At 62.7% G+C, this 56,886-nt stretch carries 53 protein-coding genes, 1 tRNA gene and 2 pseudogenes (1 of these 56 only partly in view); 32 read left to right on the top strand and 24 right to left on the bottom strand.

Features of this window, described 5'->3' with window-relative positions; translation table 11 throughout:
* The 3 genes and pseudogenes from C7441_RS17860 to C7441_RS17870 form a co-directional block, all read right to left on the bottom strand.
* Positions 1-106: pseudogene (locus C7441_RS17860) on the bottom strand (acyl-CoA dehydrogenase family protein); the annotation flags it as partial.
* Between the two features lie 3 nt (positions 107-109).
* Positions 110-1,405, bottom strand: coding sequence for a 4-aminobutyrate--2-oxoglutarate transaminase (gene gabT / locus C7441_RS17865; RefSeq protein ID WP_109614044.1), 1,296 nt, complete (start codon positions 1,403-1,405; stop codon positions 110-112).
* A 133-nt stretch (positions 1,406-1,538) separates the two neighbouring features.
* A complete protein-coding gene (locus tag C7441_RS17870) occupies positions 1,539-2,123 on the bottom strand; it encodes a cupin domain-containing protein (RefSeq protein WP_244916194.1) in 585 nt (194 codons plus the stop codon).
* Positions 2,124-2,368: 245 nt separating this feature from the next.
* On the opposite strand from C7441_RS17870, the gene C7441_RS17875 reads away from it, so the two are divergent.
* The 13 genes from C7441_RS17875 to C7441_RS17935 all read left to right on the top strand — a co-directional run bounded on the left by C7441_RS17875 (position 2,369) and on the right by C7441_RS17935 (position 14,310).
* Complete coding sequence (locus tag C7441_RS17875) at positions 2,369-3,133, top strand: IclR family transcriptional regulator (protein WP_244916195.1); 765 nt, start codon at positions 2,369-2,371, stop codon at positions 3,131-3,133.
* Positions 3,130-4,848, top strand: coding sequence for a hypothetical protein (locus tag C7441_RS17880; RefSeq protein ID WP_109614047.1), 1,719 nt, complete (start codon positions 3,130-3,132; stop codon positions 4,846-4,848). The genes C7441_RS17875 and C7441_RS17880 overlap by 4 nt, the downstream gene beginning before the upstream one ends.
* Positions 4,845-5,573: a hypothetical protein gene (locus C7441_RS17885; protein WP_109614048.1), complete on the top strand. Its 729-nt coding sequence runs from the start codon at positions 4,845-4,847 to the stop codon at positions 5,571-5,573. Before C7441_RS17880 ends, C7441_RS17885 begins: the two co-directional genes overlap by 4 nt.
* Positions 5,570-6,541 (top strand): dipeptidase, encoded by a 972-nt coding sequence (locus tag C7441_RS17890; RefSeq protein ID WP_109614049.1) that lies wholly within the window; start codon positions 5,570-5,572, stop codon positions 6,539-6,541. Before C7441_RS17885 ends, C7441_RS17890 begins: the two co-directional genes overlap by 4 nt.
* A 24-nt stretch (positions 6,542-6,565) precedes the next feature.
* A complete protein-coding gene (locus C7441_RS17895) occupies positions 6,566-7,612 on the top strand; it encodes an ABC transporter substrate-binding protein (protein ID WP_109614050.1) in 1,047 nt (348 codons plus the stop codon).
* An 84-nt stretch (positions 7,613-7,696) separates the two neighbouring features.
* Positions 7,697-8,545, top strand: a complete 849-nt coding sequence (locus tag C7441_RS17900; RefSeq protein ID WP_170125176.1) for an ABC transporter permease — start codon at positions 7,697-7,699, stop codon at positions 8,543-8,545.
* Between the two features lie 2 nt (positions 8,546-8,547).
* Entirely contained in the window at positions 8,548-9,339 is a 792-nt protein-coding gene (locus tag C7441_RS17905; RefSeq protein WP_026060577.1) for an ABC transporter permease, read from the top strand.
* A 40-nt stretch (positions 9,340-9,379) separates the two neighbouring features.
* A complete protein-coding gene (locus C7441_RS17910) occupies positions 9,380-10,441 on the top strand; it encodes an ABC transporter ATP-binding protein (RefSeq protein WP_109614052.1) in 1,062 nt (353 codons plus the stop codon).
* Positions 10,442-10,458: 17 nt separating this feature from the next.
* Positions 10,459-10,848 (top strand): RidA family protein, encoded by a 390-nt coding sequence (locus tag C7441_RS17915; RefSeq protein ID WP_109614053.1) that lies wholly within the window; start codon positions 10,459-10,461, stop codon positions 10,846-10,848.
* 157 nt (positions 10,849-11,005) lie between these two features.
* Positions 11,006-12,031: an ABC transporter substrate-binding protein gene (locus C7441_RS17920; protein ID WP_109614147.1), complete on the top strand. Its 1,026-nt coding sequence runs from the start codon at positions 11,006-11,008 to the stop codon at positions 12,029-12,031.
* Positions 12,032-12,158: 127 nt separating this feature from the next.
* On the top strand, positions 12,159-13,361 hold the full coding sequence (locus C7441_RS17925) for a pyridoxal-phosphate-dependent aminotransferase family protein (protein ID WP_109614054.1): 1,203 nt from the start codon (positions 12,159-12,161) through the stop codon (positions 13,359-13,361).
* A 165-nt stretch (positions 13,362-13,526) separates the two neighbouring features.
* On the top strand, positions 13,527-13,922 hold the full coding sequence (locus C7441_RS17930; RefSeq protein WP_109614055.1) for a (R)-mandelonitrile lyase: 396 nt from the start codon (positions 13,527-13,529) through the stop codon (positions 13,920-13,922).
* A 157-nt stretch (positions 13,923-14,079) separates the two neighbouring features.
* The gene (locus C7441_RS17935) at positions 14,080-14,310 is read left to right on the top strand and encodes a tautomerase family protein (RefSeq protein WP_109614056.1); all 231 of its coding nucleotides are present in this window, start codon (positions 14,080-14,082) and stop codon (positions 14,308-14,310) included.
* 94 nt (positions 14,311-14,404) lie between these two features.
* On the opposite strand, the gene guaA is transcribed toward C7441_RS17935, so the two are convergent.
* The 4 genes from guaA to C7441_RS17955 form a co-directional block, all read right to left on the bottom strand.
* Positions 14,405-15,967, bottom strand: a complete 1,563-nt coding sequence (gene guaA, locus C7441_RS17940; protein ID WP_109614148.1) for a glutamine-hydrolyzing GMP synthase — start codon at positions 15,965-15,967, stop codon at positions 14,405-14,407.
* A gap of 111 nt (positions 15,968-16,078) precedes the next feature.
* On the bottom strand, positions 16,079-16,711 hold the full coding sequence (locus C7441_RS17945) for a 5'-methylthioadenosine/S-adenosylhomocysteine nucleosidase (RefSeq protein WP_109614057.1): 633 nt from the start codon (positions 16,709-16,711) through the stop codon (positions 16,079-16,081).
* Positions 16,712-16,715: 4 nt separating this feature from the next.
* Complete coding sequence (locus tag C7441_RS17950) at positions 16,716-17,174, bottom strand: PaaI family thioesterase (RefSeq protein ID WP_109614058.1); 459 nt, start codon at positions 17,172-17,174, stop codon at positions 16,716-16,718.
* 112 nt (positions 17,175-17,286) lie between these two features.
* Positions 17,287-18,576, bottom strand: a complete 1,290-nt coding sequence (locus C7441_RS17955; protein WP_109614059.1) for an RsmB/NOP family class I SAM-dependent RNA methyltransferase — start codon at positions 18,574-18,576, stop codon at positions 17,287-17,289.
* Between the two features lie 187 nt (positions 18,577-18,763).
* On the opposite strand from C7441_RS17955, the gene C7441_RS17960 reads away from it, so the two are divergent.
* Positions 18,764-19,021: a hypothetical protein gene (locus C7441_RS17960; protein ID WP_109614060.1), complete on the top strand. Its 258-nt coding sequence runs from the start codon at positions 18,764-18,766 to the stop codon at positions 19,019-19,021.
* A gap of 96 nt (positions 19,022-19,117) precedes the next feature.
* Here the strand turns inward: C7441_RS17960 and katA are convergent, their stop codons facing one another.
* On the bottom strand, positions 19,118-20,620 hold the full coding sequence (gene katA, locus C7441_RS17965) for a catalase KatA (protein WP_109614061.1): 1,503 nt from the start codon (positions 20,618-20,620) through the stop codon (positions 19,118-19,120).
* A 154-nt stretch (positions 20,621-20,774) separates the two neighbouring features.
* On the opposite strand from katA, the gene C7441_RS17970 reads away from it, so the two are divergent.
* Positions 20,775-21,689: a hydrogen peroxide-inducible genes activator gene (locus C7441_RS17970; protein WP_109614062.1), complete on the top strand. Its 915-nt coding sequence runs from the start codon at positions 20,775-20,777 to the stop codon at positions 21,687-21,689.
* Here C7441_RS17970 and hisG read toward each other — a convergent pair whose 3' ends face one another.
* The 4 genes from hisG to C7441_RS17990 form a co-directional block, all read right to left on the bottom strand.
* Positions 21,690-22,391, bottom strand: coding sequence for an ATP phosphoribosyltransferase (hisG, locus tag C7441_RS17975; protein WP_019173067.1), 702 nt, complete (start codon positions 22,389-22,391; stop codon positions 21,690-21,692).
* Positions 22,388-23,509 carry an ATP phosphoribosyltransferase regulatory subunit gene (locus C7441_RS17980; RefSeq protein ID WP_109614063.1) on the bottom strand — a complete coding sequence of 374 codons (1,122 nt, stop codon included), beginning with the start codon at positions 23,507-23,509 and terminating at the stop codon, positions 22,388-22,390. Before C7441_RS17980 ends, hisG begins: the two co-directional genes overlap by 4 nt.
* Positions 23,510-23,596: 87 nt before the next feature.
* On the bottom strand, positions 23,597-25,105 hold the full coding sequence (gene hisS / locus C7441_RS17985) for a histidine--tRNA ligase (RefSeq protein WP_109614064.1): 1,509 nt from the start codon (positions 25,103-25,105) through the stop codon (positions 23,597-23,599).
* A 159-nt stretch (positions 25,106-25,264) separates the two neighbouring features.
* On the bottom strand, positions 25,265-25,903 hold the full coding sequence (locus tag C7441_RS17990) for a DNA-3-methyladenine glycosylase I (RefSeq protein ID WP_109614065.1): 639 nt from the start codon (positions 25,901-25,903) through the stop codon (positions 25,265-25,267).
* 190 nt (positions 25,904-26,093) lie between these two features.
* Here C7441_RS17990 and C7441_RS17995 point away from each other — a divergent pair, with 190 nt between their 5' ends.
* The gene (locus C7441_RS17995) at positions 26,094-26,888 is read left to right on the top strand and encodes a L,D-transpeptidase (RefSeq protein ID WP_109614066.1); all 795 of its coding nucleotides are present in this window, start codon (positions 26,094-26,096) and stop codon (positions 26,886-26,888) included.
* A 227-nt stretch (positions 26,889-27,115) separates the two neighbouring features.
* Positions 27,116-28,036, top strand: a complete 921-nt coding sequence (locus C7441_RS18000; protein ID WP_109614149.1) for a bifunctional 5,10-methylenetetrahydrofolate dehydrogenase/5,10-methenyltetrahydrofolate cyclohydrolase — start codon at positions 27,116-27,118, stop codon at positions 28,034-28,036.
* A gap of 15 nt (positions 28,037-28,051) precedes the next feature.
* On the opposite strand, the gene glcF is transcribed toward C7441_RS18000, so the two are convergent.
* The 4 genes from glcF to C7441_RS18020 are packed head-to-tail and all read right to left on the bottom strand — an operon-like array spanning position 28,052 to position 32,578.
* Positions 28,052-29,377, bottom strand: coding sequence for a glycolate oxidase subunit GlcF (gene glcF / locus C7441_RS18005; RefSeq protein ID WP_109614067.1), 1,326 nt, complete (start codon positions 29,375-29,377; stop codon positions 28,052-28,054).
* 27 nt (positions 29,378-29,404) lie between these two features.
* Positions 29,405-29,785, bottom strand: a complete 381-nt coding sequence (locus C7441_RS18010) for a DUF4870 family protein (protein ID WP_019173061.1) — start codon at positions 29,783-29,785, stop codon at positions 29,405-29,407.
* A gap of 26 nt (positions 29,786-29,811) precedes the next feature.
* Positions 29,812-31,044 carry a glycolate oxidase subunit GlcE gene (glcE, locus tag C7441_RS18015; RefSeq protein ID WP_109614150.1) on the bottom strand — a complete coding sequence of 411 codons (1,233 nt, stop codon included), beginning with the start codon at positions 31,042-31,044 and terminating at the stop codon, positions 29,812-29,814.
* Between the two features lie 37 nt (positions 31,045-31,081).
* Positions 31,082-32,578 (bottom strand): FAD-linked oxidase C-terminal domain-containing protein, encoded by a 1,497-nt coding sequence (locus tag C7441_RS18020; protein ID WP_109614068.1) that lies wholly within the window; start codon positions 32,576-32,578, stop codon positions 31,082-31,084.
* A 198-nt stretch (positions 32,579-32,776) separates the two neighbouring features.
* Between C7441_RS18020 and C7441_RS18025 the strand changes: the two genes are divergently transcribed.
* Together C7441_RS18025 and C7441_RS18030 are read left to right on the top strand one after the other, a co-directional pair.
* Positions 32,777-33,577 carry an FCD domain-containing protein gene (locus tag C7441_RS18025; protein ID WP_109614069.1) on the top strand — a complete coding sequence of 267 codons (801 nt, stop codon included), beginning with the start codon at positions 32,777-32,779 and terminating at the stop codon, positions 33,575-33,577.
* 20 nt (positions 33,578-33,597) lie between these two features.
* The gene (locus C7441_RS18030) at positions 33,598-34,740 is read left to right on the top strand and encodes an alpha-hydroxy acid oxidase (protein WP_109614070.1); all 1,143 of its coding nucleotides are present in this window, start codon (positions 33,598-33,600) and stop codon (positions 34,738-34,740) included.
* 274 nt (positions 34,741-35,014) lie between these two features.
* On the opposite strand, the gene C7441_RS24125 is transcribed toward C7441_RS18030, so the two are convergent.
* Positions 35,015-35,158: a hypothetical protein gene (locus C7441_RS24125; RefSeq protein WP_019173056.1), complete on the bottom strand. Its 144-nt coding sequence runs from the start codon at positions 35,156-35,158 to the stop codon at positions 35,015-35,017.
* Between the two features lie 374 nt (positions 35,159-35,532).
* Between C7441_RS24125 and C7441_RS18035 the strand changes: the two genes are divergently transcribed.
* From C7441_RS18035 to C7441_RS18050, 4 genes are all read left to right on the top strand, one after another.
* On the top strand, positions 35,533-36,177 hold the full coding sequence (locus tag C7441_RS18035; protein ID WP_109614151.1) for a hypothetical protein: 645 nt from the start codon (positions 35,533-35,535) through the stop codon (positions 36,175-36,177).
* Between the two features lie 32 nt (positions 36,178-36,209).
* A complete protein-coding gene (locus C7441_RS18040) occupies positions 36,210-36,944 on the top strand; it encodes a 16S rRNA (uracil(1498)-N(3))-methyltransferase (protein ID WP_109614071.1) in 735 nt (244 codons plus the stop codon).
* Between the two features lie 97 nt (positions 36,945-37,041).
* Positions 37,042-38,415 carry a glutamate--cysteine ligase gene (locus C7441_RS18045; protein WP_109614072.1) on the top strand — a complete coding sequence of 458 codons (1,374 nt, stop codon included), beginning with the start codon at positions 37,042-37,044 and terminating at the stop codon, positions 38,413-38,415.
* A 106-nt stretch (positions 38,416-38,521) separates the two neighbouring features.
* Positions 38,522-39,430, top strand: coding sequence for a DUF937 domain-containing protein (locus tag C7441_RS18050; RefSeq protein WP_109614073.1), 909 nt, complete (start codon positions 38,522-38,524; stop codon positions 39,428-39,430).
* Between the two features lie 81 nt (positions 39,431-39,511).
* Here C7441_RS18050 and C7441_RS18055 read toward each other — a convergent pair whose 3' ends face one another.
* A complete protein-coding gene (locus C7441_RS18055) occupies positions 39,512-39,802 on the bottom strand; it encodes a YjiS-like domain-containing protein (protein ID WP_109614152.1) in 291 nt (96 codons plus the stop codon).
* 193 nt (positions 39,803-39,995) lie between these two features.
* On the opposite strand from C7441_RS18055, the gene C7441_RS18060 reads away from it, so the two are divergent.
* A complete protein-coding gene (locus C7441_RS18060; RefSeq protein ID WP_109614153.1) occupies positions 39,996-40,952 on the top strand; it encodes a LysR substrate-binding domain-containing protein in 957 nt (318 codons plus the stop codon).
* Between the two features lie 10 nt (positions 40,953-40,962).
* Here C7441_RS18060 and C7441_RS18065 read toward each other — a convergent pair whose 3' ends face one another.
* Positions 40,963-41,907, bottom strand: coding sequence for a DMT family transporter (locus C7441_RS18065; RefSeq protein WP_109614074.1), 945 nt, complete (start codon positions 41,905-41,907; stop codon positions 40,963-40,965).
* Positions 41,908-42,031: 124 nt separating this feature from the next.
* Here C7441_RS18065 and xseA point away from each other — a divergent pair, with 124 nt between their 5' ends.
* Complete coding sequence (gene xseA, locus C7441_RS18070) at positions 42,032-43,612, top strand: exodeoxyribonuclease VII large subunit (protein WP_109614154.1); 1,581 nt, start codon at positions 42,032-42,034, stop codon at positions 43,610-43,612.
* A 258-nt stretch (positions 43,613-43,870) separates the two neighbouring features.
* Here xseA and C7441_RS18075 read toward each other — a convergent pair whose 3' ends face one another.
* Complete coding sequence (locus C7441_RS18075) at positions 43,871-47,347, bottom strand: PAS domain S-box protein (protein WP_109614075.1); 3,477 nt, start codon at positions 47,345-47,347, stop codon at positions 43,871-43,873.
* Positions 47,348-47,595: 248 nt separating this feature from the next.
* Here C7441_RS18075 and C7441_RS18080 point away from each other — a divergent pair, with 248 nt between their 5' ends.
* A complete protein-coding gene (locus C7441_RS18080; protein WP_109614076.1) occupies positions 47,596-48,063 on the top strand; it encodes a phasin in 468 nt (155 codons plus the stop codon).
* Between the two features lie 235 nt (positions 48,064-48,298).
* A tRNA-His gene (locus C7441_RS18085) sits at positions 48,299-48,375 on the top strand.
* A gap of 182 nt (positions 48,376-48,557) precedes the next feature.
* Here C7441_RS18085 and C7441_RS23840 read toward each other — a convergent pair.
* Positions 48,558-48,821, bottom strand: coding sequence for a hypothetical protein (locus C7441_RS23840; protein ID WP_146201516.1), 264 nt, complete (start codon positions 48,819-48,821; stop codon positions 48,558-48,560).
* A gap of 30 nt (positions 48,822-48,851) precedes the next feature.
* Between C7441_RS23840 and C7441_RS18090 the strand changes: the two genes are divergently transcribed.
* On the top strand, positions 48,852-49,565 hold the full coding sequence (locus C7441_RS18090) for a hypothetical protein (protein WP_109614077.1): 714 nt from the start codon (positions 48,852-48,854) through the stop codon (positions 49,563-49,565).
* Between the two features lie 35 nt (positions 49,566-49,600).
* On the opposite strand, the gene C7441_RS18095 is transcribed toward C7441_RS18090, so the two are convergent.
* On the bottom strand, positions 49,601-50,179 hold the full coding sequence (locus C7441_RS18095) for a hypothetical protein (protein ID WP_170125177.1): 579 nt from the start codon (positions 50,177-50,179) through the stop codon (positions 49,601-49,603).
* A gap of 401 nt (positions 50,180-50,580) precedes the next feature.
* Here C7441_RS18095 and C7441_RS18100 point away from each other — a divergent pair, with 401 nt between their 5' ends.
* Both C7441_RS18100 and C7441_RS18105 read left to right on the top strand, forming a co-directional pair.
* On the top strand, positions 50,581-51,051 hold the full coding sequence (locus tag C7441_RS18100; RefSeq protein ID WP_109614079.1) for a Panacea domain-containing protein: 471 nt from the start codon (positions 50,581-50,583) through the stop codon (positions 51,049-51,051).
* A complete protein-coding gene (locus C7441_RS18105; RefSeq protein WP_109614080.1) occupies positions 51,044-51,499 on the top strand; it encodes a hypothetical protein in 456 nt (151 codons plus the stop codon). The genes C7441_RS18100 and C7441_RS18105 overlap by 8 nt, the downstream gene beginning before the upstream one ends.
* Before the next feature lie 267 nt (positions 51,500-51,766).
* Here C7441_RS18105 and C7441_RS24645 read toward each other — a convergent pair whose 3' ends face one another.
* Entirely contained in the window at positions 51,767-51,922 is a 156-nt protein-coding gene (locus C7441_RS24645; RefSeq protein WP_425326599.1) for a YlcI/YnfO family protein, read from the bottom strand.
* 159 nt (positions 51,923-52,081) lie between these two features.
* On the opposite strand from C7441_RS24645, the pseudogene C7441_RS24425 reads away from it, so the two are divergent.
* Positions 52,082-55,329, top strand: a pseudogene (locus tag C7441_RS24425) (DUF4815 domain-containing protein).
* Positions 55,330-55,382: 53 nt separating this feature from the next.
* Here the strand turns inward: C7441_RS24425 and C7441_RS18120 are convergent.
* Positions 55,383-56,606 carry a S49 family peptidase gene (locus C7441_RS18120; RefSeq protein ID WP_109614083.1) on the bottom strand — a complete coding sequence of 408 codons (1,224 nt, stop codon included), beginning with the start codon at positions 56,604-56,606 and terminating at the stop codon, positions 55,383-55,385.
* Positions 56,607-56,852: 246 nt separating this feature from the next.
* Here C7441_RS18120 and C7441_RS18125 point away from each other — a divergent pair, with 246 nt between their 5' ends.
* Positions 56,853-56,886, top strand: partial view of a MazG nucleotide pyrophosphohydrolase domain-containing protein gene (locus C7441_RS18125; RefSeq protein WP_109614084.1) — the start only. 332 nt of this gene lie beyond the right edge of the window; 34 of the gene's 366 nt are visible here — the first part of the coding sequence; the start codon lies at positions 56,853-56,855; the stop codon falls past the right edge of the window.

The following is a 56,886-nucleotide window of genomic DNA, read 5'->3' on the forward strand; positions in this document are numbered from 1 at the left end:
CGGCGGCAAAGGCGGCCGCCGCATCGCGGATCATCCGCTCGTCCTCCGAAAGCTGCCCTTCAAGCAGAAACGGATCTTCCCAAACAAAACTGGCTTTAGCGCTCATAAATCATGCCTCCACGGCCGAGAATGCGGCCTCGATCGAAGCCTCGAGAATGTCGAGGCCTTCCTCTAGCGTGTCTTCGCCGATGGTCAATGGCGCAAGAAGCCGGATGACATTGGCACGCGTACCGCAGGAAAGCAGAATCAGCCCGCGCTTCTCCGCTTCCGCGACGACGCGGTTGGTAAGGTCCGGCGAAGCCTTCTTCGACTGGCGATCCTCGACCAGCTCGAAGGCCACCATCGCGCCGAGGCCACGCACGTCGCCGATGCGTTCCATGCCCTGGCGCTCGGAGATCAGGCGCAGGCGCGCGGTCATGCGATCGCCGACCATGGTGGCGCGCTCGCACAGTTTCTCTTCCTCGATCACGTCGAGCACGGCATTGGCGGCAGCGACCGCCAGCGGATTGCCGGCATAGGTGCCGCCGAGCCCCCCGGCATGGGCAGCGCTCATCACTTCCGCGCGGCCGGTGACGGCCGAGAGCGGGAAGCCGCCGGCAAGGCCCTTGGCCATGGTGACCAGATCGGGCTTCACGCCGGCATGTTCGAAGCCGAACATCTTGCCCGTGCGCGCCATGCCCGCCTGCACCTCGTCGGCGATCAGCAGGATGCCATGACGATCCGCGATCTCGCGCAGGCGCACCAGGAACTCCTTCGGCGCGACATTGAAGCCGCCCTCGCCCTGCACCGGCTCTACGATGAAGGCCGCGATCCGCTCGGGATCGACATCGGCCGCGAACAAGCGCTCCAGCGCCTCGATGGCGACATCCACCGACAGGCCGATATATTCGTTCGGGAACGGCGCGTGGTAGATTTCCGCCGGGAACGGCCCAAAGTTCTTCTTGTAGGGCGCGACCTTGCCGGTCAGCGCCATGCCCAGCATGGTGCGGCCGTGGAAGGCGCCGGAAAAGGCGATGATGCCCGAACGCTTCGTATAGGCGCGGGCGATCTTGACTGCGTTTTCGACGGCTTCCGCGCCCGTGGTGACCAGCATGGTGCGGTTTTCCGCACCGGTCGGCGCAACGGCGTTCAGCCGCTCGGCCAGGCGCACATAGCTCTCATAGGGCGCGACATGGAAGCAGGTGTGCGTGAAGCGCATCGCCTGATCCTGCACGGCCTGCATCACCTTGGGATGACGGTGGCCGGTGTTGTTGACGGCGATGCCGGCGGCGAAATCGATGTAGCGCTTGCCGTCTACATCCCACAGCTCGGCATTCTCGGCGCGGTCGGCGAAGATGGCGCGCGTGCCGACGCCGGGCGCGACGGCGGCTTTCTGACGGGCCTGCAAGTTTTCTGCGATGGTCATTCTGGTCACCTCCGGGAAAGATAGACCGCCCTTATCATCGCTCAATATTTTGAGCAATATGTGGACAAAATTCTTGCCGGAACAGGACCAATCAACACCCGGAAACAGGTGAGGGCACGAACGCGGAGCAGCCTTAGAGATAGGGCGGCGTGCAGGCCGAGATAACAATCGTGCGACTGTCGGAGACATTGCGGAAACGGTGCGGGATGCGGCTGTCGAAGAGATAGGATTCTCCCGTCTTCAGCACGCGCACCTCGTCGCCCACCGTGACCTCCAGTTCGCCCTCCACCACGAAACCGCCTTCCGAAGAGGCGTGCTGCAACAGCGTTTCGCCCGTATCGGCCTGGGGTTCATAGACCTCGTGAAGAATTTGCAGATTATGGCCGCGCGCATCGCCGATCTGGCGGAACATCATGCGCCCTGGCCCGTCGCCTATGGCATTGGCCGCAACCTTCGAGGTCAGATCGACAAGCTGGTCGGCGTCGAAAAACGGCCCGGTTGGCAGCGTGCGCTCGGGCTCGAAGAAGTCGGCCATGCTCACGCCCAGCCCGCTCAGAATCTTGCGCAACGTCGAGACCGAAGGACTGACCTTGTTCTTCTCGACATTCGAAATCTGCGCATGCGGCACGCCGGCACGGTCGGCCAACTGGCGCTGGGACAGGCCGGCGGCACCGCGCATCGCATTCAGCCGCGCACCGATATCGAACTGGTCGTCCACTTGCCAAACCTCTCTTCCACAATGCCGCATCGGCAGGCCTGCCTGCTCAATTTCGCAGACAGCATAACCTCGATACGATCATTATTTTAGCCAAAAGGCACGCGTTCCGCGACCGAAAACGACAAATCCCGAAAAAATTATCGCCAGCGATTCCAATCGGATGCCGCCAATTCGCGGCGCGCCGGCAGGCAAAGGCCCTCCCAGGCCAGTTGACAGCCTTGGGCATCGACGAAATTATATTCGACATGGATACAGAATATTCAAATAGAATACAAGAGCAAAGCGGGGTCCGACCGCTCTCCACCGTCATCAAGACGCTGGCCGTGCTCGACGTTCTTGCATCCAGCCCGCGCGGCATGCGCCTGCAGGAAGTGGCGGCCGCCATGAACCTGTCGCGCCCGACGGCCTACCAGCGGTTGCTCACCCTCATCGAGGCCGGCTGGGTCGAGCAGGACGAGGAAATGCGCTACCGGCTCTCCATGCATTCCTGCCGCTTCGCGGCGGCCGCACTCGAACAGGCCGATCTCGGCGCACGCGTGCAGCCAGTTCTGGAAACGCTGGTGGCCAAGGTGAAGGAGACGGCTTCCGTCGCCGTGCTCGACAAGGGCCTGCCCTTCGTCGTCGCGCGCGTGGATTCGGAAAGCCTGCTGCGTGCCGAACAGAAAATCGGCACGACATTCGAACTGGAGGGCTCTGCCTCAGGCCGCATTCTCACAGCTTTTGCCGATGCCAACACGTTGGCGCGGCTTCGCCAGAACGGCGACAAGCTTGCCGCGGAAGACATCCTCGCCGAAGCCCGCGCCAACGGCTACGCGATCTCCAGCGGCTACACGCACAGCGGCGTCATCGCCATCGCCGCGCCGATCTTCGACATACGCGGCAAGTGCTTCGCCACGCTGTCGCTCGTCATGCCCGAGACCCGTTTCGAGCTCGAAAACTTCAAGCAGCCGCTGCTCGACGCCGCGGCTGCCATCACCAGCATTCAGCAAGGGGGACCTTCGGTGAGATGACAATCGCGCCGCACGATCCACGACATACCGGCCAACCCGGCCTTCGCCCCGGCGCGCAGGTGATGCGGCCGGAAAGCCTCGCCGCTATCCAGCCGTCGCGCCTCAGCGGCGCGCGCGCCTTCATGAACAAGATGCTGCGCGAACGCTGGGACATTTCCATCGAGCGTTTCGACGTAAACGTCGAGTCCGAAGGTGTGTGCGTCTATTCGATCAAGGCGCCGACCATGGAGTTCAGCTTCATCGGCTTCTCGCGCCCGCCGAGCCGCACCGCGCGCACCGGCCGCATCATCGGCCAGGCCTGGGACATGATGGGCGCGCTGATCGAGGGTCGCGCCACGGAAGCCGACATCCAGTCGGCGCGCGAGGAATTGCCCAAACTCTACACCGGCCGCGCCACGCCGCACACGCTGATCTGGTGCCGGTCGAACCGCTCAATGCGCGTGTTCGACCAGACGCTGGATGCATTGGCCGAGGGGCGGCAGCCATCGGTCGATGACTTGTCCAAGGTCTGCTACCTGATGCGCAACACCGGGCTGGACGGCAACGGCACCTTCGGCACGCGCTCCTTCCCGTCGCTGGGCCGCGCGCATCCGCTGGGTGGCGTGCTGCAGGCGCAGCTTCTCACCGCTTATATGATGCGCGAATATTCCTGCGACCTGGTGGAGCATCTCGCCAGACTGAAGTCCGACAAGGCCGTGCCGCTCGATCCGGCGATCCGCCGCTATCTCGGCGTCGGCAACGGCTCGGCGTTGGGCCTGATCTTCTTCATCCATCGTCATCCGCGCCTCGTCGACCAATGGCTCGGCGCACGCGAGGCGATCATCGCCAAGGCCCGCGCCCTTGAGGTTGGAGCAGGCGATGCGCGCGTCCGGCATCTGCTGGAACTGGTGCGCATCGCGATCACGTTCCGCAAGCAGGACCGTATGGTCTACGAAGCCTTCACCTCGAGCGACGAGGTGGCGGTCGATCTCGAGCAGGCTGCTGCTGCCCTCTCCGAACTCTGCGAGAACGGCACGCTGGACGAGCAGACGCACGCCTATCCGCTCGACGTTCTGGTCAGGCGTTTCGAACAGACGGCAAAACCGGAATCGGTCGAGACCCTGCTTTCGCTGCTGATCGAGATGTTGCCCGATGAGGCGGACGAGATGTTCGCAGAGATCGATGCGCCGGACGAATTCACCGTTTCGCCCGCGGAGAGCATCGAAAGCCTCGCTGCCACCGTGCGTGAGGAATATGACTGGGCGCTCGCGGCCGACATGACCTCGCCGGACGCCTATAAATATGTCTGGTACAAGTCCGAGACGGCCGAGGAGCCGCGTCGGGGCGATCGAGAGGAAGTGCCGGAAGCGCTGGACCTCGGCCTCGACATTTGCGGCGGCGTGCAGGCGCTTATGGCCGACATCGCTGCCGAAACGCTCACCACAACCGTCGCGCGTTTCCTGCTGAAACACCCGCAGCATCGCTATCTGGTGGCACGCATTCAAAGCCTGCGCGGGCGCGCCTATCATACACCACGCGCCAACATCAACGCGGAAGCCTTCATCCCCATCGACCTCGTGCGGCTGATGAATTGCGGCATCCACGGCATCGACAAGACGCGCGACTTCCTCAACCGCAATCTGCGCGGCGTGCTCTATCACGGCGCGCCGACCCGGGACGACATCCGCTCGGGCTATTCCGGCACATGGTTTTATCCCGCGGAGCCCGTTCAATGACCGCATCCTCCCAAGACCAGTTCCTGCGCGTCATGCCCCGGGAAATGCGCCTGATGTCCGAGCGCATCTTTTCCATGTCCGGCCAGCCGAAGGGTTTTTTCCTGGCCGTGCAGGACATGGCGATGTACTCGCAAAAACTCGGCCTTGGCGGCTTCGCGCTGCTGGAAGAACGTTTTGAAAGCCTGCGCAGCGCGCGGCCGGAAAAGGCCGCCGTGCTTTCCGAACAGGGCAGCGCGATGCGCTTCGACGGCGGCGGCCAGCATGCCTGGTTCGTGCTGCCGGCGCTGATCGATCTGCTCGGCGAACTCGTCGCGCGCTTCGGCGAGGCCGAAATCACGGTCGTCAACGTTATCGATCCTGACGAACTGAAGATCGCGACCGGGCTTGGCGGCCGCACCGGTCTTGCCGTGACCTTGGAGAACCGCGCCACACTCCAGGCCAGATCCCGGCCCATCACCGGCGATGTCAGCCAGGACGACCCGCTGTTGTGGGATGTGCTGGAAAACGGCCTCCGGATAGAAGCCGGGCTGTGGTGGCGGACCTACCATCTGGCCAAGAAGGCGCTCGCGCCCGACAGCGTCGTTTCGCGCCGCCATGCCGGCCCGATGATCGTCAACCCGGACGGCTCGGTTATTGGTCGCAAGGACAATGACGACGACACCGACATCAGCTTCCTGATGAAGCCGCGCGCGCTCGAACCCCAAACGGAAAGCACGAATTCATGATCATCGACGGTTTGCAGTGCGGTCATTTCGACCGTGGGGCCTTTCAGTCTCTTCAGAAGGCCGCCGTCGGCGGCGTGGTCGTGACCTGCGGCTTCTGGGAAGGCGCGGTGGAATCGCTGGACTCGCTCGGCCGCTGGCGCGATCTGGTGCGCGAAAACGCGGACGTGGCGGAGATCGCCACCACCTCCGAAGCCGTCGACCGCATCGGTCGCTCCGGCAAGGTGGCCGTTATCCTCGGCTATCAGAACGCCAATCTGTTCGAGGGGCGCATCCGCTTCGTGGAGTTCTTTGCCGAGCTTGGCGTGCGCGTCGTCCAACTCACCTACAACAACCAGAACGAACTCGCCGGAAGCTGCTACGAGGCAGAGGATTCCGGCCTTGCCCGCTTCGGCAAGGAAGTGGTGCGCGAGATGAACGCGGCCGGCATCCTTGTCGATTGCAGCCATGTCGGCGACCGCTCCACGCTCGATGCCATCGAGGCGTCGTCGAAGCCCATCGCCGTCACCCACGCCAATGCCCGCTCGCTGTTCGACCACAAGCGTAACAAGTCCGACGACGTGCTGAAGGCGCTTGCCCAGACCGGCGGCGTGATCGGCTGCGCGGCGTATCGCAATATCACCGGCGACGACTACTGCAAGTCGATCGAGGCCTGGTGCACCATGGTCGCCCGCACGGTCGAGATCGCCGGTATCGATTCTGTAGCCATCGGCACCGACCGCAGCCACAACTTCACCGCACCGGACTATGCCTGGATGCGCCAGGGCCGCTGGACGCGCGGCGTGGACTACGGCGCCAGCGCCGTCGGCCGGCCGCTCAAGGCGCCGCCGCCGGACTGGTTCCAGAAGGTCGAGGACCTCGACGTCATCCCCGGAGGCCTGCGCGCTGTCGGCTTCTCCGACGAGGAGGTCGCCAAGATCACCCACGGCAACTGGCTGCGTCTCTACGAGGCAACCTTCCGCAAACAGTAAGAGGTTCATGAGGAGGAGATCGGCATGACCGACGGCACATTCACGAGCATTCTGAAGCCCAGCCGCCGCAGCTTCATCAAGGGCGTCGGCGGCGCGATGACCGCGGCGCTGGCAATGCCCTACATTGCGCGGGCGCAGGCCGCGCCGCTCTACATCAACACCTGGGGCGGTCCCTGGGAAGATGCCGCCCGCGCCAATCTCTTCGACCCTTTCACCAAGGAAACGGGTATCGAGATTCGCACGCTCTCGCCGGTCTCCTTCGCCAAGCTCGCGCAGCAGGTGAACACCGGGACCTACGAATTCGACATCACCACACTTGGCGGCGGCGAGTTGGTCCGCGCCAACCAGGCAGGCATCATCGAGACGTTGGAGGAGCCCTATCCGGGCGGCCTGTTCGAGAACGGCATTGCCTCGCACGCCTTCGCGACCGTGATGGCATGGCGCAGCGACAAATTCGAGAAGGGCCCGCAGACCTGGGCCGAATTCTGGGACGTGGAACGCTTCCCCGGCGCACGCTCGATGCAGCGCTATGCCGCCCGCGTGCTGCCGATCGCACTGCTGGCCGACGGCGTGGCGGTGAAGGATCTCTATCCGCTCGACATCGACCGCGCCTTCGCCTCGCTCGACCGCATCAAGGATCATATCCGTGTCTGGTGGACGGCCGGCGCCCAGTCGACGCAAATCCTGCGCGACGGCGAGGTTGACCTGATCGGTATCTGGCACGGCCGCTTCTACGAGGCGCAGAAGGCCGGTGCGCCGGTGGCCATGAGCTGGAATCAGGGCGAGATCGACCGCGCCTATTGGGTGGTGGCCAAGGGAACGCCGAATGCCGAGGCCGCCAAAGCCTTCGTCAAGTTCGCCACCAGCGGCAAGCCGCTCGCCGGCTTTGCCGCGCAGGCCGACTATGGCCCGCTCAATCCGGCCGCTATCGAATTCGTGCCGCCGGAAGACGCCAAGCGCATGCCGACCGCACCGGAAAACTATTCCCAGACCTTCGAACAGGACATGAAGAACTTCGGCGCCGACACGGCCGAAGTCGCCGAACGCTTCGAGGAATGGGTAGCAAGCTGACGTTCGACTGACGCGGCGCGCCTGCGTCAAGTGAGTATGGCCGATGTCGCGCAAGACATCGGGCCAATGTACAAGGGGTATGCGATGGGCATTGGCATCGCGAAACTATCGCAAAGAACGAACCTGTGGCCCTGGCTTCTGCTGACGCCACTGGCGCTCTATATGGCCGTATTCTTCCTCGTTCCGCTGATCGACGTGGCGATCATGAGCGTGACCGAACCACGGCCGACGCTCGCAAATTATCAGCGCGTACTGACGGGCTCGCTCTATCTGCGGGTGTTCCTCAACACCTTCATCACGGCGGCGGTCGTCACCTTTGCCTGCCTGCTGGTCGGCTATCCGCTTGCCTATCTGATGGCCAGCAGCAAGCCGCGCACCGCAACCCTGATCCTGCTTCTGGTGACGATGAGCTTCTGGACCAGCTTTCTGGTGCGCACCTATGCCTGGATGGTGCTGCTGGGCAACAACGGGCCGATCATCTGGTTCTTGCAGGCGCTGGGTATGCAACAGTCGCCGCAACTCCTGTTCACCCGCTTCTCCTCCACACTGGCGATGGTGCACATCCTCGCACCCTACATGGTGATGAACATCTATTCGGTGATGCGCAAGATCGATCCGGTGCTGATCCGCTCGGCCGAAAGCCTCGGCGCGAAGGGACTGGCACTGTTCCGCCACGTCTACCTGCCGCTGACGGCGCCGGGGATCGCCAATGGCTCGGTTCTGGTGTTCGTCATCTGCCTCGGCTTCTACGTCACGCCCGTCTTGCTCGGCTCACCGCGCGAGCAGATGGTGGCCGGCCTGATCGGCAACCAGATCGACGAGTTCCTCGCCTTCGGCATGGGATCGGCCATGGCTATGGTGCTGCTGGTCGTGACGCTGGCGATCCTGACCGTCTACCACCGCCGCTTCGGCCTCGACAAACTCTGGGGTTGACCATGAATCGCTTTCTGCGCTGGCTCGGCATCGCGGTGGTGATCTTCATCGCCGCACCGCTGGTAATCGTTGTTCCGATGTCGTTTTCGAACGCACGTTCGCTGCAGTTCCCACCCCCCGGCTACTGGCTGGGCTACTATCAGGCCTATTTCACCGACTGGAGCTGGCTGCGGCCGACCTGGAACAGCATTTTGATCGCCACCGCCACCACGGTTCTGACCATGGCTCTGGTGGTGCCGGCCACCTTCGCACTGGTGCGTCATCGCTTCCGTGGCAAGGGTATCGCCGACCTGATGATGCTGATGCCGCTGGCGGTGCCGCATATCGTCATGGCTGTGGGCTATTATTCCTATTTCGGCAGCTTCGGCATCGTGCACACGCATCTGGGCGTCATCCTCGCCCATACCTGCCTGTCAGTGCCGATAGCCTTCCTGGTGCTGTCGGCCAATCTCAAAGGCTTCGACCGCACGCTGGAGCGCGCGGCGCTGAGCCTTGGCGCCAGCCCGACGCGAACCTTCATCCACATAACGCTGCCGATCCTGCGGCCCGGCCTGATCATCAGCGCGCTGTTCGCCTTCATCCAGTCCTTCGACGAGACAGTGGTGGCCATCTTCATCTCAGGGCGCAACGCCGAGACGCTCCCGCGAAAGATGTTCGACAGCATCCGGCAGGAGGCCGACCCGGTCATCGCGGTGATCTCGACGCTGCTGTTCGCAGCCGTGATCCTCGGCGTGACCGCGCCGCTGGTGGTCGCGCGCATCCGTAACAAACGAGCGCGCCTCGCCGCTGCTTGACCAATCCGGCGCGCCTGGCGGCGCTGCCACAGGAGTTTCCATGAGCTATTTGAAACTATCCGGCATTTCGAAATCCTACGGTCAGTTCAATGCCCTCGAAGCGGTCGACCTCGACATCGCCAAGGGCGAGTTCGTCACGTTCCTGGGGCCAAGCGGCTCGGGCAAGACGACGACCCTGATGATTATCGCCGGGTTCGAAAGCGCCACCTCCGGCCAGGTGGAGATCGAGAACAGGTCGTTGTTCGGCCTCGCGCCCCACCAGCGCAACATAGGTATCGTGTTCCAGAACTACGGCCTGTTCCCGCACAAGACCGCGGCGCAGAACGTCTATTTCCCGCTGCAGATGCGCGGCGTGAAGAAGGCCCCCGGCCTACGCAAGGCCGAAGAGATGCTGGAGCTGGTGGGCCTGAAAGATTTTGGCCATCGCCACCCCAAGGAGCTTTCCGGCGGCCAGCAGCAGCGGGTTGCACTGGCGCGCGCGCTCGTCTTCGAGCCGTCGCTCCTGCTGCTCGACGAGCCGCTCGGCGCCCTCGACAAGAACCTGCGCGAGCAGATGCAGATCGAGATCAAGCGCATCCAGCGCGCGCTCGGTGTCACTACAATCTTCGTCACCCACGACCAGTCCGAGGCGATGTCGATGTCGGACCGCATCGTGGTGTTCGAGAAGGGTCATATCCAGCAGGTCGCGAGCCCGCTGGAGCTTTACCACAGGCCGCAAACACGTTTCGTGGCCGGGTTCATCGGCGAGAGCAACCTGATCGATGTCAAGATCACCGACGCCGCGAAGGGCGAGGCCCGCAATGGCGCCATCGGTCCAATCGATTATGCTGTAAGCGACCGTGCATCGACCGGATCGGAGGCAACGCTGATGATCCGCCCCGAACACATCAAGCTTTCGCGCAACCCGGTCGGCGGACGGCAAAATGTGCGCATGAAGGTCGAGACCATCGTAAACTACGGCGACAACGCGCTGGTGGTCGGAAAGGTCGGCGATCACACGATGCGCGTGCGCGTTCTGGGGGCGGATGTCGTCATTATCCAGGAAAACGAGGAATGCTGCATCAGCTGGCAGCGCGACTCCGTTTACCTGATTGCCAAGTGATATGCGCGGAGACCGTCATGAACCTGCCGAACGATAGCGCCGCACTCGCCGATCTTGTCACCCGCCTGGGCATCGGCCAGCGTGCGAGCCTTGCCACCGCGCACAACGGAACCGGATACTTCGCCGTCACGCCGCAGGCGCCCTACGACGCATCGTTGAGCGTGACCGAACAGACCGCGCAGCTTCTGGCGAAGGCCGAAGCACGCCTTGCCGAAATCGGCAGCGGCAAGGACAAGCTGCTGTTCGTAGCGATCATTCTCGCCGACATGGCCGGCTATGCGGAAATGAACAGCGTGTGGGACGGCTGGGTCAGCGGCATCAATCCGCCTGGGCGCGCCTGCTTCGGCGCAGCACTCGCAAACCCCGCGCTGAAGGTCGAGATGATCATGGTCTGCGCGGTGCCCTAGGCGCGCATAGCCGAACCGCTCGCTTCCCGAACCCGCGGAGGCCGCCACATATCAAGCTTCACAAGACTGACCGCAACCCACGGCGCATCCGCGCAGATGTGCCGCCAACGGCGGTGGAATTCGCAACCAGGGAGGTAAAACCGTGTTGGAACAATCCTTGAACCTCAAAGCCAATCGCCGTCAATTCCTGATCGGCTCCGCAACCGCGCTTGCCGGCGGGCTTGCAATGCCGGCCATGGCGCGGGCCGAGACCAAGAGCATCTCGGTCAACTCCTGGGGCGGCTCGTGGCTGGATTCGGCTCGCGCCAGTCTCTTCGACCCGTTCACCGCCGAAACCGGCATCAAGATCGAGACGGTTTCGCCCGTGTCCTTCGCCAAGCTCGCCGCACAGGTGAAGACAGGTGTCTATGAGTTCGACGTCACCACGCTGGGCGCCGCCGAGCTTCTGCGCGCAAACCGGAGCGGACTGTTGGAGGACCTGCAAGAGCCCTATCCGGGCGGACTGCTGCAGAACGGCGTCGGCTCGCATGCCTTCGGTACGCTGATGGGCTGGCGTTCGGACAAATATGGCACGGAACCCAAGAGTTGGGCCGACTTCTGGGATGTCGAGCGCTTCCCCGGCACGCGCTCTCTGCAGCGCTACCCCGCCCGCGTGCTGCCTATCGCCCTGCTGGCAGATGGCGTGGCCAAGAAGGACCTCTATCCGCTCGACGTGGATCGTGCCTTCGCCTCACTCGATCGCATCAAGAAACACATCGTCGTGTGGTGGACGGCGGGCGAGCAATCCGCGCAGATCCTGCGCGATGGCGAGGTCGATATGATCGGCATCTGGAACAGCCGGTACTTCGCCGCGCAAGATGCCGGCTCACCGGTCGCCATGACCTGGAACGAATGCATTCTCGACAAGGCCTATTGGGTAGTGGCCAAGGGAACACCGAACGTCGATGCGGCCAAGGCGTTCGTCAAGTTCGCCACCTTGCCCAAACCGCTCGCCGGCTTCACCACAGCGCAGCAGGACGGGCCGCTCAATCCGGCCGCACTTCACCTGATCGACCCGGCGCAGGCCGAGCGCATGCCGACCAACACACGTTATGCCGACCTCGTCGTATCGCAGGACATCGAGAATTTCGGTATCGACCCGGCCGAACTCTCCGAACGGTTCGAGGAATGGATTCTCAGCTGACGTGGCATGAGACGGATGCCCCACTGGCCTAGCGCCAGCGCATTCCGGCCGCGCTAGACAATACAACGCGGGCGGCGCTGGCTTGTCCTCGCCGCCCGGTTCTACAGTTCCAGCTTCGGAAGCTCCCATGAGTCTCGCATTCGGTCGTCACTACCTGGCCATACCGGGTCCCTCGGTCATTCCCGACAGGGTGCTGGGCGCGATGCATCGCGCCGCACCCAACATCTATCAGGGCGAACTGGTGGAGATGATGCCCGGCCTGCTGCGCGACCTGCGGCGCGTAGCAGGCACCGAAAAGGCAAATGTCGCGATCTATATCGCCAACGGCCACGGCGCCTGGGAGGCGGCCAACGCCAATCTGTTCTCGCGCGGCAACAAGGTTCTGTCGGCCGTCACCGGACATTTCGGAAACACCTGGGCGCTGAGCGCGAGGAACATGGGCATAGATGTCGAGACCATCGACTTCGACAAGAGCCCCGTCGATCCCGCCCGCATCGAAGAGGCCTTGAGGGCCGACCGGGCACACCGCATCAAGGCCGTCTTCGTCACCCACACCGACACTGCAACCACCATCCGCAACGACATAGAAGCCGTGCGCAAGGCGATCGATGACGCCGGGCACCCTGCCCTGCTCGCGGTGGATGCGATCGCCTCTCTCGGCTGCGACCCGCTCCATTTCGACACCTGGGGCATCGACGTGCTGATCAGCGCAAGCCAGAAAGGCCTGATGACGCCTCCTGGCCTCAGCTTCATCTGGTTTTCGGACAAGGCGCTGGCCGCCTCCGAAGGGTCCGAACTGGTGACGCCCTACTGGGACTGGAAGCTGCGCAGCCAGAGCACGGAATTCTACCGCTATTTCGGCGGAACCGCGCCCACGCATCACCTCTACGGACTGCGCGAGGCGCTGACCATGCTTCTCGACGAGGAAGGGCTGGAAGCCGCATGGAAGCGCCACGCGGCGCTGGCTTCCAGCGTATGGGCCGCCTTCAAGGCGTGGTCCAGAGACAGCGACATCGCGCTCAACGTCGCGGACAAGACCAGGCGCTCGCATTCGGTGACGGGCGCGCGCATCGGGAATGGCGGCGCGATGCGCCTGCGCGAATGGCTGGAGAAGAATGCGGGCGTCACGCTGGGCATCGGGCTCGGCATGGCCCCACCGACCGAACCCGCCTACGGCGACTATCTGCGCGTCGCCCATATGGGCTACGTCAACGCGCATATGACGCTCGGCGTGCTTTCGGCCATGGAAGCGGGCATGCGCTCTCTTGGCGTCCCGCACGGCACCGGTGCGCTGGATGCGGCCGCACAGGCGATAGCCGAAGCGATCTGACCCGCCCGCCATCTTCGCTCTTGGCCTGCGGCTGGAGAGCTCCCATGGAAGCCAACGCCTCATTGACGGCCACGTGAGGGACGTCCACATTCACGGTGCGCGCCTCTGACCACCGGACGGCGCGCGCCCTAAATTTTGCCTATCCGCAGATGAACGAGGCCCACCATGGAGATCAAGAGAAGCGGTTCGCAGCCATCCGGCAAGGGACCCGCGGACTGGTTCACCGGCGCGGTGCGCATCGATCCGCTGTTTTCTCCTTCCGAACCGGCGCGGGTTACGGGCTCGCTCGTGACGTTCGAGCCCGGCGCGCGCACGGCGTGGCACACCCACCCGCTTGGGCAGGCGCTGATCGTTACGTCCGGGTTGGGCTGGGTTCAGCGTGAGGGCGGCGCGGTCGAGGAAGTCCGGCCGGGAGACGTCGTGTGGTTCGATCCGGGCGAAAAGCACTGGCACGGCGCCACGCCGGACACAGCCATGAGCCACATCGCCATACAGGAAAAGCTCAACGGCTCGCCGGTGGACTGGCTGGAACAGGTCAGCGACAGCCAATATAGCCGATAAGGGTTTTGCCAACCAAACTCATGATCGCCGGCGGTCTTTCGATTGCCAGTCACCGTGGCCATCGCTTTCCCGATGGCCTCACAGTCAGCCGGCCGGAAGCGGGACAGCAAGGAAGTCCCGCCCGGCCAATCAGCCAGATATATCGAGGGAAGCGGGCATGCCCCACATCATCGTCAAACTCTACCCAGGCAGATCCGAAGAGCAGAAGGCGCGCATCGCCGAGGAAGTGACCAAAGCCATGATGGCCGCAGCAAACTGCGCCGAAAAGTCGGTATCCGTCAGCATCGAGGACGTTGCACCCGAGGACTGGGCCGAGAAGGTCTACAAGCCCGACATCGTCGGTAAGGCGAACCTGATCTACAAGAAGCCCGGCTACGATCCGCTCTAAGCATTGATGTTAAAAACCCACCGACCCGCATGAGGGATCGGTGGGTGGTGTTCTCAGAACCGCATGGGACCGGTTGCCCCGCAAGGCACCCGAATTATTCCCACTCGATGGTTCCGGGCGGCTTGGAGGTTACGTCGTAGACGACGCGGTTGATGCCGCGCACCTCGTTGATGATGCGGGTGGCGGCGTTGCCGAGGAAGTTCATGTCGTAGTGGTAGAAATCGGCGGTCATGCCGTCCACCGACGTTACGGCGCGCAGCGCGCACACATATTCATAGGTGCGGCTGTCGCCCATCACGCCCACCGTCTGCACCGGCAGAAGCACGGCAAAGGCCTGCCAGATGGCGTCGTAGAGGCCTGCCTTGCGGATTTCGTCGAGATAGATCGCATCGGCGTTGCGCAGGATTTCCAGCTTCTCGCGCGTCACGCCGCCGGGGCAGCGGATGGCGAGGCCCGGACCCGGGAACGGATGGCGGCCGATGAAGCTGTCGGGCAGGCCGAGCTCCTTGCCGAGCGCACGCACCTCGTCCTTGAACAGTTCGCGCAGCGGCTCCACCAGTTGCATGTTCATGCGCTCGGGCAGGCCGCCGACATTGTGGTGCGACTTGATCGTCACCGACGGGCCGCCGGTGAAGGAAACGCTTTCGATGACGTCGGGATAGAGCGTGCCCTGGGCGAGGAATTCCGCGCCGCCAAGCTTCCTGGCCTCTTCCTCGAACACCTCGATGAACAGCCGGCCGATGGTCTTGCGTTTCACTTCCGGATCGCTCTCGCCTTCCAGCGCGGAGATGAAACGGTCGGAAGCGTCCACGAGGATCAACGGCAGGTTGTAGTGTTCGCGGAACATAGCCACTACATCGGCCGCCTCGTTCTTGCGCATCAGGCCGTGGTCCACGAGAATGCAGGTGAGCTGGTCGCCCACCGCCTCATGCACCAGAAGGGCCGCCACCGACGAATCGACGCCGCCCGAAAGCGCGCAGATGACCTTGCTCTTGCCAACCTGCTCGCGAATGGATTGCACCGCCTTCTCGCGATAGGTCGCCATGCTCCAGTCGCCCTGGATGCCGGCAATCCTGTGCACGAAATTGGCAAGCAACCGGGAACCGTCGGGCGTGTGCACGACTTCGGGGTGGAACTGCACGGCATAGAAGCGGCGCTTCTCGTCGGCAATCGCTGCAAAGGGAGCGCCTGCAGAGGTGCCGATGATGCGGAAGCCTTCAGGGAGCCCGGTGACGCGGTCGCCATGGCTCATCCAGACCTGATGGCGAGTGCCCTTGGCCCAGATGCCGTCGAAGAGCGCGCTGTCTTCCTCGATGGTCAGGAAAGCGCGTCCGAACTCGCGATCATGCCCGGCCTCGACCTTGCCGCCAAGCTGCGCGCACATCGTCTGTTCGCCATAGCAGATGCCGAGGACAGGAATGTTCGCCTCGAATATCTCCTGCGGCGCGCGCGGGCTGCCAATGTCGACGGTCGAATGCGGGCTGCCGGACAGGATCACAGCCTTGGGCTGGAAGCGCTCGAACGCTTCCTTGGCGGACTGGAATGGGACGATCTCGGAATAGACGCCGGCCTCGCGAACGCGACGCGCAATCAGCTGCGTCACCTGGCTGCCGAAGTCGATAATGAGGACGGTATCGGGATGGGTGTCGGTTGTCATGGCGAGCATTTAGAGAAAGTTGCGGTGCCGCGCAATGGGGAGCAGCACTTTGCAGCATGACACACAGGATTCTTTGGCTTCTGCGTGAGTTTTACGGACGCCTCGCGCCTGTCAGGGGCGAAGGCTGCCATCCAGGAGCGCCGCTTCGAGCTTCCCCACGGCAGCGGCAAGGTTCTCATCCACGATGTGCAGATATTCGGTCCAGTCGCCGACATGCCGCAATTCGGCCGCGCCATCGGAAATACCGCGCAGGCCGATCAGTGGCAGATTGAACAGATGGCAGGCGCGCAGCACCGCAAAGGTCTCCATATCGACCATGTCGGCGTCGATCGCATCATAGGCCGTGCCCGAGATGATCGCCGCGCCGGTGGATAGCCGCGCGCCGGGGAGGCCCGGCACGCCAAGCGGCATCGGCACGCTGACCGGCAGGTCGAGGAAAGGCGTCGCGCCCCTGGCAAAGCCCAATACCGACGCATCCATGTCGCGATAGGAAACCGATGTCGCCTGATAGACTTCGGTCTGCTCGAGCGTGCGGCTGCCGGCTGACCCCAGCGAGACGACGAGATCGGGCCGCGTGCCGTCTGCTTCCAGACGCGCCAGTTCCGCTCCCATACGCACGCCCGCTTCGACGGGGCCGACGCCGATCATGAAAGGCTTGAACAGCTTGCGCAGATGTGGGCCGTATTCGGCATCGACCGCCATCGCGAAGAGCACGGCCTTGCCGCCTATCGTCGTGAGCGGCATCGCGTCAGCCCGATATGCCGTCGCGTCCGCGCACGGTCATCATGGTGCCGGTCATGGTGGCGATAAGCTTGGCCTCGCCATCGGCGGCAAAGGCATAGGCCTGGCCGTCTGCCACCACGATGGTGCGGCCGGGCTTCGTCACCGACCCGCGAAACAGAAAGCGCTCGCCCTGCCCCGGCGCAAGCAGGTTCACCTTAAATTCGATGGTCAGCACCGCCGCATCTTCGGGCATGATGGAAAAGGCGGCATAGCCGCAAGCCGAATCGAGCGCGGTCGAGATGATGCCGGCATGCAGGAAACCGTGCTGCTGGGTGAGCTCGGCAGAATAAGGCATCTCGATCTCGACCACACCCGGCCGCACCAGCGTCAGCGCGGCGCCGATAGTGCTCATCGCCTGCTGGCGAGCAAAGGATGCCCTCACCCGTTCTTCATAGTCCGGTGAGGCTTCTATACGTTCAGCCATTGCCGAGCCCTCCCTGTCGTCAGCAGCTTATTGCAAAGGGCTGACGCAGAGGCAACCGTCAATGCTGCATTGCAACAACGTTTGCCGGCTGAAATGGGCCAGCGCGCTGCCGTCAACCGGACCGGCGCAAAGCTGCAAAGAAGAAGCCGTCGGTGCCGGTCCGGCCCGGTGTCAGCGAGATGCCGCGCGCCGGATCGATGCGGGCGACACCCGCTCTCCCGGAAAAATGCCTTTCCCAAAGGGCCGCATGATCGACGGGTTCGAAGCCTTGCCTGCGCGCCAGAAACGCGGCGACCTGATCGCAGTTCTCCTCCTCGAAGATGGAACAGGTCACATAGACCAGCAATCCGCCCGGCTTCACATTGGCATGCGCCGTATCAAGGATCATCGCCTGCTCTCCTCTGCGCACGTCGAGCTGGTGCCGGTTGAGCCGCCATTTGGCGTCGGGGCGCCGCCGCCATGTGCCGGAGCCGGTGCAAGGCGCATCGATCAACACGATGTCCATCCGACCTTCCAGATCAGCAAGGTCCGCAGGCCCCGCAAGCACCTGGACATTTCGGTTGTCGGAGCGGCGGATACGGTCGAAGATCGGATTGAGGCGCTGCCTCTCGACGTCATGGGCGAAGATCTGGCCGCGGTTTTCCATGGTCGCCGACAGCGCCAGTGTCTTGCCACCGGCACCGGCGCAATAATCGAGCACCTGCATGCCGGGCTTTGCCTCCGCCAGTTCGGCCGCGATCTGCGAGCCTTCGTCCTGCACCTCGAACCACCCATCCTGGAAGGCAGGCTCCGACTGGACATTGGGATGACGGCCGCTGCCATCTATGGGCGGAATGCGGATGCCATTCGTGGCAAGGGCGGCGGGGGCCGCGTTGGTGCCGGCAAGTTCGGCGATTATCTTTTCGCGGTCGGCCTTCAGCGTGTTGACCCGAAGGTCGAGCGGTGGGCGCGAGGCAAGGGCTGCACCCTCGGCGACCCAATCCGCGCCGAATGCCTGTTCCAGCAGGGGCGCGCACCAGTCCGGGCAATCCGCCCGCACGACATCGGGCGCCTGCGCCAGATCGCGCGAAGCGATCGTGGCGAGCTCATCCGCACTTAGCGGCGGCGGCGCGAAGCGATCGCCTTCCAGCGTGGTGTTGAGTGTTTCCGGGGTTTCGCGCCACTCCAGAAGCAGGGCTCCAAAACCGATGGCGCGAGGCGTTTCGTCCCCCACAAGCCAGCCGGCGGAACGCTTGCGGCGCAGGCCGTCATAGACGATGTTGCCGATCGCCGCGCGGTCGCCGGCGCCGGCGAAACGATGCGACAGGCCCCAATCCTTCAAGGCATCCGCAGCCGGCCTGTGCCGCTGCTCGATGTCTTCAAGCACTTCAATGGCTGCAGCCAGCCTTCCGCCAAGTCGCATATTCGGTGATCCCTGTTTCGGCTTACCCGTGACAGGGCCTGAGTAACGCCCGCCAGCCATGCGCACAAGCCTTGGTCGGAAAATCCGGTGATGTTCCAAAGAAAGTGCCGATAAACATTTCGTAATCCGGGAACGGCAGGCGCGCCTGCAAGTTTATCGGCCGGGACGCACTATGTGAGGTTTCAAAATGAAAAACCTTGTTCTTGCTTCTATCATCGCCATCACCTCCGCAATACCTTTCGGCCTCCCGGCTCAAGCGGGGGAAGCGACACTCTCCAACGCGCAATATGTGTATCGCGAGTGGGGTCCGCGCTACTACGGCCCCCGCCACTATGCTCCGCGCTACTATCGCCCCTATGGCTGGGCGCGGCATTGTCGCGTCGAGGTGGTCAGGCATCACCGCAACGGACATGTCTGGTACGACAAGGTGCGCGTGTGCCGCTAGAGACGACACGCCTGCACCCGCACCTGCTCAGGCTATGGAACAACACAAAAAGGGCGCGGCATCTGCCGCGCCCTTCAGCTTTCCCGGATGAGCTGCTTACTCGGCAGCTTCCTGCGGTGTTTTCTCGGTCACGGAGATCGCAGGCCGGTCCTTGCCGTCCGCCGCCGAGAGCGCCTTGCGCACGCCATTGCCGTAGTCGGGATGGATCCTGTCGAAATGCCCGAGCTGGCGCTCGACGATGAAGTCCGGCACGCCTCCCATCGCCGCGGCGATGTTGGAGAACAACCGGTTCTTCTGGCCTTCGTCGAAAAGGTTGAACAGCGCGCGCGGCTGCGAATAGTCGTCATTGCCGGCGCGGTGATCGTAGCGAGCCGCATCACCCGAAATGCGCATCGGCGGCTCCATGGCGGCAGGCAGTTCCACCGGCCCCCCGAAGGAGTTCGGCTCGTAATAGGCGTCCGGATTGCCCGTCTTGATGCCGCCATAGACGTTCATCTGCCCGTCGCGGTGGTAGTGATGCACCTCGTTACGCGGCCGGTTGACGGGGATGGACTCGTAGTGCGTGCCCAGCCGGTGGCGATGCGCGTCCGCATAAGAGAAGACACGCGCCTGCAGCATCTTGTCAGGCGAGAAGCCGATACCCGGCACGATGTTCGAGGGCGAGAACGCGGCGTTCTCGATCTCGGCGAAATAGTTCTCCGCGTTGCGATTCAGTTCCAGGATGCCGATGTCGATGGGCGGATAGTCGGCGTGCGGCCACACCTTGGTGAGGTCGAACGGGTTGTACGAGGTCTTTTCCGCATCCAGTTCGGGCATGATCTGGACCTGCATCTTCCAGCGCGGAAATTCACCGCGCTCCAGCGCGTTGAACAGGTCTTCCTGCGTGGATTCGCGGGTCTTGCCGATGACCTTCTCGGCTTCCTCGTTGGTCCAGTGCCTGTGGCCCTGCATGGATTTGAAGTGGAACTTCACCCAGTAGCGCTCGCCGGCATCGTTCCACAGCGAGAAGGTGTGGGAACCATAGCCGTTGATGTGGCGCACGTCGGTCGGCAGGCCACGGTCCGACATCAGGATGGTGACCTGATGCAGGCTTTCCGGGCTGAGCGACCAGAAGTCCCACATGGCAGTGGGCGAACGCATATTGGTCTTGGGGTGACGCTTCTGCGTGTGGATGAAGTCCGGGAACTTCAGCGGATCGCGCACAAAGAAGACCGGCGTGTTGTTGCCGACAAGGTCCCAGTTGCCCTCTTCGGTGTAGAACTTGATGGCGAAGCCACGCACGTCGCGCTCGGCGTCGGCTGCACCCATTTCGCCCGCAACGGTCGAGAAGCGCAGGATCAGCGGCGTTTCAGCGCCAGGCTGAAGCACCTTGGCCTTTGTGTATTTGGAGATGTCGCCGGTGATCTTCAGCGTGCCATGCGCACCCCAGCCCTTGGCATGGACGGCGCGCTCGGGGATTCGCTCACGGTTCTGGTGGGCCAGCTTTTCGATGAGCTGATAGTCCTGCAGGAGAACTGGACCGCGCTCGCCCGCCGTCAGCGAGTTCTGGTTGTCCGGTATCGGCGCCCCGGCCGAGGTGGTCATCGTGGGCTTCGTCATAGCTTCAGCCTCCTTCAAAAAGAGCTAGTCTGCTTTGGATTCTTTTCCTCCGGCATCCCGGTAGGCGAGACGCCAGTTTGGAACAATTCCAAGGTAGGGTCTCGCAATCATAAAAACAAATTGCCTTTTCTGCTCTGACTGATAGTTTTATCTTATGATACGACTTACAATTCGACAGATGCAGTATTTCTCGCTTCTGGCGCAGACCCTGCATTTCGGGCGCGCGGCGGAATTGGCCGGCGTGACGCAACCGGCACTGTCAGCGCAGATCGCGGAAATGGAAGAAAAGCTGGGCTGCCGCCTGTTCGAGCGGGGCGGCAAGACGGTGCGCCTGACCGAGGAGGCAGAGGCGCTGCTGCCGCGCGTCGAATCCATTCTGGCGGACATACGGGAAGTGGAAGCGATTGCACGGCGCGGCCGCACCGCCATGGAGGGCCGCTTCCGGCTGGGCATCATCCCCACCGTTGCGCCCTATCTCCTGCCACATGTGTTGCCCGTACTGAAGACACGCTTTCCCGCCCTCATGCTGGAACTGAGGGAGGCGGTGACGGCCTCGCTGGTGGAAGAAACCACCGCAGGCCGCCTTGACGGCTTTATCGCTGCCCTGCCCCTCGATTTTCCGGGCCTGGTCAAGGAAGAGCTATTTCAGGATCGCTTCTTCCTGGCGGTGGCGGAAAGCGACCCGGCCTTCGTTGCGCCACCTGTGGCACCCGACAGCCCCGCGCTGGAACGGCTGATGCTGCTTGAGGAGGGCCATTGCCTACGCGAACAGGCGCTGGCCGTGTGCAACACGGTAAAGCCCGTGGCCATGGCAAGCTATGGCGCGACCAGCCTGACCACGCTTTTGCAAATGGTGGCGCACGGGCTCGGCGTCACGCTGATTCCGGAAATGGCCGTGACAGCCGGCCGCGCCACGCGTGGCTTGAAGATCGTGCCGTTCACCGAACCTATGCCGGCACGCGCGATCTGCCTGGCGTGGCGGCGCAACAGCATGCGTCACGACGAATGCAAGGAACTGGCGAAAGTCCTGCGCGGGCTGCACGACGTGGTGCTGCCCCGCGCGGCGTAATCAGCCAACCGCGCCCGACACCGCCCCGGCGATGGAGCGCAGCGAGGCTTCATCGTTGGCGCTGCGGGATTTGCGCGAGGCGACCAGGCAGGCCTGTGAACGCAGGATTACGCCGTCGCTCAGGATTTTCAGGTGATTGGCGCGCAAGGTCGAGCCGGTCGTGGTGATGTCCACGATCACGTCGGCGGAGCCGGCGGCCGGCGCGCCTTCGGTGGCGCCAAGGCTTTCGACGATGCGATAGACCTGTATGCCGTGTTTCTGCGAGAAGAACTGCTGCGTCAGCCGCCAGTATTTGGTGGCTATGCGCAGCCGCCGGCCGTGACGCTGGCGGAAATCGGCGGCAACGTCATCGAGATCGGTCATCGTCTCGACATCGAGCCAGATCTGCGGAGCAGCCACCACCACATCGGCATGGCCGAAGCCGAGCCGCGCAACGATTTCGGCGCGGGCCTCCCAATCGGCAAGGTTCTCGCGCAGCAGATCCTCGCCGGTAATGCCGAGATCCACCGCGCCTTGCCCGATCTCGCCGGCAATCTCGGAAGCCGAAAGAAAGGCCACCTCGATGTCGTCGCGACCTTCGATGCGGGCGCGATATTTGCGGTCGTCTTCGGGCAGTTGCACCACAAGCCCGGACCTGGCCAGAACCTCGAGCGCCTGTTCCTTCAGGCGCCCCTTGGAAGGAATGGCAAGCGTGATCGTCATTGCCCGCGCTCCCTCAAAGCCTCGATGCGGTCCAGCCAGACCGAGAACCCCACGCCGGGTATCGCTTCACGGGCGCCCAACAACGTCAGCAGCCGGTCGTAACGACCACCGCCGACCAGCGGCGAGCCATCGTCGCGCCCGGAAATCTCGAAAACCATGCCTGTGTAATAATCGAGCGGGCGGCCGAAGGCAGCGTCGTAGCGCACCGCATCCGCAGGCAACCCATGCTCGGCAAGCGCCGTTGCGCGCGCGGTGAACTTGTCCAGCGCCGCCCCCAGCGACAGCGCCGCGTCGGCGGCAAAGCCGCGCAGCGCATCGGCAGCCTCACCGATCGGCACCTCGATCGCCAGAAAAGTCTTCAACGCGTCGAAGGCCTCGTTGGAGAGACGCACGCTGCGCAGTTCCGCCTTCTCGATCAGGCGGCGGGCGATGTCGCCGGGCGTGCGCCCGGCCGAAGGCGAGATGCCGGCCTCTTCCATGCCGCGCGACACATAGGCCGACAGGCCCTCGAAATCGCCATCCGCAACCAGCGAAGCGACCGGCTCGGTCAGCGCGCCGTTGCGTGGCGGGGTGGCCAGATCGGCAAGCGCGGCAGCGAGCATCTCGGACGAACCGAAGGCCCGCGCCAGCCGCATGCGCCAGCCGCGCGGCAGGCCAAGCGCCGCCAGCACCGCCTCGAAGACCGAATGGTCGCCCATGACGACACGCAAAGCCGCGCCGGGCAGCGCCAGTTCGAGCATGGCGTAGGCGTCGGCGATGGAGCGGGCATCGGCACGCGCGGTGTCCATGTCGCCCAGATCCTCGATGCCGGCCTGGAAGAACTCGTTGCCGCCTTCCCGGCGCTGGCGGAACACTTCACCGAGATAGCAGTAGCGGCGCGGCGTGCCCGACTGGCTGCGGATATGATCGCGGCACACCGGAATGGTGAACTCCGGGCGCAGGCACAGCGCTTCGCCCGTCTCGCTCTCTGTCAGGAAGATACGGCGACGCAAATCTTCGCCCGCCATATCCAGGAATGGATCGGCCGGCTGCAATACAGACACCTCGACGGCATCCGCCTGCCTGGCCGCGAAGAGCTTCAGAATATCGGGGGCTATGGCGGGATAGCGGGAGTTCATGGGCACACCATCGCGCGGCAAGCTATCAAGGATAGCGCCTTGGATTGCCCCCCGCCGGTCTGCCGGGAGCGCGAAAGGGCCCAAACCTCAACCAGCACGGGAGCGATCCTCAGCCTGAGCCGCCAGAATCTTGCGCACTTCGGCCACAAGATCGGCTTCGGCGACTGTGACCTGCGCCGGCCGCGCGGCGCGCCATTCGGCATTGTCGGCGATTTCGGCCGACATGCGTGCGCCCTCGATCAGATCCTTGAGCTGGACCTCGCCCTTCTCGCGCTCGTCGCCACCCTGGATGACGGCGACCGGGCTACCGCGCCGGTCGGCATATTTGAGCTGCGCCTTCATGCCCGCGCCGCCGAGATAAAGCTCGGCGCGAATGCCGGCCTCGCGCAACGCCGACACCATCTTCTGATAGCGGCCGAGGCTTTCGGTGTCCTTGTCCATGACCAGCACGACCACCGGCGCCACGACATCCGAGGTGTCGAGCTTGCCCAGATTCTTCAGCGCCGTTATCAGGCGCGAAACGCCCATGGAAAAGCCGGTGGCCGGCACCGGTTCGCCCCGGAAGCGCGAGACGAGGCCGTCATAGCGACCACCGCCGCCGACCGAGCCGAAGCGCACGATCTGGCCATCCTCGTTGGGGATTTCCGCCAGCAATTCGATCTCATAGACCGGACCGGTGTAATATTCGAGGCCGCGGACGATGGACGGGTCGATCTTGATGCGGCCATCGTCATAACCGGCCGCCGCAGCGAGCGCGGCAATCTGCGCCAGTTCTTCCACGCCCTCGGTGCCGCGCGGACTTTCGGCGACGACCTCGCGCAGATTGGCGGTCGTCCGGGCCGCATCGGCAGCCCCCGACTCGATGAAGGCCACGACCTTGCCGATCGCCGCCTCTTCAAGCCCGGCGCCCTTGGTGAAATCCCCGCTTTCGTCCAGCCGGCCCTTGCCGAGAAGGTCGCGCACGCCCTGAACGCCCACTTTGTCGAGCTTGTCGACGGCACGCAGCACCGTCAGCCGGCGTCCCGCATTCTCATCGCCGCCGAGGCCGATGGCTTCAAGCAGGCCGTCCAGCACCTTGCGGTTGTTGACGCGCACCACATACTGACCGCGCGGAATGCCAAGGGCTTCCATCACGTCGGCCATCATCATGGTCATTTCGGCATCCGCCGCCACGCCCGGCGTGCCAACCGTGTCGGCATCGAACTGCATGAACTGGCGGAAGCGGCCAGGTCCCGGCTTTTCGTTGCGGAACACCCAGCCCGAGCGGTAGCTGCGATAGGGCTTGGGCAGCTTTTCGAAATTCTCGGCCACATAGCGGGCCATCGGCGCCGTCAGGTCGTAGCGCAGCGACAGCCACTGGTCGTCGTCGTCCTGGAAGGAAAAGACGCCCTCGTTGGGCCGGTCCTGATCGGGCAGGAATTTTCCCAGCGCGTCGGTATATTCGATCATCGGCTGCTCGACCGGCTCGAAGCCGTAGAGTTCATAGACGCCGCGGATCGTCGCCATCATCTTTTCGGCGACGCGAATATCGTCGGAGGTACGATCGACAAAGCCGCGCGGCAGCCGCGCCTTCATTTTCCCGGATTTCTCAGCCATGTCGTGTCGCTCTTGTCGTTCGTGCAACGCTTTCCCTGCCGGCGGCAAGGGCAGCGCACCTCATGCAATTCAGGACTCGGGCGGTGTCCTAACTTATGTCAAACGGAGCGGCAAGGGTTCGGCGCGGGCGAAGGCGGCAACCGCGTCGCACACCCGCAGTCACACCGGGCGCTTGAAAGCCGCGCGATCGCGCTCGACTTCGGCACGGCAGGCGCAACCTTCGATGTGATCGTTAACCAGTCCCATGGCCTGCATGAATGCATAGACCGTGGTGGGACCGACGAAGCTCCAGCCACGCTTCTTCAGGTCCTTCGAAATCCGCGTCGAGACCGCCGTTGTTGGATTGGCGCGCAAATGCGCCAGATCGACAACCGCCGGCCGCTCGCTCTGCCCCGGCTCGAACGACCAGAAATAGGCGGCGAGCGAGCCCTTTTCGGCCACCATTTCGCGCGCGCGCCGGGCATTGTTGACGGTGGAGGCGATCTTGCCACGATGGCGCACGATGCCGGCATTGCCGAGCAGGCGTTCCACATCGGCGTCGGTGAATTTCGCTACGCGCTCGAAATCGAACCCGTCGAACGCCTCGCGAAAGGCCTCCCGCTTGCGCAGGATGGTCAGCCATGACAAGCCCGACTGGAACCCTTCGAGACAGATTTTCTCAAACAGCCTGCGGTCGTCGGCCACCGGCCTGCCCCATTCATGATCGTGATAATGCAGGTAATCCGGCAGGTTGCCGTGCCAGAAGCAGCGCGTAACGCCATCCGCGCCTTCGATAAGCCCTGTGTTTTCCGTTTCCATCTGCAATCTTCCTGCCTTTACGCTGCCTTTACCAGATTCCTGAACCCGCCGGTAACCACCGCGAAAGGTTTAGCCGCAGATTCGCATTTTACGCATTCCGATTCACGATTTGGTTGCCGGCAATCCTTCAGCATCACGCCTCAAGCGAGGTTTTCCTTGCCGTGACGATCCGGTTTCGAGAGTGCGTCCGATGAAACATTTTCTCCTGCTGGGGGCTCTCGCCCTCACCGCCGGCGTTGCAGTGCCGGCTTCCGCCAACGACCGCTATGCGCAGCGACCGCCCGTGCTGGTCAGCCCGGACCTTGCCGCGCCGTGGGTAATGCAGCTTGGCCAGATGCCTGAACAGCGACCGAGCCGTCAGGCACGAGAGGCCATCGCCACCGGAATGCCGGTGCAGCCCTACACGGCGGAGCCGCGCTTCGACCGCCGCTATGCCCAGCCGGGAACGCGCAAGGCCAATCAACCCAGGGTGCAGGAACGCACGGCCGCTACTGCCGCGCCCGCAAAGCAGCAGGCGAAGCGCCGGATCGACCCCACCTATCTGCCGCAGGAAGTCGACTATGACGGCCCGCATAAGGCCGGAACCATCGTGATCGATACGCAGCAGAACTTCCTCTATCTGGTCGAGGACGGCGGCAAGGCGCGGCGCTACGGCGTCGGCACCGGCAAGCCCGGCTTCGAATGGGCCGGCTCGCACAAGGTGACCCGGAAGCGCGAATGGCCCGACTGGCGCCCGCCGGCGGAAATGATCGCGCGCGAACGGGCGCGCGGCCGCGTGCTGCCGTCGCATATGGAAGGCGGCCCTAACAATCCGCTCGGTGCGCGCGCACTCTATCTGGGCTCCACGCTCTATCGCATCCACGGCACGAACCAGCCCTGGACCATCGGAAGAGCCCTGTCGTCGGGCTGCATACGCATGCGCAACGAGGACGTGATCGAGCTTTATGAGCGGGTGAAGGTCGGCGCCACGGTCGTGGTGAGCTGACTTCGGAGGCACCCGAGCAGTTTCCGGGGGACGGCCGGAAAGGCAGGGAGGCAAAGGGGATGGCAGGCGAAGGCCGGTCATCCCTTCCTTCTTCCAAAGACCCGAAACGAGGCGTCGCAGAAACTTCACCGCGTCGCTTTTTCCCATGTCCTTTGGTCGCAAAGACAACGACGACAGGAAAATCCATGGTAAGAAAGCCGCCCATCTTCGGTGAAGGAGACCATACCATGCCTCTCGACGACACCCGCTACCTGAAGGGCGCGCCGGTTGCGGCACGCATCATGGCTGAGGTGCGCGTGGCCGCCGAAAAGGCCAGGGAAGAGGGTTTTCCGCCCAAGCTCGTGTCGATCACGGTCGGCGACGTGGATGCCGTCGACGTTTATGTCCGCAACCAGCGCGCCAAGGCGCAGCAGGCCGGCATCGATTTCGAGGAGCGGCGCCTGCCCGCCGAAACGACCGCCGGCGAGCTTGAAGCCGCGATCCATGGCATGAACGCCGACCCGCCCGTCACGGGCATCATCATCCAGCGTCCGGTGCCCGCGCATATCCCGATCAAGGCGATCCAGGCCGCCGTGCATCCGCTGAAGGACGTGGAAGGCATGCACCCGGCCTCCATCGGCAACATCGTCTACAACCAGCTCGACCTCGCTCCTTGCACGGCGGCGGCCTCCGTCGAACTGCTCAAGGAAACCGGGCTCGACCTGAAGGGGCTCGAGGTCGTCGTGGTCGGCCACTCGGAGATCGTCGGCAAGCCGATCGCCTTCCTGCTGATGAGCGAAGGGGCAACGGTCACTGTCTGCCACCACATGACCCGCTCCGTGGCGGCACATGCCCGCCGGGCCGATGCGCTGTTCGTGGCGGTGGGCAAGGCCCGCCTCATCAAGGCAGACATGGTCAAGCCCGGTGCGGCCGTGATCGACATCGGCATCAATTCCGAGACCTTGCCGGATGGCTCGACCCACATCGTGGGCGACGTGGATACCGACAGCGTGAAGGAGGTCGCCTCCTGGATCACGCCGGTTCCGGGCGGCGTCGGCCCGGTCACGGTGTCGATCCTGCTGCGCAACACGATGGTGGCGCTCAACCGCCAGCGCGCGCTTTACGAGGCAACCTACGCCACGAGCACGGTGCGGCTGGCAGCGGAATAGTCCGAACGCAGCGGATCAGACGCGCGCAGCTTCTTTCGCTTCCGGCACGCCGGCGGGCTTCCTGCCGCCATAGGCCCAGTCGAGCAGTTCCACAGTGTGCACGATCGGCATCTTCGCGACGGTGGCGATCTGCGTGATGCAGCCGATATTGCCCGTGGCGATCACCTCCGCGCCGGTCGCCTCGATGTTCTTCACCTTGCGATCTCTGAGGCGCGCCGAAATCTCCGGCTGCAGAATGTTGTAGGTGCCGGCAGAACCGCAGCACAGATGCCCTTCCCGCGGCTCCCGCACCACGAAACCAGCGCGTGTCAAAAGCTCTTTCGGCTGGCGGGTGATCTTCTGGCCATGCTGCATGGAACAGGCCGAATGATAGGCCACCGTCAACCCCGGCGCGATGACCGGCTGCGGCAGATCCAGCGTGGCGAGATATTCGGTGATATCCCTGGCCAGCGCCGAAACGAGTGCGGCCTTCTGCGCATAGGCCGGATCGAGCCGCAGCATGAAGCCGTAATCCTTGATCGTCGTGCCGCAGCCCGAGGCGGTGACGATGATTGCGTCCAGCCCACCCTGTTCGATCTGCCGTGCCCAGGCATCGACATTGTTGCGCGCGGAGATCAGTGCCTGCTCTTCCCGTCCCATGTGATGCACCAGCGCACCGCAGCAGCCCTCGCCTTCCGGTACGACCACTTCGACCCCAAGCCTGTTGAGCAGCGAGATCGTCGCCTCGTTGATGCCGGGGTCGAGCACCGGCTGGGCGCAGCCCGTAAGGATGGCGACGCGGCCGCGCCTTTCGCCAGCCGGCACATGGCGACCCGGAAGAGCTGCCTTCGACGCGGGTGGCACGGCAGACGGCGCAAGCCTCAGCATGGAAGACAACGGCCGCAGCCCCGGCACCTTCCCGAACAGGCCGGAAAGCGGCCTGCCGAAGCGCGCCAGCTTCAACGCCGCGCGAAACCGCGATGGATAAGGCAGCACGAATGCCAGCACCGCGCGGATGAAGCGGTCCGCCAGCGGCCGCTTGTAGGTCTCCTCGATATGCGCACGGGCATGATCGACCAGATGCATGTAGTTCACGCCGGACGGGCAGGTCGTCATGCAGGCAAGGCAGGACAGGCAACGGTCGATATGCAGCACCGTTTCCTTGTCGGCCGCGCGGCCGTTCTCCAGCATATCCTTGATGAGGTAAATGCGCCCGCGCGGGCTGTCGAGTTCGTTGCCGAGCGTCACATAGGTCGGGCAAGTCGCCGTGCAGAAGCCGCAATGCACGCATTTGCGCAGGATCTTCTCCGATTCCGCGACCTGCGGATCGGCAAGCTGGGCGGGCGTGAAGCTGGTCTGCATGGCTGCGCGGCTCCCGGATTTGAGCGGTCAGATGAGCCAGCCGCCAGGGTTCTTGATCGGCTCCCGACGCCCCGCCGCCTGCAGGCCGATGATGCAGCGCGCGATGAACCAGACAGCGACCGCGAACATCAGCAGGAAGCCGATGGCAACGAACATCAGGACCAGCGAAATGAGGGCATAAAGCAGGCCGATCCAGAAAGTGCGTATCGCCCAGGTGTAGTGCGTATCCACCCAGGCTTCGCCCTTGCCGCGATTGATATAGGCCATCACCAGCCCGATCAGCCCGGTAAGACCTACGACGAGGCCGGCAAGATAGAGTATATAGACCACCTGCACATTGGTCGCGCCCGGCTCCAGCCAGCGGTCGGTCTGGCGCGGTGCGGCGGGTCCGCCGTTGAAGTCGCTCATGCAATGTTCTCCGTTGGTTTCGGGTTTCAGGCGGTTGCGCCGGTATCGGCAAAGTGGCCGACCATGCGGCCGGGATTGAGGATGCCCTTCGGATCGAATTCCTGCTTCAGCCGCGCCGACAGGGCTGCAAGTGCCGGCGGCTGCGGTTCGAACACCGGCAGCGCCGCCCGCCAGGCCGGGCCAGCGCGCACCAGCGTGGCATGACCGCCGCCGAGCTTGCGCACCAGATGCCTGACCAGCGCGCCCTCGGGGTCATCAGGGAGCCGCAGCCAGACAAGCCCACCCTGCCAATCGTAGAAGGCATCGGCTGCCGTTTCCATGCGCAGCGCCATGACCATGTGGTGCGCCTGCGACGGCGGCATGGAAATGCGCCACACCGGCTGCTCGGTTCCGTCCGCGAAAGGCACACAGTCGCGAATGTCGCGCCAAAGCCGGCGAGAGGCATCGCCTTCGATCTCTTCCATAGGGCCTGCCTTGCCCAGAAGCTGCCTGAGATGGCCGATCCGGTAGGCCACGGACGGCGCGAAACCCTCGACGCGCAGCAGCGTGGCGGATTCGCTCGACAGTGCGCCGTCTGCCACCGTCTGGGCCAGCATCATCGGCAGATGTGCCGCACTCGACACTTCCGCGCTGCAGCCGAGCGCAATCGACATGGCGGCGGCCGCGCCCTCATCGAACAGGCCACGAATGGCGAGCGTGGTTTCGGTTTCGGCGGCGGGCAGCACCTTGAAGGTTACGTCGGTCAGCACGGAAAGCGTGCCCCAGGAACCCGCCATCCCCTTCGACAGATCGTAGCCGGTGACGTTCTTGACCACCCGACCGCCCGATTTGAATGTCTCGCCGCGTCCGGAAACGGCGTTGATGCCGAGAATGTGGTCGCGCGCCGCACCCGCCTTCAGTCGGCGCGGACCCGACAGGTTGGCGGCCAGCACACCGCCGATCGTGCCGCGCCCGACAGGGCCGCCCAGCAGCGGGCCGTAATCCATCGGCTCGAACGCCAGTTGCTGGCCACGTTCGGAGAGCATGGCTTCGATTTCGGCAAGCGGCGTGCCGGCCTTGGCCGAAAGCACCAGTTCCTCCGGCTCGTAGAGCGTCACGCCGATGAGGGCCGAGAGGTCGAGCGTATGCGCCGCCTGCACCGGATGGCCGATCGTCTGCTTGGAGCCATGGCCGACGATTTCCAGCGGAGTCTCGTGAGAAAGCGCCCATTCGACGGCGGACTGGACTTCGGCGGCAGTGGTGGGGGTGAAGATGGTCATGATGTCGCGACGCAAGGGAAACGGAGCCGCATCCCCCTCAAAACCTCGGAATGTCCGGAAACGGCAGCTTGCCGCCATGGATGTGCATACGGCCAAGCTCGGCGCAGCGGCGAAGCTGGGGAAACATCTTTCCAGGGTTGAGCAGGTGGTTCGGATCGAAAGCGCATTTGACCCGCATCTGCTGGTCGAGGTCGATCTGGTTGAACATCTCCGGCATCAGGTCGCGCTTTTCAACGCCCACGCCATGCTCGCCCGTCAGCACGCCGCCGACACGAACGCACAGGCGCAGAATATCGGCGCCGAACTGCTCGGCCTTGTCCAGTTCGCCCGGATTATTGGCATCGTAAAGGATGAGCGGATGCAGATTGCCATCGCCGGCATGGAAAACGTTGGCTACGCCCAGCCCATATTTTTCCGAAAGCTCGCGCATGCCGTGCAGCACCTTGGGCAGTTCTTTCCGAGGAATGGTGCCGTCCATGCAGTAGTAGTCCGGCGAAATGCGCCCCACCGCCGGAAAAGCCGCCTTGCGGCCTGCCCAGAAGGTCAGCCGCTCCTCTTCCGATTGCGAAATGCGGCAGGTGGTGGCGTTGTTTTGCCCGGCAATGGCCTCCACGCGACCGATCAGGTGATCGACCTCCACGCCCGGACCGTCGAGCTCGACGATCAGCAGTGCCTCGCATTCGAGCGGATAGCCGGCATGGACGAAGTCCTCGGCGGCGCGGATGGCGGGACCGTCCATCATCTCCATGCCGCCGGGGATGATGCCCGCGCCGATGATGTCGGCCACGCATTGCCCGGCCTGCTCGCTGGAAGGAAAGCCGATGAGCAGCGCGCGCGCCGTCTCCGGTTTCCTGAGGATGCGCACCGTGACCTCGGTCACCACGCCGAGCAGGCCTTCCGAGCCGGTCATCAGCCCAAGCAGGTCATAGCCTTCCGCGTCGAGGTGCCTGCCGCCAAGGCGCACGGCCTCGCCATCCATCAGCACCATTTCGATGCCCAGCACATTGTTGGCGGTGAGGCCGTATTTCAGGCAGTGCACGCCGCCGGAATTCTCCGCGACATTGCCGCCGATGGAGCAGGCGATCTGCGAGGACGGGTCGGGTGCGTAGTAGAAGCCCTCTTCCTCCACGGCATTGGTGATGCCGAGATTGGTGACGCCGGGCTGCGCGACCACGCAGCGGTTGGGATAGTCGATTTCCAGAATGCGGTTGAACCGGCTCAGGACGAGCAGCACCGCATCCTCCAGCGGCAGCGCACCGCCTGACAGCGAGGTGCCCGAACCGCGCGGCACGACGCGGATGTTGCGCTCGTTGCAATATTTGAGAATGCGCGAAACCTGCGCGACCGTCTCGGGCAGCACCACGACCAGCGGCAATTGCCGGTAAGCGGTCAGCCCGTCGCTCTCGAAGGCGCGCATCTCGTTGACAGCGTCCACCACGCCCTCGCCTGGCACGATGATGCGCATATCGGCGACGATCTCGGCGCGCCGGCGCATCGTTTCGGCATCTGGCTGCGGCATGGCCGGCCCGGACATGGTCGCTCCCCTTTGCGAAACCACTGGTAAAAAGGCTTTACCAGTTTATCGGGATCGCTGTAAATCGCAAATGGATTGCCTGCATGCAGCAGGATTTTTTCGGAAAATCCATCTCTTGGGTAACTGGATAAATTATTTGACCACTCTGGGCAAAAGCCGTAATTCTCGCTATGGAAAAGCACTGGCGAGCGCCAAAGAGTGACCGATATTTTTTCCAGGATCGCGCATTCACGCACGGCAGACGAGGTTGTGCAACAGATCGAGAGCCTCGTTCTCGAGGGGGTGCTGCGCGTGGCCGACCGACTGCCGGCCGAACGCGAACTGGCGCGTCAGTTCGACGTGTCGCGGCCCATCCTGCGCGAGGCGCTGAAGACGCTGGAAGCACGGGGCCTGATCGTGACGCGCCACGGCGGCGGCACCTATGTGGCCGACGTCATCGGTCAGGTTTTCACCCAGCCGATGCTGGAGTTGATCGGCTCGCACCGCGAGGCAGGCGCCGACTATCTGGAATATCGCCGCGAGATCGAGGGCATCGCCGCCGAATATGCCGCGCGACGGGCAACCGAGGACGACCGGGCGCTGCTGGCGCAGATCATGGCGCGCATGCAAGCCGCGCATGAGCGGGGCGACTTCGAGGAGGAAGCCGAGATCGATGTGGAGTTCCATCACGCCATCGGCGAATGCGCGCACAACATCATCTTGCTCCACACGCTGCGCTCGCTCTACAGGCTGCTGTCGGACGGTGTGTTCCAGAATCGCCTTCTCGTGTTCAGCCTGCCCGGCGCGCGCGAGGAACTGCTGGCGCAGCACAAGGCCATCCATGCGGCTGTCGTCGGCGGAAGGCCGGCGGTAGCGCGCAAGGCGGCCATGGATCACATCACCTATGTCGAGCACTCCATGGCTGAGGCCGAACGAACAGGTGACTGGCAGCGCGTTTCGAGGTTAAGGCTGCGCCAGCGCACGGAAGACGGCGCACGGCGCAGCGGCCAGGAAAAATAGTCTATCGGAAGAATGGAATCATGAGCGAAATCCTCGAGATCAACGACCTCAAGAACCTTGCCCGGCGGCGAGTGCCGACAATGTTCTTCGACTATGCCGATTCCGGCGCCTGGACGGAAAGCACCTATCGCGCCAACGAGGCGGACTTTTCGAAGATCAAATTCCGGCAGCGGGTGCTGGTGGACATGACCAACCGCTCGCTGGAATCGACCATGATCGGCGAGAAGGTTTCCATGCCGGTCGCGCTGGCTCCGACCGGCAGCACCGGCATGCAACATGCCGACGGCGAGATGCTGGCGGCACAGGCGGCCGAGGAGTTCGGCGTGCCCTTCACGCTGTCGACCATGAGCATCTGCTCCATCGAGGACGTGGCGTCGGTCACGAAGAAGCCCTTCTGGTTCCAGCTTTATGTCATGCGCGACAAGGATTTCGTGCTCAACCTCATCAACCGCGCCAAGGCGGCGAAATGCTCGGCACTGGTGCTGACGCTAGATCTGCAGATCCTCGCCCAACGCCACAAGGACATCCGCAACGGCCTGTCGGCCCCGCCCAAGATGACGCCGAGGAACATCATCGACATGGCGATCCGTCCGCGCTGGTGTCTCGGCATGCTTGGCACGCAGCGCCGCACCTTCCGCAACATCGTGGGACACGCCAAGGGTGTGGGCGATCTCTCATCGCTTGCCTCATGGACGAACGAACAGTTCGATCCGCGCCTGTCCTGGAGCGACGTGGAGTGGATCAGGAAGCAATGGGGCGGCAAGCTGATCCTCAAGGGCATTCTCGACAAGGAAGACGCCGTCATGGCGGCCAGGACGGGGGCCGACGCCATCATCGTCTCCAATCATGGCGGGCGCCAGCTCGACGGCGCGCCTTCCTCCATCTCCGTCCTGCCCGAAATCGTCGAGGCGGTGGGCGACAGGATCGAGGTGCATATGGATGGCGGCATACGCTCGGGGCAGGACGTGCTGAAGGCGCTGTGCCTTGGCGCCAAGGGCACCTATATTGGCCGGCCGTTCCTTTATGGCCTCGGCGCAATGGGCAAGCCCGGCGTGACCAAGGCACTGGAGATCATCCGCAAGGAACTGGACGTCACGCTGGCGCTGTGCGGCAAACGCAATATCGCCGATGCCGGCCCGGACATGCTCTATCGACCGTCCTGAATGGAATGCGACGCCGGAACGGGATGGCTTTCCTGAATTGCCGTCTCGTTCCAGGCCTTTGTTCTTCAACCCTGATCCCGCGAAGCCGGGCAAATGGGCGCGGAAGCACCCGGCGCACATCGGTCATGGACGGCGCTGGAGCAGTGGGCGTTCTGACGAACGCGATTCCGCTGCGCTAGCTTGGTTTTCTTAGCCGCATTTGTACGACGCCAGACGATTTCGTCTCGCTGCAAAATGCTCCGAAAAAGCGGATTTTACGGATAAGTGCCTGAAATCAGCGGGTGACGTTCGCGCCGACGCCGTAGCCGTCGAACACTGCATGGTCGTTGGCAGCATCGGCCGCATAGATGCCGACGCCGCAGAGCACGATTGCGGAGAACATGGTGAAAGACAGAAGCGCGGCTTTCAAGGCGGTCATCTCGGTTACTGCTTTCAGCAATTCTGCATAAAATTTGTTACGAATGCGTTGCGCCGCGCAGGGCAGGCCTGCCGGTCAATCGCACCGCGTTGGTTGAGGTCGACGCCTTCTAATCGCACGCCTTCCGGCTTGCCAGCGCCATTAGCGCCGATCCACCGGGAAGTTTCGCAGCGTGCCATTTATGCCACTGCGGTCGCAACGAAGCGCTGCGGAACGTCGACGGACATTCTTTCACAACTTACTGATCGGAAACAGGAAACCTGCTGAAAAGTTCCACTCGAACGGCCGAAAAATCACGTCTGGCGATGCGAGGCATGACAGCGCCGCGCCGGGATGTATCATGCGGCACGATCATGACGAAGACAGGAAGGCATATGCCGCTGCAAAATCGGGTCAATCCGTTCGGTATCATCCATGCGACCGCCGCACGCGGCCTGTTCGCGGGGAATCGCGGCGTCATCCACGATCCGGCGACCCGTACATTGCTGAAACGCCGCTGGACAACCAGGGCGTGGCTGATCTGCGAATGCGAATTCCGCGGTCGCAAGCGTGACGTTATGGGCCGCAACGGGCCGAACGGCGGCGCCGGCTGGACCGAACTGTTCTTCCTTGATGAAGTGACCGCACTTGCAGCAGGTCATCGCCCCTGCTTCTACTGCCGGCGCGAACGGGCGCGCGATTTCGCTAGGCGCTTCGGCGAAGCGTTTGACATCGACGAACCGAAGGCACCTCAAATTGACACGCGGCTGCACATCGAAAGGCGCGCATCCGGCGGCAAACCCACCGAGCTTACATGCGACGCGCTGGCCGACCTGCCCGACGGAGCCATGGTGGCACGAGGCGCCAAAGCCTTTGCAATTAGGAAGGGCGTGGCGCATCCGTGGTCCTTTCAAGGCTATAGCCCGCCGACGACACCCGGCGGCGAGGTCGGCGGACTTGTCCTGCTGACACCACCTTCCACGCTTGCCGTGTTGCGCACGGGCTACCGGCCCGTCTGGCACCCAAGCATCGAGGCTTGACCGGAAGCCGCCTCTCCCGCATTCATCCTTCCATGCGCGCCAACTATAAAATGCAGCGGCTGTTCGTGCCGCAGGACCTTTCCGAAAACGCCTCGATCGAGGCGAGCCCGGAGCAGAGCCATTACCTGTCCAACGTGCTGCGCCTGACCGAAGGCGCGGAAATTCTGATCTTCAACGGACGCGAAGGTGAATGGCTGGCGCGCGTCGAGGCAAAGGCCAGGAAATCGGTGCGCCTGCGCGCCATCGAGGAAACCCGGCCGCAACCGGCGCACCCCGACCTGATCTATTGTTTTGCCCCGCTGAAGCAGGGTCGTCTCGACTATCTCGTGCAGAAGGCGGTGGAAATGGGAGCCGGCGTGCTGCAGCCGGTTATCACCCAACACACGCAGATCGCCAAACCCGGCATCGAGCGCCTGCGCGCCAATGTGGTTGAGGCGGCCGAGCAATGCGGTATTCTCGCCCTGCCGGAAGTGCGCGAGGCACAGAAATTCTCCGCTCTGCTTGCCGGATGGGACAAGGAGCGACGGTTGGTTTTCTGCGACGAAAGCGCGGAGACAAACAACCCGCTTGCTGTCTTGCAGGCGATCCCGGAGCGCAAGCTGGGCCTGCTGATCGGGCCGGAGGGCGGCTTCTCGGAGGACGAGCGCAAGCAGCTCTACGCGCTGCCTTTCGTCACCTCCATTCCGCTGGGGCCGCGCATCCTGCGCGCAGACACTGCGGCAGTAGCTGCGCTTGCCGTCTTGCAGGCCACCATCGGAGACTGGTAAGCGCCAATTGTATTGAACATGGTGTCAGGATTTTTCGCTTGATCGGGTACCGCAATTGCGTCCATCAAGCGCCGACATTTTCGGCGAGAGGATAAGTATGGCGCGCGACACCACCGATTTCCGGCCCATCGAAGGCATGGACGAGCTTGTTGCCTATCTCGCCCAGGGCAACAAGCCGCGTGAGAAATGGCGCATCGGCACCGAGCACGAGAAATTCCCCTTCTACATCGACGGCAACGCTCCGGTGCCTTATGGCGGCGAGCGCGGCATCCGCGCGATCCTGGAAGGCATGCAGCGCACGCTGGGATGGGAACCTATTCTCGATGAAAACCGCATCATCGGCCTGGTCGAACCGACCGGACAGGGTGCGATTTCGCTGGAGCCGGGCGGGCAGTTCGAACTTTCCGGCGCCCCGCTGGAAACCATCCATCAGACCTGCCGCGAGGGTAATGCGCATCTGGCGCAGTTGCGCGAGATCGCCGAGCCGCTCGGCATCCGCTTCCTCGGCCTCGGCGGCAGCCCGAAATGGCGCCTGTCCGAAACGCCGCGCATGCCCAAGTCGCGCTACGAGATCATGACCGCCTATATGCCCAAGGTCGGAACGATGGGCCTGGACATGATGTATCGCACCTGCACCATCCAGGTTAATCTCGATTTCTCGTCCGAGACAGACATGCGCCGCAAGATGCAGGTCTCGCTGAAGCTGCAGCCGCTGGCCACCGCGCTGTTCGCCAACTCGCCCTTCACCGACGGCAAGCCGAACGGCCTGCAGAGCTGGCGCGGCGAGATCTGGACCGACACGGACAACCAGCGCTCGGGCATGCTGCCCTTCTGCTTTTCTCCGGAATTCGGCTTTGCCGACTATGTCGAATGGGCGCTCGACGTGCCGATGTATTTCGTCATTCGCAACGGCCGCTACCACGACATGACGCATATGACCTTCCGCCAGTTCATGAACGGCGCGGCGCGCAACGAGGTGACGGACGGCATGCCGACGATCGGCGATTGGGCCAACCACCTCTCCACCCTTTTCCCCGACGTACGGCTGAAGCACTTCCTGGAGATGCGCGGCGCCGATGGCGGGCCGTGGCGCCGCATCTGCGCGCTGCCTGCCTTCTGGGTGGGCTTGCTCTATGACGAGGAAGCGCTCAACGACGCCGAGGCGCTGACTGCCGACTGGACCTACGAAGAAGTAGTGGCGATGCGCAACGCGGTGCCTGCCGAAGGCATCGCAACAGCTTTCCGCAATACGACACTGCGCGACGTGGGGCGCGACGTGCTCGCCATTTCGCGCAAGGGCCTGAAGAACCGCAATCGCCTGAACCGCGACGGGTTTGACGAAACCAATTTCCTGTCCACGCTCGACGAGGTGGTGGCGCGCGGCACGACCAGTGCTCAGGAAATGGTCAATGCCTATCACACCCGATGGGGCGATTCGATCGAGCCTGTCTTCCTCGAATATGCCTACTGAGACCCGAAGCGGTCTCACCCGCTTCTCGGCAGGAACAATCCCGTAGGCGCAGCTTCCGGTTTGAGCTAGGCTTCTTCCCGACAGCGGATTTCGAGGAGGACAGATCATGGCTTCATTGTTCGACATGCTGGCCAATGCCCAGAACGGCAACGGCATGGAGGCGTTGGCGCGGCAGTTCAACCTGTCGCAGCAGCAAACGCAGGCCGCGGTGGAGGCGCTGCTGCCCGCCTTCTCGCAGGGGTTGAAACAGAATACGGCCGATCCCTATGGGGTGGGCGCGTTCCTTCAGGCCCTGTCGAGCGGCCAGCACGCGAAATATTTCGACGATCCGGCCAATGCCTTCTCACAAGCTGGAATGGCCGAGGGCAATGGCATATTGGGCCATCTGTTCGGCTCCAAGGATCTCTCCCGGGCAGTGGCCGCCAACGCCGCCGCGGCCAGCGGCGTCAGCCAGGACATCCTCAAGCAGATGCTTCCGGCGCTTGCATCCATGATCATGGGCGGGCTGTTCAAGCAGTCCGCCGGGGCCACGCAAGCCTCGGCGGGCAGCGACAATCCGTTCGGGCAAATCCTCGAGCAGATGATGCGGCAGGGCGGAACGGCGTCCGGCGGCGGCGGCCGGCAAAGCGGCAGCGCTTCCGACAACCCGCTCGGTCAGATTCTGGAAGGCATGTTCGGTGGTGGAGCCGGACAGGCCGGAGGAACTGCAGCCAACAACCCGCTGGGGCAAATCCTGGAAGGCATGTTCGGTGGCAATGCGCGGCAACCCGGCCAGTCGGGCGCGCCCGGCAACAATCCGCTTGGCCAAATCCTCGAACAGATGTTCGGAGGCGGCCAGTCCGCGCAGCAGGAAGCGCCCGCGCCACAGGCCAACCCGAGCGGACGGCCGCGCAATCCCTATGACGACCTGTTCGGCAAGATGTTCGAAACCGGCGTCAGGCAGCGAGACGACTACCAGAAGGGCGTCGAGTCGATTTTCGAGCAGTTCACCAAGGGTATGGACAGGCATCGCTAAGAAAAAGCCCGGTCCGCAGGGACCGGGCAATGTGCAGGCACGCCGGGAGGATGACCGGCGGAGTGGGAGAGCCTGCAGAACTCAGCTGCCCCGACGAGCGATATGCTGGACGGCTTCCACGCGATCACGCACCATCGAGCTGAGCTGAATAGTCGGATCGACGCCGAAGGCGATGTCGGATGCGCAACGCAAATCCGAGCGCACCAGCCCGATATCCTTCAGCTCCCAATCGGTCATCTCGTGCAGGCGGGAGAAATCGCGTCGATTTTGCCACACACGAAACATGCGCGAGAGGGTGTTCATGGCACGCGCGGCGAAGGCAGGCCGCACGGCAAGCTGCATCGTCTGGGAAGCGTGTTCGAACGTCTTCATGGCATCATCTCCGTGATTGAACACGGCGCGCGAAAACACCTGACGCGACGGCGCATTGCGCGCGTCGCCGTCGCGTCTTGCCGGCGTTTTCAGTGCTTCGTGTGGACGCTTACGATCCTGCCATCGACGTATTGATTAATCCAACGAATGTTTTAAATCTTTTGCATCAGCATCGGTGATGGATGGGACCGAAATGTCAGCGCCGCTCGATCTCGACCAATTGCAGACCTTCATCATGATTTCGGATACCGGCAGCTTCACGCGCGCCGCAGAGGAAGTTCACCGCACGCAGTCGGCTGTCTCCATGCAGATGCGGCGGCTGGAGGAGCGGATCGGCAAGCCGCTGTTCGAAAAGGACGGACGCTCCAACAGGCTGACCGAAGAGGGCGAGCGTCTGCTTTCCTATGCACGCCGGCTGATCCACCTGAACCGCGAGACGCTGGCCGCTTTCGACGACAGGCGGCTTGAAGGCACGATCCGCATCGGCACGCCCGACGACTATGCCGACCGCTTCCTGCCCGAGATCATGGCTCGCTTCGCGCGCTCCAATCCGCGCGTCGAGCTTACCGTGATCTGCGAGCCGACCTCCAATCTGGTCGAGCACATCAAGCGCGGGCAACTCGACCTCGCGCTGGTCACGCATGACGACCTGAAAGGCCAGTCGGAAGTGGTGCGGCGCGAGCCGCTGCTCTGGGTCAGTTCCGCCAACCACGCCACGCATGAGCAGGAGATCCTGCCCATGGCCTTCGGCCGCCCCAACTGTATCTGGCGGCGCGCGGCCACCGACGTGCTGGACCGGATGCATCGCGATTATCGCGTGCTGTTTTCGAGCTGGTCGGCCACCGTCATCACCGCGGCGGTGCTGTCGGGCCTTGCCATCTCGGTGCTGCCGGAATGTGCGCTCCGGCCGGGCATGCGCGTGCTGGGCGAGGCTGACGGTTTCGGTGCGCTGCCCGATTGCCGGATCGGCATCATGCGCGGTCACACGGCAAGCGCCCATATCGTGGAAGCGCTCGCGCGCCATATCGCCGAGAGCCTCGACAACATCTCGCGCCCGCCGGTGGAAGAAGCGGGGACCTTCGATTTCGCAACGCTTGCAGCCGTTCGCGGCAAGCGCCTGAAGCCCGGCCACGTCATGCCGGGCTGGTAAGGCCGTCCCGCTATCGACGACCGCCGCGAATGACCAGCACATTGCCGGCGCCCACCAGCAGCAGCCCGACCACGGCATAGGCCGTCCAGACATACCCTTCCAGAACGGTCGAAATGAGCAAGGCTATGATCGGGAACATCACCGTGGCATAGCCCGCCCGCGCCGGGCCGATGCGGCCGAGCAGGGTCAGATAGGCCGCAAAGGCCATCACGGTCGAGATCACCGCCAGGAAAAGCAGAGAGCCGAGATAGGGAACAGTTGTGGCAATGACGAAGGGGCGTCCCACCAGCACCGCCAGGAACGCCGCCCACAGCGTGCCATAAAGCATGCTACAGGCGCTGGTCGAAATCAGCGGCAAGCCGCGCCGCTGGGTGGAGGCCGACAGCAGGTTGCCCAGGCAGAAGCTGAAAGTGCCACAGAGGCACAGCAAGAGCCCGGTCAGCGTGCCGCCGGAAAGGCCGTGCGCCGCAATCTCGGGAAAGAACATCAGCGCGATGCCACCGAAGCCGAGAAGCCCGCCGAGCATGATCTTGGGCGCCGGGCGCTCGCGCATGATGACAGCGGCCAGAAGCATGTTCACAACCGAAGCCAGCGAGAACACCACCGACAAAAGGCCACTGACCAGATAATGCGCGCCATAATAGAAAAGCAGGAAGTTGGACGAGAACATCAGCACGCCCAGCCCTACAAACCGCAAATGATCCGCCAGTGGAAAGCGCAGTTGCCGCCTGCTGAGAACGACCCAGCCGAACATGAGCACCGTGGCGATGCCAAAGCGCCAGACCAGATTCACCTCCGGCGATACATGCGTGCCCACCTGAAGCAGAATGGCGAACCAGGAAAAGCTCCAGGACAACACCGTCAGTGCATAGAGCCCGTAATCGAGCGGCGCAAACGGCCGGTCCGCCGTGACGGGCCTGGAGGGGGATGCAGCGGGGGCGGTCTGAGCGGTCATGCGCAATGCGGTACGCTTGCGGCCGTCGCGCGTCCATCCAATTCTTGTGATCCAGTCATGAGGGTTTCTGATGATCGGGACCGAGAGGGTTGACCTCGAGCCCGGCAAGCGGCCCAATCGCGCCATGAGTGAGTTCTTCCCCGAATCGACCGGTTCCCAGCCGAAAGGCAATGTCGCCGAATATACGGTGAGCGAGATTTCCGGCGCGCTGAAGCGCGCGGTGGAGGACCAGTTCGGCCATGTAAGGGTGCGTGGTGAGATTTCCGGCTATCGCGGTCCGCATTCTTCCGGCCATGCCTATTTCAGCCTGAAGGACGACCGCGCCCGGCTGGAAGCCGTGGTGTGGAAAGGCACGATGAGCCGGCTGAAATTCCGCCCCGAGGAAGGCATGGAGGTGATCGCCACCGGCAAGCTGACCACCTATCCGGGTTCGTCGAAATACCAGATCGTCATCGACAGCCTGGAACCGGCCGGTGCCGGCGCGCTGATGGCGCTGCTGGAGGAGCGCAAGCGCAGGCTGGCCGCCGAAGGCCTGTTCGACCGGGAGCGCAAGCGTGCCCTGCCCTTCATGCCCCTGGTGCTGGGCGTGATCACCTCTCCGACAGGCGCGGTCATCCGCGACATCCTCCATCGCATCAAGGATCGCTTTCCGCTGCATGTGGTCGTCTGGCCCGTGCGGGTGCAGGGCGAAACCTCCGGCGCAGAGGTGACGACTGCCGTGCAGGGCTTCAACGCGCTGACGGATGACGGGCCGATCAGGCGTCCGCATCTGCTGATCGTTGCGCGCGGCGGTGGCAGCCTGGAAGATTTGTGGGGCTTCAACGACGAGGCGCTGGCGCGCGCCGTGGCGGCGTCGGACATTCCAGTCATCTCGGCCGTGGGCCACGAGACTGACTGGACGCTGGTGGACTATGCCGCCGACCTGCGCGCGCCCACCCCCACGGGTGCCGCCGAATTCGCCGTGCCGGTGAAGGCTGAACTGGAAGCCACACTTGCCAATCTGGCAGCGCGGCTGCGCGGCTGCATGTCGCGCCATACAGACCGCAAGCGGCAGGAATTGCGTGCCGCCGCCCGCGCGCTCCCCTCGCCCGATCAGTTGCTTGCCCTGCCGCGCCGCCATTTCGATGAGGTGACGAGCAGGCTTTCGCGCGCGCTCATCGTCAGCACCGAGCGCAAGCGGGCGCGGCTTGAGGCGATACGCCTGTCGCCCGCCACGCTGGATCGGAAGATGACCGAGACCCGGCGCATCATCGACCGCGACATGGCGCGCGCCTACGCCGCCTTGCGCGCCGTGCTGCGCGAGCGGCGCGGACGGTTCGACCGCACGCTTCCGCGTCTCAGCCCCCAGCCGCTGTTGCGGCGGCAGAAACAGGCAGGCGAGCAGGTCGCGGCACTGGAACGCCGGCTCGATCAGGCCACCATCATGAGGCTGGAGCGGCTGCGCGGGCGGGTCACGCAGGCCGAGCGGTTGCTTTCCACGCTCTCCCATCAGTCGATCCTCGAGCGCGGCTTCGTGCTGGTGACGGATGCTCAGGGGGATCTGCTCAAGCGCGCGGCAGAGGTGACGCCACACGCCGCCCTTTCGCTGCGCTTCGCCGATGGCGCGGTCGGCGCCATCGCGACAGACGGTACTCCACGGCCGAAACCGCAGCCAAAACCGGGAGCAAAGCCGAAGGACCCCGGTACGCAAGGCTCGCTGTTCTGAATTTCCGGCTTCGCCGCATGAAGGCGGCAGCACGACCGGCATGCTTAATGAAAGATGACCCGGAAATTTACCCCAGTTTCACGGGTGATACACTTCGGTAAATATTTTCAGGCGCGGGTAAGGTTCTGTTAAGATCCGGCCGCGATAGTCGTAGCTAACCTGAGGAAAGCTCTCGTCCTCTCCGAGATGCAGTTTCGCTCAAGTTCCCGTTGTGACAGCTTTCTTTTCAGGCGTTCCCTTGGAACGCCTTTTTCTTGTTCAATCGGCCAGAACGCGCGTTGACGGGAAGGAAACCTCCACAAGCGTTCCCTCGCCCGGCGTCGAGGTGATGGTGAATCGGGCGCGGTTGGCCTCTACCATCGCCTTGGTCAGCGGCAGGCCAAGGCCGGTTCCGTCCCCGCGTGGACGTTTCAGCGAATTGATCTGCTTGAAGGGCTTCAGCGCCTGCTCGATTTCGGCCAGGGTCATGCCGATGCCGGTATCGCGCACCCGCATGACGATGTCACCGCTCGGCTCATAGGCCGTGGAAACGATGACCTGCCCGCCGGCCTGCGTGTAGCGCACGGCATTCGACAGGATGTTGAGCGCGATCTGGCGCACGCTACGCAGATCGGCCACCACATCGGGCAGTTTCGAGGCGAAACTGGAGCGGATGATGACCCGTTCACGATTGGCCTGCGGCTGCATCATCGCCACGGTTTCAGACAGCGTATCGTTGAGCGAAACAGCTTCATAAGCCATTTCCTGCTGGCCCGCCTCGATCTTGGAAATATCGAGCAGATCGTTGACCAGATCGAGCACATGATTGCCCGAGCGGTTGATGTCGCGCAGATAGTCGCGATAGCGGTCATTGGCGACGGGGCCGAATTTCTCGTCGATCATCAATTCGGAAAAGCCGATGATGGCATTGAGCGGCGTGCGGATTTCGTGGCTGACGCGCGCGAGAAACTCCGTCTTCTGCGAGGACGACCGCTCGGCCAGCGCGCGCGCCTGCGTAAGCTCCTCTTCCGCGCGCTTCCACTGGGTAATGTCGCGCACCACCGCGCAGTAGCCACTGTCGTTGGGCAGGCGGCCAATGGTCATGAACAGCGGGATGAAGCGGCCCTCGGCCTCACGGCCGATGACTTCGCGCCCGTCATTGAGCACACTGGCCACGCCGTGCTCGGCAAGGCCATTCAGATAGTCGCGCACCGCGCGCTGGCTTTCCATGGCAAACAGCGAAGCGAAGGGCGTGCCCGTCACCTCGTCGCCGTCGAAGCCGAACAGCGCTTCGGCCGGCCTACTGATAGAGCGGATGACGCCTTCCTTGTCGATCAGCACGACGCCATCGGTGGCGGTGTCGATGATCGTGCGCATCTCGGCAATGCGTGCGTGAAGCTCGGCCTCACTCGGCGCCTGCATGGCGGGTGCGGGTTCCACCGCCGCCTCGCCTTCGTCGCCGGTACGGCGCACCACGAGCATCAGCGCCTTGCTTCCTTGCCACGGCACGGAGCGCAGCAGCGCCTGTATGGGAAACTCCAGCCCATCTCCGGTGCGCAGCCTGAGATCGTGATGCGGGGCTTCGGTGTCGTCGCCATAGCTGTCGGCAAAGAGAGCATCGAGCCCGCCCGCTTCGGCAAGCTGCTCGACCGAGGCGTAGCCGGTGAGGGTCAAAAACTCCTCATTGGCGTAATGCAGGGCATCGCCGGAATGGATGAGTACCGGCACCGGCAGCTTTTCCAGAATGGAGGTATCGGCCGGGAGCTTTTCGGCCCCGAAGTGTGGCTCGTCCCGAGGTTCACTTGCCAATGCGGCTGGCTCGGACGCTTCCCGTGGTTCGGCTTCCGCCTCCTGGATGGTCTCCGTTTCGGCCGGAGCCTCCTCGTCCGCCGGCAGTTCCGCGGCTTCCGGGGTCGGGGCAGTTACCGCATCGACAGGTGCGGTTGCTTCGGTCGGCTCTTCGACGCCATCGACCTCAGCAGGTTCCGGCACCTCCACCGGTTTTTCGGCAGCCGACGGTGTTCCAGCTTCTTCCGTTTCTACTGCAGGAAGCGCATCCGCAGGCGTCTTGCCCCCGATGACCTCGGCGTCTTCCGTGTCTTTGGAATCGTTCTCTTTCAGCCGCTCGCCAATTTCGCGGAATGCGTTGCGTTCGACCGGCGAAAGGCTCTTTTCGGGCACCGTATGCGGCCGATGCTCGGCAAGGCGGATCACCTTGTCGCTGTAGCGGCGGTCCGGTTTCGGCTCGATGGTGAGTGCCGGCACCTCTCCCTGAAAAGGATCGTGCCCGGTGTCTTCCGTTTCGACCGAGAGCGGCCAGACCGGCTTTTCGAGCTTTGGCATCGCACTGCCGGGCACCAGCACAAGGCCCAGCTTTTCCGGGTCAGGAACGGCGTCGCCACGGCGAGCCACGCCAAAGCCTCGAAAACCCTCGAAATTGCGCTCGCGGCCATAGACCGGCAAAGCCGCCAGATCGACAGGGATTTTCAGCTCCGTGCCGGCGAGCGGCCACAACACCGACCGGCCCGACCACGTGTCGCGGCGCTCCAGCAGGTCGGCGATCTCGCCTGTCGGGTCGAGGCCGAATGCCATCGCGACATCGCGGAACTTCCTGCCGATGACATCGGCGGCGTGCGCGCCGACCGCTCTGGCGAACTCATCGGAGATCGCGCTGAAGCGCCCCTCCGCATCCGTGCGCCAGACGAAGCGCACAGGTGTCTGCCCGCGTTCCGGCAATGCCGCGCGCGTGTCGCTGGCCGGGGTCAGGGATGTTTCTTTTTTCTCGCCCGGCTCTTCAGCGCTGAAGTACCAGTCGTCGTGCTGACCCTGAGAGGCATCGCCCCGGGTTGACGGCTGCACCGTGTTCGCGGCGAACCTCTCCGTTTCCTCGGCATCGCTCTCGTCATCAGTGTCCTCGAGCCCGAGAATGTCTTCCTGAGCTTCTTCCGCGAGAATCACCTCAGGCGAAGTCGCCTCGGCAGAGGGTTCGGCAATTTCCGTTTCAACGTCCGGGGCTGGCGTTTGCACAACGGCTTCAGAGGCGGCCAACATCGGCTCCACCGAAGCGGGCGCGACCTCTTCGAACTCTTCATCTTCCTCGTCGATGACCAGAAGCAAATGCCGCGACGGCTCATCGGCCAGACGCGCAATGCCTGCCGGCAGCAGCCCCTTGCCACTGCGTATCATGCGCTTGACCAGCCGGTCGCGCGCCATCTCCACTTCGGCCACCAGTTCAGACAATGTCTGCCGGGCGATATCGAGCGCGCCATAACCTTCGGATGCGGCTTCGATTGCACCATCCGCGCCGACGAAAGCGGCGAACTGGCCATGCCCCTCCAGCCCGCCAATTGCGCGAGCGGCAATTTCGCCTTCACCGCGGGCACCGCCCTGCGCGGCCGGAACGGCAAGCAGGATCGCCATCTCCCCATCGGGCAAGGCCACTTCACTGGCAAGGAACATGACCGCCTGACTGGTCAGGCCGCTTGCAAGGCGCACCATCAGGCTACGATCGCGGCCGATCCGCGGGAAGCCGCTGGTGGCAGCGATCTGCCGCTGGGCCGCAAAGGAAAGCCCCGGTTCCTCACCCAGCGCCGAATCGATGTCGGCAAAGCCGAAGAGCGTGGCCCCCGGCCCGTTCGCCCAGATCACCTGCCCCAGATCGCTCGAAAGAATCACGAGCGCATCACCGGCGGCGAAGCGCTGCCTCACATCGTCGAGGATCGCGACATCGATGAACGAATAGGAAGCTGACGGCATGCCCTGCTAAACCTTCCCAGCCGGGCGGATTCCCGGCGGTTAACGCTTCGTTAATATCAAGCAGGTGGCTCAAAGGTCCAGAAATCAACGCGTGTGGCCAGCGGAAACTCGACTTTTGGTTAACGCGGAGGCGGGATTTGTTGCGTCGCAATAATAATGTTGCACTGCACAATAGTTCGTACTATATAGCGGCTACGCATGAATGAGACTGCCTCGACCAAGGCATACCCCCTGTAAAGGATGGAACAATGTCCAAGACTGCTGCCAAAACAGCCGCTGAATTTGCGGAAACCACCGAATTCCCCACCTTCGACGCCACCAAGGCGACCGATCAGTTCCGTGCCTTTGCCGAAAAGGGCGCCGAACAGTCTAAGGAAGCCTTTGTACGGCTGAAGACCGGCGCCGAGGAAACCCAGAAAGCTTTCGAAACGACGCTGGAGACCGCCAAGGCGGCCGGCAGCGACCTGTCGCTGAAGGCGATCGCCACGATGCGCGCGAACACGGAAGCCGGTTTCAGCCACCTCGAGGCTCTGCTCGGAGCAAAGTCGCTTTCGGAACTGTTCGAACTCCAGACCACCTTCCTGCGCCAGCGCGCCGAGGCCACGGTCGCGCAGGCCAAGGATTTCCAGGCCGTGTCGACCAAGGCTGCCGAAGAAGTCGCCAAGCCGATCAAGGACGTGTTCCAGAAGGCGCTGCGCGAACTGAAGGTCGCCTGAGCGGCACACTGATTTACCCGAAGGTTCCCTCCCTTCACCTTCGGGTGGCCGACTCCTCCTCCAGTCGGCCATTTACAGACCGGCCCTCCTCCCGGCCGGTCTTTTCTTTTTTTGGCGATTTTGCAGGTTTTGCACGGCTTTGAGACGAGCCGGGTCAAAATGACCTGTCAATCGTGCTTCATAGCGCTTGAAATGTCCGGCATTTGTCCGTATTGGACGCTTCGCCAGATGGCGTGCCGTTGTAGCTCAGATGGTTAGAGCGCCGGATTGTGGATCCGGAGGTCGCTGGTTCGATCCCAGCCAACGGTACCACCTCTTTTCCAAGCAAAAACAAAAGTTTAGTTATTGCCCTGCCAACCAATCCGGGCCGTTCATGTCGCGTCTGTGTTGCAATCGGATTCCCTTGATTTCCAAGGGCTCCCTGCCGGCCACGGCGAATCCATGCAACATGGAGCGCAACATGACGCCCCTGCCTTTTTCTCCCATCGTTCCGGTCAGCCGATACGAGGGACACGAAACGGTCCCTCTCTGCTGGCGCGCTTGGGAGAATGATCGCGCCGGCCACTACCGCTAGACAACGTGCTGACGATGCGTTCTTTGCCGAGTTCACGCCAGCGGTTAACTGGCACGTTCGTTTCAATGGCAATTTTGATCCCGGCAAGAATCGCGCCATCGCTCTGGTTGCCTACGACCCGGCAAGGCCGATCGGCGGGAGTTGTGAAGCTGCGCTCGTTGCACTCAATCACGGATTCGGTCAAACATTCTCCCTCTAGGGGGAACGCGGATCGATGATTCTGGACGAAAGTGATATCGAGGCAGAAAACCGTCGGCACGTTCAGAGCTCTGATGCTGCAAAACAGAACCTGAAACTGATTTCGTCCGCGGTCGATATGTTGACTGCTGTCGCGCGCCTTGAACTCGACGAAGCGGACGATGTCACGTTTATCAGGTTAGCGATTCGGGCGCTGAATTCAGCCGGCGCCGCGGGAAAATGCGCTCTTGCGGGATATTGGCAGCCTGCAGTGGCGAACGTCAGAGATTTGGTCGAGATCGATCTTCTCCTCGACCTTTTCCGAAGGCGACCGGCGGAAATAGCTCGGTGGCGTAATGCGGACGACCGAACTCTCAAAAATGAATTCTCAGGTCGAAGGCTGCGAGAAACCCTGGACGATCTCGACCCGAAAAGCAGTGAATTTCGGCGTCTCGCCTACGAGCTCTTTTCTCAGCATGGTACTCATCCTCGGCCTGATCGAGTTCATCTTATTTCTCCGGACGCAATGACCGTTATCGGCCCGTTTCCTGATGGCGACCGAATTATAGCGCTGACGTTCGACATCGCTCGGTTTCTCAGCCACGTTACGGGGTGCGTCACCAAATGGGTAGACGAGACGCGGATAAGTGATCCCTCGATGAAATTAGCTTACAGCACCAAACTAATAGAATTTGCTTTGGACTTGGCCGAGTGGACAGTTTTCGATAAAGCGCGTCGACGCGGCACATAGCAAGCAACATCCCGCGTAAGTCAATCTTTGTCACTTCATTCGATCGTCAGCGTCCCGCCGAGAGCTTTGATCGCTTTGTCGACCTTGCGAAAATCGTGCTTCTTCCGGCGTGCCGCCAACCTGCTGAAGTAGTGGCCGGTGCCGGCGTAGACGTCGAGATCCGGCATGAAATGCCCTTTGGTACGACAAGCCTCCCTCACGTCGTCGAGGACCGGATGGCTGGTCTTCACATACGGCTTGCGCCACCTCTTCAATCCCATCTGGTAGCCGCTGACCTGGAGCGACACATAGGTCCGGCCTGGGAATGCCGCGAGCAGTTCTGCCTTGCTGACCGTGGGAAACAGGCGCTTCAGCTTGGCTCGATCGGCGGCCGTCCAGGCCGCCTTAGGAGTGCTTAGGCCCATCAGATGGCATTGCCCTCTAATTGCGGCCATCGACCGTTCGGGCAGCCGCTTTTTTATCGCCTTGTAATCGGGAAAGTGCTTCTTCAGCACCGCCCGTTCGGAAGACTTCCACAAGGTGTGGCCGTTGGGCGTTCGACCAGCCTTTCTAATCTTGTCTTTCGCTGCCAGGCTTCTGTTCAGCCAGGCCATATCTGCTGATCGATACGTCATCATCAATGCTCCACCAACGGCAGCGGCGCATCGAACGAGATTCGGACTTCATAGGATTTCGATGCCATGCCATCATGAAACGGACTTAGCAGCCACCGTGAAGCCCAGTTACGGCTTTCCACCGATCTGTCCTCAACAGGCCGTTAATCAGAACGCTCGAATCCTCCATGTTGCAGTGCGGAGGTGCCGAGAGTTCTATCTTTGGGATGCTGTTGAGCTCGAACTTAGGGCACCGTCTGCGGCTTGAAGGATTGACGGCTTGGGGAATTCTGCGCACCTTGCAGAAAGGAACCGTGTTCGACGATTACCATTCGCACGGCCATCATGAGATGGTTTTTACAAACCTGCTAAAATCACTATATAGCAGGTTGTAATGCAACCCTAGACGAACGGAGGGCAAGATGTACGACGCACGCCATATTGCCAACTGGTTCGTTGAGCGCGCCCGGCGGGACGGGTACATCCTGTCAATCATGTCTCTGTTAAAGTTGGTCTATATCGCGCATGGCTGGCATCTAGAAATGCGCAACGCTCCGCTATTTGGCAACAAAATCGAAGCTTGGAAGTATGGGCCAGTTATCCCTGACGTATATGCCGCGTTTCGCGGACAAGGGATCAACGTCTCGAGCGCGATAGCCATCCCTAACGCCGTAGCGATATCAGAATGGGACTCTCATTTGCTGGAGGAAGTGTATCGCATTTACGGCCGCCTTCCAGCGACGACGCTTTCTGAGATGACGCACGAGCCTGGTGGCCCTTGGGAACAAGCCACAAAGAGGTGGGGATGGTTCGCGCCTATTCCCAACGATCTGATCCAGCCTCATTATGAGCAGAAACGGCGCATCGCCTCAAAGGCGGAGAATAATGGGTAAAGGTGATTCCCCGCCGCAACTTCCTCAGGATTTAGATGCGACCTCCGCGCAGAAGGCTGCTAATGCCGAATTAGAAGCGCGTATTGCCCAACTGGAGGAGCAGTTGGCAATGAGCGATCTATCGTGGGAATGGCAATCCCGTAGGTTGCTTATGTCGGAAATTCGCCAACGAATTAACGCTAGGAGAATCGCCACTGGGGTAGCAATAATTGCTATAATATTTATGGCAGCGCTCGTTGCTCATTCCACACACAAGTTTTTCTGGCTTCATTTTATTACTATACCGCAATCGGTCGCAATTGCATTTGTTCTTGGGCCCATCATTTCAATCACCACACTTTCTGTTGTTTTGCTCATTGGAGCTTTTAGGCGATTTAAAGACGACGACATGGACAAGGTCAGTGTTGGGTCGCTTGCTACAGAGGCTATTCGACGCGCGGTCTCGTAATTTCCACGCGAGGTAGCCTGAACTCGGCTGACTATCTTCGATTCGAGCGGTCCGTCAGCATCACTGCGTCGACGCGGACCCGAAAATCCCGTGTGTCACGCAGCCCGCGCCAACTTCATCGCCTCATGCACGGAGCTTATCGGAGCGCCTCTCTCTTCAGCCATGGCCACCGGTGACCGAGCGGCAATAAAGCCTTCACCTGGTTCAGCTTGCGGCCGAGCGCAACCTTCTCCTCGTCGCTAAGCTGGCGCTGGGATGCATTTCTTTTCATATCCGCTCCGCCCGCTCACCGTCGGGCGCTTTCCGTTTTCGCCTTTTTAGCTCGCGCTCTACGGCGCGCCGCACGAAATCGGCCCGATTTTCCCCAGGTTCCAAGACGGAATCGATCCGGTCGAATGTCCCTTCCGGAAAGCGCCCCGGCATCTGATCAAAGTTTGTCTTCTTGCGTCCCACGTCATGAGTTTTGGGAGATATCAGAATGCGAGTCAACGAGACGCGATTTCAGATATCTGATATTTACGAATAGTAGATATCTAATATCGGCGTTCGGGGCATGACTTCCCCGGAAACTTGGAGGTTCCAATGTTCGAACACAAGAGCGGCCTTCCCCTCGCCTATGACAGGGCCGAAGGTCGGCCGGAACAGCAGGCCGTGACCTTTTATGGCCGGCGTCCGCTTATTCAGGGCGCCGAACTGAATGAGTTGCAGACGATCATCCGTGGCCGCCATGATCGCCTTGGCCGACTGATCGCCAAAGATGGCGACCGCGTCGAGGGGGCGTCCGCAGTTGTCGACACCGAGGCCGGCACGGTTACGCTTACCGAAGGTCAGATTTTTGTTGCCGGTGATGTCGTTCCAGTAGCTGAAGCAGTGCTCACCGGTGTGACCATGGTCGGCCGGGCCGAGATCGGGGTGCGCCTCCAGCGCCAGTGGATCACATCAGAAGATGATCCGGATCTCCTCGGCCTTGTGCCTGGATCTCTGGCGGAAGGCGAAGAAGGCGCTGCGCGCGAGTTGATCTCGCTGATCTGGGGAACCCCGGAAGACGGGGCCGAAGGCGAGTTCGTGCAGGTCTACCTTCTGCAGGACGGGACTATTCTTGACCAGACGCCGCCGCCTGCCCTGTCGGGCTTCACGCAGGCGCTCGCGGCCTACGACCGCCCGCATGGGCACTATATCGTGTCCGGGTGCCGCGTCACGGCGCTCGGCGCCGATGACGGCGAACAGGTTTTTTCGATTGAGCAGGGCGAGGTCAACGTCAACGGCTTCAAAACCACTCGCTTTGCTGCGCTGAGACACGCGGAGCCTGAGGTCTGGGACTTCGGCGCCGTTCCCGGCGAGACTCACACCTATACCGGCGGGGCAAGCGTAACCCTCCAACTCGCACAGTTCCCGATCGACACCGTTTCCCGGATCCTTTTGACGAAGGAAAAAACGGTCAATCTCACGCGCGGCGCGATCGAGAACGGCATTGATGGGCTTCCCGACACCAGTGTGGTCCAGATCGTCGAGGTCAAACAGGGCGGCACGACCTACGCGGAGGGCACCAGCTGGGTGCGCACAGGCGATGGCGTCGATTGGGCTCCGGTTGGGCCGGAGCCCGCCACCGGCTCGCAGTATTCCGTGAAATATCGGTATCGTGCGGATGTCCAGGCGGACAGCATGACCGATCGCTCGATCACTGTCAGCGGTGGCGCGACGGGTGGCGACGTGATCATCACCTACACATTCAAGCTCCCGCGCGTGGATCTCCTCTGCCTGCGTCAGGACGGATCACCGGCCTATGTGCTCGGCATCTCTGCCCGCGAGAATGCGATGCCGCCCGTGCCGCCGGCCGATGTCCTGCCTCTTTGCAAGGTTTTCAATGACTGGATGGGGACCCCGGAGGTCGTCAATGATGGCGTCCGCTCACTGCCTATTCGGAGATGTGGCGATTCTTCAACCGCATCTACGATCACGACCGCCTGATCCAACTCGAGCGGCTGAAAAGCGGAATCGATGCACGTGAGCCCGTCGCGAAAAAAGGCATGTTCATCGACCCCCTCGTCGACGACACCTATCGAGACGCTGGCGTGCCTCAAACGGCTGCCATCGGCGACGGCATGATGCAGTTGCCGATTGATGTCACCTTCTTCCAGGCGGACATCGCGGCGCCGCTCATGCTTGATTGGGTCGAGGAGGTGATCGTCGACCAGTCCCTGAAGACTGGCTGCACCAAGATCAATCCCTATCAGAATTTCAAGCCGCTGCCCGGCGCCCTGAAGCTCACGCCGGCATCGGACTTCTGGACCGAGAGCACGACGGAATGGTTGTCGCCGCAGACGCAGGAATTTAACCGCGGAGTCCGTACCGGCAGCGGCCCGTTGGAAACGACCAGTTCGGAAACGCGCCTGGTCGACCATCGGAGCCAGCAGGCAGAGTTCCTGCGGCAGATCAATATCAGTTTCGCGGCATCAGGCTTCGGCGCGGGTGAGATCGTCGAGAAGCTGACCTTTGACAACGTCAGCGTGCTTCCTGCCGGCGGATTAACTGCGAACGCCGGTGGCGTAGTCAGCAGCACCTTCAAGATTCCTGCGCGCGTGACCGCTGGCACGAAAACCGTGCGTATCACAGGCAAGGGCGGCAGCGAGGCAACGGCGCTTTTCACCGGACAGGGAACCATAGAGATCGACGTCATGCGTCGCGTCACCACGATCGAGCGGTGGACGGCGGGTATGACCGTCGTTCAGCGGGGAGTGATTCAACCAGGCGGCGCTCATGGTGGGGACCACTCGGGAAGCCATGGCGATAGCAGCAGCGGTACGAGTGCCGGCGGCGCCGACCCCCAGGCTCAGAATTTCATGCTGCCTGAGTTGCGCCAACTCGTTGGTCTCGACTTCCATCTTTGCAAGATCGGGAACCGCGCGCACCACGTCCTGGTGCATCAGGTCTCCGTTGAGAATGGCTGGCCGACCGTCGATGTCATGGCGGAGGCCGTCGTGCCTATGGCCACCACACAGTTGGGTTGGCAGCAGGCGCGTTTCGCACTGCCGGTGACCACCCCGGATGACCGAGACCATTCGATGGTGGTCAAGACGGATGACGGCGAGCATTCGATCTCGTACGCCGCTCTTGGCGGCTTCGATGCGAGCCTCCAGCGGAAAGTCACGACGCATCCGTATCCGATCGGGCCTCGCCTTGACTCCGTCAACGCAAAGACCTGGACGCCGCATCAGGGTGAAGCACTCTCGTTCCGCTTGGTGGCCGCAAAGTATCCGGTCACCACGAAGACGATACCGCTCGGCGAGTTCGACCTGGTCGACTGCTCGGATATTCAGGTGCGTGCGGCCGTCGAACTGCCAAGCGCTGCATGTTCGGTTGTATTTGAGATCGAGCGCACCAATGGCACGGTATGGCAGTTGCTGCCGTTCCAGGTCATGCAACTCAATGAGTACATCACCGAGCGGGTGAAGCTTCGGGCTGTCTTGAAAGGCACGGCAAAGCTATCGCCGATCGTCTACGCGCCGATCCAGTTGCTGGCCGGCAAGATCGCGACCACGGCAACCTACGTTTGCCGTGCCTTCAAGTTTGGCAATAACGTCAATTTGACCTCCTACATCAAGGTCTTCCTGCCGGGCGGCACTACCGTCTCGATGGAGTATGACAAGGCAGATGGCACGTGGGTCGAGATCCCCCTCACCACAACCGAGCAACTGAATTTTCCACTCTGGTCCGAGCGCAAGCACAGCAAATCGGCCCTGACGGCGACGGAAGGTCGGCTGCGCATCACGTTGACCGGCAGCCCTGCCGCTCGGCCGATCCTCGGCGACCTCGGCGCGGCGATCATGTGAGATCACGTCCTTGAAGATTGCGAACAGGGAATTTAATGATCCGAAGGTTTAGATTAAGAGCTAAACCTTCGATTGGCCGCCTCGACAGCTTGGTTCCAGCCGCCGGTGGAAGGTACCGCCGTTGGATCGCCGAGGCCAAGAGCGTCGGAGGCGGTCTTTCGGCGGATATACGTTTCCCGAGGATCGGCCGCGACGACTACGGCCAACGCTTGGAGGTCCTCGCGTGCGGCCTGAAGCATCTTCGCCACTTCAACAGCCGAAATGTTGGTATCCATGAGGAAGTTGCGGAGGGTCGGGACGGCAGCGCCGTCTTCCAGCCTCATAATCGCAAGGCCGCGTTGGCGCACCGCGAGCTTGGCCTGTTCGACGGTCTCGTCCAAAGCGCCAGGTGAAGACCCCGGCACTGCGACGGCCATTGACTGCGCCGGCATCGCTACCGTCTTAGCGGCGCGTCGCGCGCCGGCGGCGCGCTGCAGCGCCTTGAGTGCGGCTTCAAACTGGCCAACCTCGTCCGCCATTCGCTTCGACACCGCGTTCGCGCCAATCTCGACACCGCCGGCCCCAAACTCGGCAATCACGATTGCTTTGGAGACGCCCCTGTACCTAGCCACAGCCGTGACGAAGACGTTGCCGAGGTCGTCGACCATTTTCTGGATTCTGGCCTTTCCGGCGTCGCTATGAACGTCGGGACGTTTGCCCGGCGATTGCGATGACACGAATTCGATACGACTGATACCGTTGCGCTCATCAGCCTTGGTACGGTCCGTGACGCCGAGCACGACGCCTATAGAGCCGAGGGTGGCCGCATCGCTGACGACCATCTTTTCCGCAGCGCAGCCGATCCAGTAGGCACCGGAGCAAGCCATACCGCTCACATATGCGTGGATCGGCTTCGTGCCGCGTGCCGAGTAAACTGCTGCCGCGAGTTCGTCACATCCGTTCGCCTCGCCGCCGGGGCTGTCAATTTGGAGCATGATGCCCTCGATGCTTTTGTCATCGAGGGCCGCCTGGAGGTCTCGGCGCAGGATCTCGTATGAAGTTGCACCGGAGAATTGGACAAAGAGGTTCGCCTTTTTGAAGAGCGGTCCTGAAACGTCCAGAATCGCGATGTTGTCGCGAATTCGCATCTTTTCGCCGTTCCGGGCATTGGCAGATCGATAGGCTTCAAGCGCTTCCGGCGTCGCCAAATTCTCTCGCGCCGCGATGCTCAGTAATTCTTCCACTCGTTCGGGTAGCATTGCCCAAGGCGTCGACAAGGCTGTCTCAAATGCGCGCATCGGTTAAATCCTCAGGAGGTTAGGCTCCGGTGAATCTACCTGATGAGTGGCGAGTCCGTCCAAAGAGGGAGCGAGTCAATGGAAGAGGAGGGTCGGGAGCGGTCCCGCTTGCTTTTTCAACCAGGCCATTGCAAGAAAAATCATGACTTATGCACAAACTTTATTGTCCAGCGGTCTTAGCTGTTCCCCTGGAACTTGAACTAACCTTAGACTCAGTGTCTTCTCAGGGCAACTTTGGGAGTAGACATGCCTTCAGGCTCGTTTCAACGTCGCGTGTGGC

The sequence above is a fragment of the Pseudaminobacter salicylatoxidans genome (assembly GCF_003148475.1).
Taxonomy (GTDB): domain Bacteria; phylum Pseudomonadota; class Alphaproteobacteria; order Rhizobiales; family Rhizobiaceae; genus Pseudaminobacter; species Pseudaminobacter salicylatoxidans.

Coding starts and splice junctions, on each gene's coding strand:
- C7441_RS18000 (WP_109614149.1), top strand. CDS start 27,116: ATGCCTCTCGACGACACCCGCTACCTGAAGGGCGCGCCGGTTGCGGCA.
- hisG (WP_019173067.1), bottom strand. CDS start 22,391: ATGACGATCACGCTTGCCATTCCTTCCAAGGGGCGCCTGAAGGAACAG.
- C7441_RS18090 (WP_109614077.1), top strand. CDS start 48,852: ATGATTCTGGACGAAAGTGATATCGAGGCAGAAAACCGTCGGCACGTT.
- C7441_RS17930 (WP_109614055.1), top strand. CDS start 13,527: ATGGAGATCAAGAGAAGCGGTTCGCAGCCATCCGGCAAGGGACCCGCG.
- C7441_RS17900 (WP_170125176.1), top strand. CDS start 7,697: ATGGGCATTGGCATCGCGAAACTATCGCAAAGAACGAACCTGTGGCCC.
- C7441_RS17955 (WP_109614059.1), bottom strand. CDS start 18,576: ATGCGACTTGGCGGAAGGCTGGCTGCAGCCATTGAAGTGCTTGAAGAC.
- C7441_RS18100 (WP_109614079.1), top strand. CDS start 50,581: ATGTACGACGCACGCCATATTGCCAACTGGTTCGTTGAGCGCGCCCGG.
- C7441_RS17875 (WP_244916195.1), top strand. CDS start 2,369: ATGGATACAGAATATTCAAATAGAATACAAGAGCAAAGCGGGGTCCGA.
- C7441_RS18065 (WP_109614074.1), bottom strand. CDS start 41,907: ATGACCGCTCAGACCGCCCCCGCTGCATCCCCCTCCAGGCCCGTCACG.
- C7441_RS18045 (WP_109614072.1), top strand. CDS start 37,042: ATGGCGCGCGACACCACCGATTTCCGGCCCATCGAAGGCATGGACGAG.
- C7441_RS17950 (WP_109614058.1), bottom strand. CDS start 17,174: ATGGCTGAACGTATAGAAGCCTCACCGGACTATGAAGAACGGGTGAGG.
- C7441_RS17995 (WP_109614066.1), top strand. CDS start 26,094: ATGAAACATTTTCTCCTGCTGGGGGCTCTCGCCCTCACCGCCGGCGTT.
- xseA (WP_109614154.1), top strand. CDS start 42,032: ATGAGTGAGTTCTTCCCCGAATCGACCGGTTCCCAGCCGAAAGGCAAT.
- C7441_RS17990 (WP_109614065.1), bottom strand. CDS start 25,903: ATGGAAACGGAAAACACAGGGCTTATCGAAGGCGCGGATGGCGTTACG.
- C7441_RS18095 (WP_170125177.1), bottom strand. CDS start 50,179: ATGACGTATCGATCAGCAGATATGGCCTGGCTGAACAGAAGCCTGGCA.
- C7441_RS18075 (WP_109614075.1), bottom strand. CDS start 47,347: ATGCCGTCAGCTTCCTATTCGTTCATCGATGTCGCGATCCTCGACGAT.
- glcE (WP_109614150.1), bottom strand. CDS start 31,044: ATGACCATCTTCACCCCCACCACTGCCGCCGAAGTCCAGTCCGCCGTC.
- C7441_RS17935 (WP_109614056.1), top strand. CDS start 14,080: ATGCCCCACATCATCGTCAAACTCTACCCAGGCAGATCCGAAGAGCAG.
- C7441_RS18105 (WP_109614080.1), top strand. CDS start 51,044: ATGGGTAAAGGTGATTCCCCGCCGCAACTTCCTCAGGATTTAGATGCG.
- C7441_RS24645 (WP_425326599.1), bottom strand. CDS start 51,922: ATGCCGGGGCGCTTTCCGGAAGGGACATTCGACCGGATCGATTCCGTC.
- C7441_RS17895 (WP_109614050.1), top strand. CDS start 6,566: ATGACCGACGGCACATTCACGAGCATTCTGAAGCCCAGCCGCCGCAGC.
- C7441_RS18080 (WP_109614076.1), top strand. CDS start 47,596: ATGTCCAAGACTGCTGCCAAAACAGCCGCTGAATTTGCGGAAACCACC.
- C7441_RS18055 (WP_109614152.1), bottom strand. CDS start 39,802: ATGAAGACGTTCGAACACGCTTCCCAGACGATGCAGCTTGCCGTGCGG.
- C7441_RS17905 (WP_026060577.1), top strand. CDS start 8,548: ATGAATCGCTTTCTGCGCTGGCTCGGCATCGCGGTGGTGATCTTCATC.
- C7441_RS17925 (WP_109614054.1), top strand. CDS start 12,159: ATGAGTCTCGCATTCGGTCGTCACTACCTGGCCATACCGGGTCCCTCG.
- C7441_RS18120 (WP_109614083.1), bottom strand. CDS start 56,606: ATGCGCGCATTTGAGACAGCCTTGTCGACGCCTTGGGCAATGCTACCC.
- C7441_RS17960 (WP_109614060.1), top strand. CDS start 18,764: ATGAAAAACCTTGTTCTTGCTTCTATCATCGCCATCACCTCCGCAATA.
- C7441_RS24125 (WP_019173056.1), bottom strand. CDS start 35,158: ATGACCGCCTTGAAAGCCGCGCTTCTGTCTTTCACCATGTTCTCCGCA.
- C7441_RS18040 (WP_109614071.1), top strand. CDS start 36,210: ATGCGCGCCAACTATAAAATGCAGCGGCTGTTCGTGCCGCAGGACCTT.
- gabT (WP_109614044.1), bottom strand. CDS start 1,405: ATGACCATCGCAGAAAACTTGCAGGCCCGTCAGAAAGCCGCCGTCGCG.
- glcF (WP_109614067.1), bottom strand. CDS start 29,377: ATGCAGACCAGCTTCACGCCCGCCCAGCTTGCCGATCCGCAGGTCGCG.
- C7441_RS17915 (WP_109614053.1), top strand. CDS start 10,459: ATGAACCTGCCGAACGATAGCGCCGCACTCGCCGATCTTGTCACCCGC.
- C7441_RS18050 (WP_109614073.1), top strand. CDS start 38,522: ATGGCTTCATTGTTCGACATGCTGGCCAATGCCCAGAACGGCAACGGC.
- C7441_RS17885 (WP_109614048.1), top strand. CDS start 4,845: ATGACCGCATCCTCCCAAGACCAGTTCCTGCGCGTCATGCCCCGGGAA.
- hisS (WP_109614064.1), bottom strand. CDS start 25,105: ATGGCTGAGAAATCCGGGAAAATGAAGGCGCGGCTGCCGCGCGGCTTT.
- C7441_RS18010 (WP_019173061.1), bottom strand. CDS start 29,785: ATGAGCGACTTCAACGGCGGACCCGCCGCACCGCGCCAGACCGACCGC.
- C7441_RS18060 (WP_109614153.1), top strand. CDS start 39,996: ATGTCAGCGCCGCTCGATCTCGACCAATTGCAGACCTTCATCATGATT.
- C7441_RS17880 (WP_109614047.1), top strand. CDS start 3,130: ATGACAATCGCGCCGCACGATCCACGACATACCGGCCAACCCGGCCTT.
- C7441_RS17910 (WP_109614052.1), top strand. CDS start 9,380: ATGAGCTATTTGAAACTATCCGGCATTTCGAAATCCTACGGTCAGTTC.
- C7441_RS17890 (WP_109614049.1), top strand. CDS start 5,570: ATGATCATCGACGGTTTGCAGTGCGGTCATTTCGACCGTGGGGCCTTT.
- guaA (WP_109614148.1), bottom strand. CDS start 15,967: ATGACAACCGACACCCATCCCGATACCGTCCTCATTATCGACTTCGGC.
- C7441_RS17970 (WP_109614062.1), top strand. CDS start 20,775: ATGATACGACTTACAATTCGACAGATGCAGTATTTCTCGCTTCTGGCG.
- C7441_RS18020 (WP_109614068.1), bottom strand. CDS start 32,578: ATGTCCGGGCCGGCCATGCCGCAGCCAGATGCCGAAACGATGCGCCGG.
- C7441_RS18035 (WP_109614151.1), top strand. CDS start 35,533: ATGCCGCTGCAAAATCGGGTCAATCCGTTCGGTATCATCCATGCGACC.
- katA (WP_109614061.1), bottom strand. CDS start 20,620: ATGACGAAGCCCACGATGACCACCTCGGCCGGGGCGCCGATACCGGAC.
- C7441_RS17980 (WP_109614063.1), bottom strand. CDS start 23,509: ATGAACTCCCGCTATCCCGCCATAGCCCCCGATATTCTGAAGCTCTTC.
- C7441_RS17945 (WP_109614057.1), bottom strand. CDS start 16,711: ATGCCGCTCACGACGATAGGCGGCAAGGCCGTGCTCTTCGCGATGGCG.
- C7441_RS18030 (WP_109614070.1), top strand. CDS start 33,598: ATGAGCGAAATCCTCGAGATCAACGACCTCAAGAACCTTGCCCGGCGG.